We start from the raw sequence: 55470 nt of genomic DNA on the forward strand, positions 1-55470 counted from the left end.
TCGTCACCGAAGAAAAGGCGTAGCGTATCCTCGGTCATACCTTGGTCTGGATACTTGTAATAGAGGTAAATCTCGAAGAACTTCCTGGCGTTGTTCGCGAAGTTGTAAAAGGTTGTGTAGTTCGTGTCATCAACGGCTTCAATTGCTGCGCATTGGTGTATCTGATGGAATAGGTAGTTGAATTCTGTTACGTATTCTTTGAGGTATTTTGGCATCACTCTGACAGTAGATATCTTGTCCTGGCGGGCGACAACGAAATGATCCTTGTGATAGTCTTTCTGTTTTCCATCTACGTCAAGATACTTTCCATTCAACCGCTTCAAATATTTCAGGAAATCGAGATTATGCGTTGAAACAAAGAGCTGTTCAAATTTTCCGTTAGCAACAATCTCCGCGTTTAACAAGCTATATACAAAGAAGATATGATTACCATTGAGTGGTGATATCGGATCGTCAATCCAGATTATCGGCTTAGATGTTTAGTCCCACGGTGTGCTGGTGTAACATATAACCAGCTACGGAGGGATGATTTATGGGACAGATATTACACGGAAGCGCCCGCACGACAGCGGGGTCGCGCGCCGCGCGGCCAGCGCTGTGTGGCTTCGGTGCCCCACGGCCACTGGAAGAGCACCACCTTCATTGCGGGACTGCGTCACGATGCGATCACCGCTCCGTTAGTGCTCGACGGCCCAATGAACGGGGCCGCGTTTCTCGCCTATATTCAAACCTGCCTGTGCCCCACGCTGCAGCCAGGTGACATTGTGGTGGCTGACAACCTGTCTTGTCACAAGGTTCAAGGCGTCCGCGCAGCCATTGAAGCGGCAGGTGCCACCCTGCTCTACTTACCACCGTATTCACCTGATCTGAATCCAATCGAGAAAATGTTCTCCAAACTCAAAGCCCTTTTACACAAAGCCGCCAAACGAACCTTGGTGCCTTATGGGCGCAGATCAGCAAAGTGTTGGATCTGTTCACTCCGGAGGAGTGTGCCAACTACTTCGCTTCATGTGGATATGTAAACAAATAAATCAAAAATACTCTAACCGGGCAGCAGCCCCGGTGCATGAGCTTGTTGTGGTTTCAGCGCAATCCGCTGCCGACCGACTGGGCGGCGCAGCGCGAGGTGGTAACGGCGTTTGATGCCTGACCGGTCGCCGTGGTTGACGATGAACCGCCGCGCGTAAGTTGTTGATTTTGCGAGAGCCAAAACTGCGCCTACCCGCAGACCAAATGGAGAATAGAGACAGGCTTGGAGCCGGAATCGCTGAAAACAGGCTGTTTCGGCAGGTGGACACCCACAGCACCGATGGCTGGAACCCCGCGCGGCGCGGGGATTTCAGGCAAGAAAAAGGGCCCGGAGATTATCCGAGCCCTTCAATTTGGTGGTGGGATGGTACCCGGCATCAAACGACTATTGAAAGTACGGAATCGAAGCGCTGCGGGTTGCTGCGAACCGGTGCGAACTGGATCGAAAAGCCTGCCGGTACGCCCGGCGGCACCGGACGATCAAGCAGGTTTTTCGGACTGATTGGTAGCCGGAATACGGCCTCAACCTCGTCTGCTTTCCGTGGCCAGTTCAATTCCGAAAAGGGAACTGAACCCGCGTCCCGAAGTCCCTCAACGCAGGCCGTACCAAACTCCACGGCCACTGCCATGCTGATCAAGTGTGCCGCGTTCCACCAGCGCCCGGAAATGCTGCTTGAGCGTGTTGCGGCTGGCGCCGGTCAGCTTGATAGCCTCGCCAATGGTGACGCGCCCATGCTCGCGGGCGAACTCGACGATCTGTAGCTGCAATTCCGGCATGGCCGCCAGCACGATCTTCTCGCGCTCGACCTTCTTCTCTAGGCGCCGAACCTGCTCGGCCAGGGATCGCAGAAAGAACACCAGCCACGGCTGCCAGTTCGGCGACTCTGTGCGGATCGTGCCCTGGGTCTGACGCAAGGCCAAGTAGTAGGCTTCCTTGCTTTGCTCGACGACGCTTTCCAGCGAGCTGTATGGCACATATGCGTAGCTGGCCTGCAGCAGCAGGAGCGTGGTCAGCACCCGGGAGAGCCGTCCGTTGCCGTCCTGGAAGGGGTGGATTTCCAGAAATACGACGACGCACAGGGCGATGATCAGCAAAGGGTGCAAGAGGGCCGTCTCGCGCTCCTGGTTCACCCAGGCGACCAGCTCCGTCATCAGGCGGGGCGTGTCGAAGGGCGACGCGGTCTGGAACACGATGCCGATCTGCGCGCCGGTTTCATCGAAGGCAGCGACGCTGTTCGAATTGGTCTTGTAGCTGCCGCGATGCCAGGTGTCCTTTTCGCTGTAGCGCAGCAGTATCTGATGCAGCTGCTTGATGTGGTTCTCGGCAAACGGGATGTCCTGCCAGGACGCGAACACCAGGTCCATCAGCTCGGCATAGCCAGCCACCTCCTGCTCATCGCGGGTGGCGAAGGACTTGATCTCCAGGTTCGACAGCAGCTGCTCCACCTCGCGGTCGGATAGTTTGCTGCCCTCAATGCGGGTCGAGGAACCGATGCTCTCGATGGTCGCCACGCGGCGCAGCGCCGACAGACGATCGGGCGCAAGCGTGCCCAGGGCGCGCCAAGCGCCCTTGAACTCGTCGATCCTGGCGATGAGGCTCAGGATCTCTGGGGTGATCTGGATGGTGTCAGTTTTCAGCATGAACCAATATTACACCCATTTACACCCATTTTCGAGGTGCACCCATTAAGACGCCCATTTACACCCAATTTGCCCAGATTGGGGTCATGCGGGGAATAACCGGCCTAATCTCCGCAAACGATGCGGCGAATAGGTCTCTGCAAGGAGAACGCTTGGCTCGCGGCCGGAACAGCGCCTTCATGGACTCCTGCCAACTCATTCGGAAGGAGACCAAGATGGAAGTCGCTCACCTCAACCAAAAACAACTCGCTGCCCGCTGGAGTATCAGCGAAGCCACCCTGGAGCGCTGGCGCAGCGCGGGGATCGGCCCCAAGTTCCTGAAACTCTGCGGCCGGGTGCTCTATCGGCAGGTCGACATCGAGGCTTACGAGGAATCGTGCCTGGCGACCTCAACCAAGGCCGTTGCGGTTCCGGCCAGCGCCGGCTGAGCCATGTTCCGTTTTGCCGGCAAATGTTTACAAGTACCGACGCATCACAACATGCCTGCCCTCGGGATGGCTCGGGCGAGGCGAATTTCCATCGCAATGAAAGTCCGCAGTCCGCAAGCGCGGACCGATCGACCGTCTCGTTGAAAATCAATGGTCTGGCATCAGGCCGTGCGGGCTGGTGAGGGTTCCTGCGGGTTCGTGCGGAAAGATTCGAACTCCTGCGGGTTTTCGGTGGGATGGTACCCGGCATCAAACGACTATTGAAAGTACGCGATACCGGCGTTCTGGCAAGTTGCGAAGCCCTGCGTACTGATGCGAAAAGCGGGGGTTGACAGGCGAATCTGCGGACAATCAAGCAGGTTTTTCGGCCTGATTGGTCACCGAAAATGGCCCTCAACCTCGTCTGCACTCCAGGACCTGTTCAGTTCCCGGAACGGGAATCGAACCCGCGTCTGGCACCCCGACCAAAAGCACGCCCATTTACACCCATTACGGGGCAAGGCAGCCCTCCATGCGGCGAATGGTGCCCCTATTCACCGCACCGTATGCGTGGAAAGACTTGCGTGTGCGGAGAATGCGCCTCATAATCTCCGCATGAATAGCGGCGATTACAAATACATCTGGCAGTCCAAAGACTGGCCGAACTGGCACTTCGACCTGGCAGCACTGGCTGGGCCAATGGCTGAGGTCAGCCGCGCCCAAGGGCTGTTGATGGGCCGTCTGGCCGACGTGGGCATGGCGCTGCGCGATCAGGCGAGCCTGGCGGCACTGACCGAGGACGTGGTCAAGACCAGCGAAATCGAGGGTGAGCAGCTCAACGTCGAATCTGTGCGCTCTTCCATCGCCCGCAGGCTGGGCGTGGACATCGGCGCGCTTGCGCCGGTCGATCGGCACGTCGAGGGCGTGGTCGAGATGGTGCTGGATGCCACGGCCAACTGCCAGGCACAGGTAACGCGGGAGCGTCTCTTCGGCTGGCATGCCGCGCTGTTTCCCACCGGCTACTCCGGTCTTGCCAAGATCAAGGTCGGCGGCTGGCGCGATGACGCCAGTGGCCCCATGCAAGTGGTGTCCGGCCCCATCGGCCGCCAGCGGGTGCATTTCGAAGCGCCGCCGGCCGAGCGTCTTGAGGCGGAAACCAGCCGCTTCCTTGACTGGCTCAATGGTGCATCAAACGAGCCACCACTGATTAAAGCGGGGCTCGGCCATCTGTGGTTCGTCACGCTGCATCCGTTCGACGATGGCAATGGCCGTATCGCGCGGGCCATTGGCGATCTGCTGCTGGCACGCGCCGACGGCAGCCCGCAACGCTTCTACAGTTTGTCGGCGCAGATCCAGCGCGAACGTAAGGCCTACTACGACATCCTGGAGCGGACGCAGAAGCGGTCGATGGATGTCACTGAGTGGCTCGCGTGGTTCCTCGACACGCTGCATCGTGCCGTCGACCAGGCACAGCACATACTCGATGCCGTGCTGACCAAGACGCGGTTTTGGCAGCGCTGGGCGACCACGCCACTGAACGAGCGACAGGTGAAATTGCTGAACAAGCTGCTCGACGGCTTCGAAGGCAAGCTCACCAGCAGCAAGTGGGCGGCCATCGCCAAGTGCTCGCCTGACACGGCGCTACGCGACATCAACGACTTGCTTGCGCGGGGCGTGCTGCGGAAATCGGATGCAGGTGGGCGTAGCACCAGCTATGTATTGGTTGAGTCTGTACCAGGGGAAGGCGCATGAAGAAAGATGCAGACGATGCGGAAACTGCCATCATCAGCTCACCCGAGAACGTCATTCTGGATTGCCTCGAGCGGGACATCGCAGCGCACCCCGAACGGTTGCAGCCTATCACTGCCGAGCAGGTGCGACGTGTTCAATCGCTGGTTGTAGACGTCTCGGTAGAGCTCGGCACTCCAGTGTCGCCAGACGACGCATAACTCAGATCCACAGAAGAATCCCTTGGCTCGTCGGCCGAACAGCGCCTTCATGGACTCCTGCCAACTCATTCGGAAGGAGACCAAGATGGAAGTCGCTCACCTCAACCAAAAACAACTGGCCGCCCGCTGGAATATCAGCGAGGCCACCCTGGAGCGCTGGCGCAGCGTCGGGATCGGACCAAAATTCCTGAAGCTCTGCGGTCGGGTGGCTTACCGCCAGGTCGACATCGAGGCCTACGAGGAGTCGTGCTTGCAGATATCAACCAGCCAGTCGGTCGCTGCTCATGCCCAGTCCAGCTGAATTCGTCAGCCAATGGCTCGAAGCGCAGCCGGAGGGGGCTTTGATCAGAAGTCTGGATCTGCGGTGCATGGTCAGTGACAATCAGGCGTCGCGGGAGCTGGCTCGCTTGGCAAGGCGCGGACGGTTGATGCGTGTGGCGCGCGGCCTGTACGTCACCGTGACAGCCAGCTGTTTCGGCCCGGTCCCACCACCGGTCGACAAGATGATCCAATCGCTCGCAGACATCACTGGACACGCTATCGTCCGTCACGGTGCGGCAGCGGCCAATGCTCTGGGGCTGACCACGCAGGTCCCCGTCCGACAGATCTATTTGACCGACGGCCGCGCGCGGACCCTCAATCTCGGCAAGCAAGTCATCGAGATCCGCCGTGTGCCCAAGTGGATGCTGGTGCTGGGCGACAGTCTCGCCAGCGATATCGTCAGGGCCCTTGAATGGCTCGGCCCGGACCTTGCTGAACACACGGTCGGCAAGTTGGCCGTTCAAATCGGGCAGGATCACTGGAACACCGTGCTCGAAACCCGAACGCACCTGCCGCCGTGGATGGTGGAGGCAATACAGAACGGCGTTCTCACATCTGCGCTCGTTCCGATTCGTCGGTAGATATCGACAATTACCGACGATTTGCAACCTGGCGGCACTGGCGGCCGTCTGGGCGAGCCAGATTTCCGGCCCATTGAACGTCCGCAGTCCGCAAGCGCGGACCGATCAAGCAGTTTGTTGAAAATCAATGGCCTGGCATCAGGCCGTGCGGGCTGGTGAGGGTTCCTGCGGGTTCGTGCGGAAAGATTCGAACTCCTGCGGGGTCTCGGTGGGGTGGAACCCTGCGCCAAACCTATGTAACTCAGCGCCTTAGAATCGCTGCGAACTCCTGCGGAAAGGTGCGGAATCCAGCCCCAACTGTCGACGATCCTACCAGTTCTGCCCGGCCGAGGTCACCAGCCAAGTGCATCAGACAGGACGCCAGTTCGATTCCCATTTGAGGAATTGAACCCGCGTCCGCAATCGGTCAAGCCAACCGCACTGGGCGTGCAATCTTCGGTCTTCGAGCTTGGCTGGCGGTCTGGAGGTTGGCCGACTTGGAGAGGATTCGCAGCATCGCCTGGTTGTGGTGGTAGTCCCGGAAGGCATCCGCGACTGCCTTGTCGACGAATGTGGGCGTCGTCTGCCCGTCAGCCGGGGCGGATACGATTCCGTCCGGGATGTCACTTGACCAGCCCCTGGCCGCCCGGAAGCCGCTGACGATGTGAGAGAAGTTGGGCCAAGCGTGATCCAGATGGGCGTCGTCGATGCTGACCATCACGCCAGTCAGTTCGCATGCAACCAACCCATGAGCGTCGCCATGCTCCGCGAAGGCACGCTTCTTGGCCAGAACGAGATCGAGTGCGACAGCCTCCCGGCATGCACCGTAGAAATCCTTCGACCGGTCCCCTGGTAGGCCTTTGACGGCCCAGATGTACGAAAAGTCCGTGGCGGACCCGTCCAGTCGCACCACCCAAAAGCCGGAGTTGCTCCAGCCCGTTCCTGTGTTCAGGCGCCGTTCGAAGTGGCCGATCTGGCCACAACCCTTCGCCGGCTCACCAACCTGGTCAAGAATCGGGTCATACCGTTCGACGAGGGCCACGAGGTCGGCGTGGTCCCCTGGGTCAGAGATGCGATCCCCGTCCTGGTACCGGTGTAGCAGCGCCTTGTAATGGTCCAGTGCGCTTTTCTGGGTTCGGAAGCTCCGCGAGCCGATTAAGACAGGTTTAGCCATTTCTCATTTCTCCGGGACTCATCAATCATTGCTCCACAGTTGCTCGTTATCCTGGGTCGCCATCCAGAATTCATCGAACAGCGCGAGCTTGGCGGCTTCCATCGTGGGATAGGTCTTTGCTCCGAAACGACCTTCGATGCGGCACCCCCAGCGCTTGAACTTGTTTATGTGCACCCCGACGTTGTGCCCCTGTATGTTCAGGAACGGATTCCCCTTAGAGGACGTGCGCCAAGTTCGCGTGAGCCACTTCTTTCGACGGACCGCCCGATTGCGCAGACGGTTTTCCCGGCGCTTGGGCCCCTCGTAGTCGCCGCTCATCTTCTCGGCGCAGACGCACCCGACGTCGAAGTTCTCGTCCAGATCCGGGTGCTCCATGATGTGGACGTAGCGGATCTTCTCGTTGCCGCACATCTGGCAGGTCGCGTAATCGGTTTCGTCTGCCGACTCGCCGTCGGCCCGCAGGTCGACCACGTCCACGCAGTGCCATCCTTTGTGGGGCACACCCGGCTGGTCCCATCGATTTCCGCTCATGCCAGTTCACTCCATCTCAGAATCCCGGGTACTTCCGCCAGATCCGCTGGTTCAGCTCTTCGTTGTCGCTGTACTCGCCGATCGCCCAATCCTTGAATTCGTAGAGGTCTTCTGCCAATTCGGTGATGACGTCGCGCAGTTCCAGCGGCTCCAGCCACTCTGCAGGGATCGCCCTCACACCGTGCATCGCGCCCAGCAGGTTTCCGACGATCGCTCCGGTCGAATCGGAATCGCCATCGTGGTTTACGGCCAGGATCACGCCGTGTTTGAAATTGCGGGCGACCAGCGCGCAATAGATGGAGATCGCCAGGGCCTCCTCGGCGATCCAGCCCTGGCCCAGCCGGGCAATGGCTTCTTCATGTGGCAAACCGGAATCGGCTAACTCCTCAGCCATCTCGATCGCACGCAGCGTCTCCTCAAAGCCGGGCTCGGCTCGCAGCATGAGTTTGGCGGCGGCCAATGCCTCGCGCAGCGACGCGCCATCGGTCAGTGCCAAGACCAGCACCGCCAGCACACCACCGGTCAGGGCTCCGGTCGGGTGCCCATGGGTCAGCGCAGCCAACTCGGTACCCAGCCGGAAGGCGTCTTGGGGAGATTCGTACTGCCGCAGGCGCCAGGCGAACAGACCGACCGGCGCAACCCGCATGACGCCGCCGCAGCCCTTGCTGTCGTTGCGGGCCGGCTCCCCGAGCGAGTTCATCGCCCGCAGGGCCGATAGGCAGGTGTTGCCCGGTGCGCGACGGCTGTGCAGCTGACGCTGCTGAAACAGCCAGCCCGGCTCATCGGTGCCGAAGTCGATGTCGCATGTCGGGCGTTCGCCTTGGGTTTGCAGCCAGCGCAAATAGGCGTGAGCCGTTACCCCGGAATAGGTCGTGATGCCTTTGAAGCAGCCGCGCACCCAGCCTCGGATCAACCCCTCGGCGGTGAACAAGGTCATCTGCGTGTCGTCGGTGATCGTCCCCATGCCGCCATAAGCCGGTGCGTACTGGGTGATTCCCTTCGGGCCGAAGCGACGGAGAATCTCGGCCCGCTTCATGAACTCAACCGGTGCGCCCAGCGCATCGCCGACTGCGCCACCGAGTAGGCAGCCCAGAAACCGCCCCTGGACCGTGCGCTTTTGCTGGCGCCTGCTTCGCCAGGCAGGTGGTGCCGGTGTCTCGGTTCGTTCCGCCGCGCCCGTATCGGCAACAGGCTCCTCGTCCTCATTGCCGGACAGGGTGTAGTAGACGCCCAGCTCTGCTACTACGCGGGCGGCGGGTCGGGCGACGAGGTCGAGCTGCTTGCGCCACTCGGGCACATCGGAGCCATCCCAACTGATGCCCAGGCCTTTCTCCCAGTAGGACAGATAGGCCTCGCCCCGGTCGGCAGCGTAGTGGTTGCCGTTGCCCGCAGAGCAGTCGAGCGCGTACTCCCAGTTGTTCTCGCGCATGCAGACGCCGTGCTCAGGATGAGGCACTTGCCCCAGCCCGAGCAGGTATTCCGCGCTCTTGGCGTCCAACGGGCGAAACACGGCCACCCGCAAGCGCCCATCGTCCCGGGCGGTGATGGCAGCGAGCAGAGTATCGCCACGTTGGATGGTGACCAGCTTGCCGCCGAGGTCCACGTGCCCGACCTCGATCCACCAGTGGTCGCCCGCCGCTGAAATGACATCGCGGGCATCGTCGGGCGCCAGTAGCTCGGCAAGTCGATCCATCGCGGGTTCCAGCCGCTGCCATTCGGCCTCCCCATCACGGCTACGCTGTTGCAGGCCGTGCAGCATCGCGGCCAGCGGAAGATCTCCGTTGTCGAGCAAGGCCGACTTCAGATCGGCCGCTGGGATGGGGTACGGGATGTCCGGCAACCCGTGCCGCGCCAGCGTCTCTGGCTTTAGGTGAAGCTCTGCGAAATTTTGCATGGCGCCCGTACCGATCCTTTTATCGCTGCGCCGCTTGTGGTTATCACAAAACGACGCATACACAAATCAAAATAGAGTCATGGACAGATTCTAGGGCAGACCATATACTTTCCGCAATAACCCGTACAAGCATTCGCTAACCCGAACGAGCCAGCCAGGATGTCGAACGAACAGCTTGCAGATCTAACCCAGCCACAACGCGACCGGCTCGCGTTCGTGGAGTTGCGCGTGCGCTTCATCGGGGAGATACGCCGCCAGGACTTGGTCACGCGGTTTGGCATCCAGTCCGCCGCCGCATCCAGGGATCTGGCGCTGTACAAGGAGTTGGCCCCGGGCAACATTGATTACGACTCCAAGGGCAAGTCCTACGTCCTGGGGCCGGACTTCCGACCCGTCTTCGACTTCCCCCCGGAGCGGGTGCTGTCGTGGCTGACCCAGGGCTTTGGCGATGGTGAGCCGATGCGGCTCAAGGCGTGGGTGGCCAGCGAGAGCCCGTCACGGCTCACGCATCCGGATCTGGATGTGCTTGCGAGCGTGACCCGTGCGATTCACCAGGAGTGTCCGCTCGGCATCGAGCACCACTCCATCTCCAGTGGCCGCACCGAGCGGGAGATCGTCCCATTCGCGCTGATCGACAACGGTCTGCGCTGGCACGTCCGCGCCTTCGACCGGAAGTCGCAGGAGTTCCGGGATTTCGTCATCACTCGGATCAAGCGCCCGGTGGTGCTCAAGGGGCAGCCAGTGGCGCCCCACGAGATGAGCGATCAGGACATTCAGTGGACCCGGATCGTCGAGCTGGAGCTGGTACCGCACCCGGATCAACCCCGGCCGGAGATCACCGAGATGGACTACAGCATGCAAGGTGGCGTGCTGCGGATGAAGCTGCGGGCAGCCACCGCCGGTTACATCCTTCGCCAATGGAGCGTGGACTGCACGCCCGACCACAGCTTGCGCGGGCACGAGTATCGGTTATGGCTGAAGGACCACCTGGCCATCTACGGCGTGCGCAACGCCGTGCTGGCGCCGGGCTACCGATCCCCTGATCAACAACGGCTCGAAGCCGAGTCGGACTGAGGGGATGAGCATGCTCGCAAAACTCGAACGACTCATCGGCGAAATCGGCGACCTCAACAGCAAGTTGATCCTGCTGGTCGGACCCAGCCGCAGCGGCAAGACCCAGCTGCTCCGACAATTGGGCGCAAAGCTCAGCATCGAGCCGCTCAACGTTGGCCTGGAGCTAGGCCGCCGTTTGGCAGCTACGCCGAACAACAAGCGCGGCTTCTCGGCAGGCGAACTGCTGCGGGAAATTGCGGACAAGGAACGAACGGAAGACCCACTGCTGCTCGACAACCTCGAGTTGTTGTTCGAGCCGGGCCTGCAGATCAACCCGCTTGACCTCGTCAGGCGGCTGGCTCATTCCAAGCGCGTCGTGGCCGTCTGGCCAGGCGAGCTGCGCGGTGATCGCTTGGTGTACGCCGACATGAGCCACCCAGAACATCGTGAATACAGCCGCGACGGCGTGGTCGTACTCGAAATTTGACGCTACGGGGAAAAGAGAACCATATGGCCAAGAACATGAAATACGGGGATCTGATCCAGTTCGAGCAGATCGAGTCAGTCATTCAACTGCTCGATGCCGGGCGCCCGGACGAGGCCAAGAAGCTCGTCGCGACCTATGTCATCTCCGACGACATGGCCGAGCGGATCTCCAAGCTCATGGTTCCTCAGCTCAGTTTTGACGACTCGGTCGATCACAAGGGGGTGCTGATCGTCGGCAACTACGGCACCGGTAAGTCGCACTTGATGTCGGTGCTGTCACTGGTGGCTGAAGACGCAGCCTACGCACCGATGATCCGCCACCCCAAGGTCGCCGAGGCGGTTGCCCCGATCGCTGGCCGCTTCAAGGTGCTGCGCATCGAGGTGGGTGGGCTGCAGATGCCACTGCGCCAGATCATCACCCTGCAGCTTGAGCGTTTCCTCGAAAAGATCGGCGTCGACTACACCTTCCCGACTGCCGACAAGGAGCTCAACAACAAGGACTCCTTCGAGGAGATGATGGCCGCGTTTGCGGAGAAATTCCCCGACCAGGGCGTGCTGCTCGTTGTCGATGAGTTCCTCGAATTCTTACAGTCCCGTAAAGACCACGAACTGGTCCAGGACCTGGCCATCTTGCGCCAAATCGGCGAGGTCACCAAACACCTCAAGTTTCGCTTCGTGGCCGGTGTGCAGGAGGCCATCTTCGACAGCCTGCGCTTCCAACACGTGGCCGACAGCATGCGCCGCGTCAACGAGCGCTTCACGCAGATCCTGATAGACCGCCAGGACGTCAGCTTCGTCGTCTCCGCGCGCCTGCTCAAGAAGACTGCCGACCAGCAAAACAAGATTCGCGAGTACCTCACACCGTTCGCCAAGTTCTACGGCTCCATGAACGAGCGCATGGATGAGTATGTGCGGCTGTTCCCGGTTCACCCCGACTACCTGAAGACCTTCGAGCAGATCCACTTCACCGAGAAGCGCGGCGCCCTCAAGACCATCGAGTCCGCCATGCTGGCCATCCTCGACCAGGACGTGCCCACTGACAAGCCGCTGTTCATCAGCTACGAGAGCTTCTGGAACACCATCAAGACCAACTCGGTCCTGCGCGCTGACCCGAACATCAAAGAAGTGATGCGCGTCTCCGAGGTACTGGAGTCGCGGGTCCAGCAAGCCTTCACGCGCCCGGCCTATAAGGCAATGGCGCTGCGCGTCATCAACGCGCTGGCCGTCCACCGCTTGACCACGGGCGGCGACATCCATGTGCCCATCGGCCCCACGGCTGCCGAGCTGCGCGACGCCCTGTGTCTGTTCCAGCCGGGCGTGGAAGACATGCCGGGCGATCCGGCCGAGAACCTGCTGTCGATGGTGCAGACCGTGATGCGGGAAGTGCTGAAGACCGTCAACGGCCAGTTCATCTCCAAGGCGCCGGACACCGAGCAGTACTACCTCGACCTCAAGAAGGACATCGACTACGACGCCCAGATCGAAAAGCGCGCCGAAGCCCTGTCCGACGACGCGCTGGACCGCGCCTACTACAGTGCCGTCAAGGCGCTGATGGAGTGCAGCGATGACCTGCGTTACCCCGGCTTCCAGATCTGGCAGTACCAGCTGGAGTGGCAGGAGCGTCGTGTCGAACGCATGGGCTACCTGTTTTTCGGGGCGCCGAACGATCGGCCCACGGCCCAGCCCGAGCGCGACTTCTACGTCTACTTCATCCAGCCCTTCGACAAGCCGAAGTTCGCCGACAACAACCTGTCGGACGAGGTCTTCTTCCGCCTCACCGGGCTGGACGACGATCTCAAGCGACACCTGTCGTCCTACGCGGCGGCACTGGATCTGGCCTCCACCGCCAGTGGCGGCGCCAAGGCTATCTACCTGTCCAAGGCGCAAGACTTCCTGCGCGCCATGAGCAAGTGGCTGCAGGAAAAGCAGATGACCGCCTTCGAAGTCACCTACCAGGGCAAGAAAAAGAACCTGCAGGAGTGGGCAAAAGGCGTGTCGCTGCGTGACCGGGCGCGGCTGGGTGCGGACGAACGCATCAACTTCCGCGACGTGGTGAACGTCATTTCGGGCCTGGTGCTGGGCCAGCGCTTCGTCGATCTCTCTCCGGAATACCCAACGTTCTCGGTGCTGGTCACCGAGGCCAACCGCAAGCAACTGATCGGCAACGCGCTGCGCGCACTGGCCGGCGGTACTCGCACCAAGGATGCGCTCGCCGTGCTCGATGCGCTGGAGTTGCTCGATGGCGACCGCGTCGAGCCTGCAAATTCCCGCTACGCGCAGGAAGTGCTGAACCGGCTCAAGGCTAATGGCCACGGCCAGGTGCTGAACCGCAGCGAACTGCTGTCAGGATCGTCCGACATTGAGTATTTCGACACAGTGCCCGCCAAGTATCGGCTGGAACCCGATCTGCTGGTCACCGTGCTGGGCGGGCTGGTCTACTCCGGCGACATCGTGCTGTCGATCACCGGCGACAAGATCGACTCCGGCAAGCTGGCGCAACTGGCAGAACGCTCGCTGGAGGAACTCAAGCAGTTCAAGCACGTCGAGGCGCCGAAAGAGATCAACCTCGCGGTGCTGCGTGCCTTGTTCGAATTGTTCGACCTCCCGTCCGGCCTGGCCCAGAAGGCCAGCCAGGGTGACACCGAGCCGGTCATCAAACTGCAGGAGAAAGTCAGTGCGCTGGTGCCGCGCGTCCTCAAGGCCGGCTCCGACCTGCAGCAAGGCAAGCTCGGGTTTTGGGGCCAGAACCTGCTGCGCGAAGAAGAAGCCAAGGACTGGCACGCCCGGCTGGATTCGCTGAAGAAGTTCACCGAGTCGCTGGCGCCGTACAACACCGTCGGCAAGCTCAAGAACCTGCGCGTCACGCAGGAAGACTTGGACGGCCAGAAGAAGAATCTGGAGATCCTGGCCGCCGTCGAGCGTCTGCTCGAACTGGTGGTGGAACTGGGCAGTACGGCGTCCTACCTCTCGCAGGCCGAGATGGTGTTGCCCGCAGAGCACCCGTGGGTGAAGCAGGCCGAAACCGCCCGCAAAGCACTGCAGGAAAAGCTCAGCCAGGACCGCACCGCCGAGCACGCCGCCGAATACCGGCAGACGCTCAACCAGCTCAAGAAGGACTACATCACCGCCTACATCGCCAGCCACAGCAAGGCGCGGCTGGGCGTGGCTGAAGACAAGACCCGCAACGCCCTGCGCAAAGATGACCGCCTGCTGGCGCTGCGCGTGTTGGCCGGCGTGTCGCTGATGCCCACCAGCCAGCTCACCGCCTTCGAGGAGTCCCTCAACGGCTTGAAGAGCTGTTCCTCCCTGGATGAGCCGACGCTGGTCACGGCCGCCGTCTGCCCGCACTGCCAGTTCCGCCCGTCTGCCGAGCAGTTGGAGCTGATCCCGGCGGCCAACCGCCTGCACAAGCTGGACGATGACCTGGATCAGTTGGTGGCCAACTGGCAGCAGACCCTGCTGGAGAACCTGGAAGACCCGTTCACGCAGGACAGCCTGGGCCTGCTGCCGCCCGCGTCCAAGAAGCTGATCGACGCCTTCCTCACCTCACGCAAGCTGCCGGACCCGATGACCTCCGAGTTCGCCAATGCCGTGCAAGAGGCGCTGTCGGGGCTGGAAAAGATTGCGGTCAAGGGCGACGAGATCAAGCAGGCGCTGCTGCAAGGCGGCTCGCCGGCCACGCCCGACGACCTGCGCAAGCGCTTCGACACGTTCATGAACGAGCGTTGCAAGGGCAAGGATGCCACCAAGCTGCGCTTCGTGATCGAGTGACATGACTTGATCGCCCGATCACGACAAAAAGAATTTGAGGAACGAACGTTATGAACGATTTATTGCACGGCCAAAAGACTGGCTCGACTGGCCCGGTGGAATGCCTTGGCCAGACATTCCCCAGCGAACACGCGCGGCGCGAGCACTTCACCAAGCTGCTGGCCGAGAAGCTGAAAGATCCGGCGTTCCGGAAGATCAAAGGCTTTCCGCAGGGTACAGACGAGGCTATCCTGGCTCTATCTGATCCGCCGTACTACACGGCATGCCCGAATCCTTTTATCGAGGATTTTATTCAGTACTACGGAAAATCTTACGACTCATCCGTCCAGTATCTCAAAGAGCCATTCTTTGCAGATGTGAGCGAAGGCAAATACGACCCGCTATATAAGCTCCATCCGTATCACACCAAAGTTCCGCATAGAGCGATCATGCGCTACATCCTTCAGTACACCGAGCCGGGCGATATAGTCCAGGATGCGTTTGCGGGCAGTGGTGCAACCGGAATAGCAGCCCAACTTTGCGGAAATAAGGCCATTGTTGAGTCTCTTGGGTACAAAGTGGACTCGAATGGGGTTGTTTCGAGAGAAGAGATTGTCGACGGAAAAGAGTCGTGGGTTCCGTTTTCGAAGGTCGGCGCAAGAAAAGCCATATTGAGCGACTTATCTCCAGTCGCTGGTTTTATTTCATATGTTTACAACACCCCATCTGACCCTATCTCATTTCAACGCGATGCGCAAAAAGTGCTTCGCGCAGCCGAGGAAAAGTATGGGTGGATGTTTCAAACGGCTCATAGCCCAACTAACGATCAGCTTCAGCTTGCCGTAGAGGAGATCAATTCAAAAGATGTCCCCGACCTAGGGAAAGTTTGTGCGGTCGGCAGAGTTAATTACACGGTATGGTCTGATGTATTTACATGCCCAGAATGCGCTGGCGATGTTGTGTTTTGGAATACTGCCGTTGATATAGAGGGGGGGAAGGTTAACGATCAATTCAGCTGTCCTTCATGTGCCGCTTCACTAACGAAGCGCTCAATGGAAAGGAAATGGCAGAAATTGATGGACCCATACTTGGGGCATATAGTTGAGCAGGCAGTCCAGGTTCCAGTAATGATCAACTACAAGGTTGGGAAAAAAAGATTTCAAAAGATTCCTGATCAAGCTGACATTGCCCTGATTCTAAAAACGGAGTCTCTTAGGGCAACCGAATGGTGTCCAACGTTCCAGTTGCCGACAGGTTTTAATACCCGTCAACCAATTGAGTCCCATGGATTGACTCACATTCATCATTTCTACACGGGAAGAAATCGCTTTGCATTGGCGGCATTTAATGCCTTGTGCGAACATCCGCTACTAAAGTCACTGGTGACAACGGTCGCGTTCCGTATAACAAAAAGATATGGCTTGACTTATCAGGCAGGTACTTGGGGTGCGGGGGGCGGGCCGACTAATGGAACCCTCTATATTCCATCTCTTGTCAAAGAGCTGAATATGTTTGAGATGCTCGATAACGCAATCTCAAAGAGCAAATCAAAAACAGACATCAATGAGCTGAACGCAATATTGTCGACGCAATCAACGCAGGGACTGAAGCTGCCGCACAACTCAATTGACTATGCTTTCATAGATCCACCTTTTGGCGCCAACATCATGTACTCGGAGCTTAACGCGCTCTGGGAGGGCTGGCTTGGCGTGCTGACCGATGCCAAAGATGAAGCGATCGAAAGCAAAGCACAGTCAAAATCGTTGAACGACTATCGAAAAATGATGGCGGACGGTTTAAAAAACGTCTACGAGGCACTCAAGCCAGGTCGTTGGGTCACCATCGAGTTTTCAAATACGCAAGCAAGTGTTTGGAATGCAATTCAAACATCGTTGCAGGAAGCGGGGTTCGTAGTCGCCAACGTTGCTGCTCTTGATAAGCAGAAAGGAAGCTTTAAAGCCATCACGACAACAACGGCAGTTAAACAAGATTTGGTTATTTCTGCATACAAACCGAATGGCGGACTTGAAGACCGATTCTCCAAGTCAGGAGGGACTGAAGAATCTGTTTGGGATTTTGTCGCCATGCACCTCAGCCATCTTCCTGTGGTTAAGGTAAAGAACAAGAATTTGGAGTTCATAGCAGAGCGAGATCCAAGAATTTTGTTCGATCGGATGGTGGCTTGGTTTGTCCAGCGCAACCTTCTGGTTCCGATGTCATCCCAGGAATTCCAAGCTGGGTTGACTCAGCGATTTGTCGATCGCGATGGCATGATTTTTTTGCCAGATCAGGTTTCCGAATATGACAAAAAGCGCCTCCAAGTTGCTATTGCGCCGCAGATGGAAATGTGATGTGTCAACACTTTTCTGGACACAAAGTTAAGCAGCATTTTGCTGCAACTCGAAATCAACAGGCGATATATACCCATTAGCTGAATGCAATCGCTCTCGGTTGTAAAACACTTCGATATATTCAAACACAGCCTGTTTAGCTTCTTCCCGAGAATGAAACGTTTGATGATGGATCAATTCTATTTTTAAGGTATGGAAGAAGCTTTCCGACACGGCGTTGTCCCAGCAATTTCCCTTCCGGCTCATGCTTTGTTGGATGCCATGCTGCTTTAGTAATTGCCGGTGACTTTCTGAGGCGTATTGGCTACCCCGATCGGTATGCCATAACAGGCCTTTGTCGGGTTTACGTTTCCAAATAGCCATCTGGAGCGCATCGTTGACTAACTGTGTTTTCATATGTGCGGCCATTGACCAGCCTACGACCTGCCGGGAAAACAAGTCGATCACGACCGCCAGATACAACCAGCCTTCCAGGGTATGAATATAAGTGAGATCGCCCACATATACCTGATTTATCTGATCTATGGAAAACTGACGATCCAAATAATTAGGCGCAATAGGCAATTCATGCTTTGAATGAGTGGTAGCTTTAAATCGACGTTTGGTTTTACAGGCCAGTCCGGCTTCCTTCATTAGCCGGCTTATTCGCCGCCGACCCACGGATCGGCCTTGGTGAGACATAGCTATTTTGAGACGGCGGGTGCCGTATGTATTCCGGCTTTTTTTAAATAATTTTTTTACAATACTGCTGAGTTGCTCGTCTTCTCGTTCCCTGAATGAAGGAATTCGATGCAGCCAATCATAGTAAGCACTCTGTGAGACCTGTAAAAATCGGCACATCGATAACACGGTGAATTCACCTTGATGCTGTTTGATCCAGGCGTACTTCACCGTTGCTCCTTGGCAAAGTACGCGGCAGCCTTTTTTAATAGGTCGCGCTCCTCGGTCAGTCGGGCAACCTCTTTTTTTAGCCGCTTTAACTCTTCATAGAGATGTTCGTCAGTGCGCACTGCCTTTATGTTATCAACCGGTCGACTGTATTTACTGATCCAGGTATGTAAGGTGTTTTCATTCACGCCAATTTCTCTGGCGGTTTGGGCTACAGGTTTATCCGATTCAATGGCCAACTTTACCGATGACTCCCTAAATTCAGCTGTATAGACTTTGGGTTTTTCTTGGATCATTTAAATACATTCCTTCTTTCAGTTATTTTAAGGAATGTGTCCGGTTTAGTGTAGCCACATCAAAAACAGACAGCACAGGCGCGCAAGCAAACTGGTTCGTCGGCGCGAGCTATGGTGGTAATGATGATCAGATGCCGCGATTTCTTGCAGAAGGAATTTGGGAGAACGGCTACGACGACAAGCTCCTCGATGTGGTGCGTTCCATGCGCCCGGGAGAGCGGATCGCCATCAAGTCGTCTTACACGCGAAAGCACGGTCTGCCCTTCGATAGCCGAGGCCGAGCGGTTTCGGTTATGGGCATCAAGGCGGTCGGCACGATCACCGAAAACCTGAATGACGGGAAGCGGGTGAAGGTGAACTGGGCCAAGGTCGAGCCGGTACGGGAGTGGTACTTCTACACTCACCGAGCAACGATCTGGCGGGTGCTACCCGGCGAATGGATGAACGAAGCGCTGATTGCATTTGCGTTTGAAGGCAAGCCGCAGGATGTAGATCGCTTTCGCAACGAGCCCTTCTGGCGGGAGCGTTACGGCACGACTTCGCCAGAAAAGCAGCGCTTCGAGTGGACGGACTTCTACGAGGCAGTGGCCGAAAAGCTGCTGGCCCACGCAGACGATCGAACTCCGCTCATCGAGGGCATCCACGAGATCGCGTCCCGCGTGCCGGGGCTGACCTATCTCCAGGATAAGTTTCCCGATGGAACCAGTGGCCCGCTGCGGGACATTTGCCCGTTCACCACGATGGGCACCTTTAACCGGTCCATGACCGATGCCAACCGCAAGACCATCGCGAGTGAACTTGCCAAGTTGCTGGGTGTGACGGTACCGGTCCCGCCTTCATTCGAAGGCATTCCCGTTCTCAACAACCAACGTTCCTGGTTTTTCGCCTATGCCGACAAGCGTGGTGCGGGCGACATCGACGCGCTATGGAAGGTATTCGTTGCCGCGAGCAAGATGGTCGATGGCGACCAGTTGGACACTCGCGATGCCTTCATCCGGGCTTATGACGAGGCAACCCAAGTGTGGGGTGTCGCATGGAACCTTTCGACAGGTCTCTACTGGGCGCATCCGTGGGAATTCCTGACCCTGGATAGCCAGTCGCGCCACTACATCAACAAGCGGCTCGGCCTGAATGTCGCCATCAGTGGTCAGCAAGGCCCATGTGATGGTCGGGCCTATCTGAAGCTGCTGGACGATTTGCGTTCGCGCTTCGGCGAAGACGGCTATCCGGTCCACAGTTTCCCGGACTTGTCGCTTGCGTCCTGGATGTACAAAGATCCGGTTGACGAGCCGGTGCCGGCTGGCGATATCGGTACCAATGCCGGAGCAGAACAGGAAACTGAAGGTGAAGTTCGCGAAGCCTTTCAGGTGGCAGCGCCAATCGTTCCCTACTCGGTGGAGGACATCCTCAAGGACGGCTGTTTCCTGGAGCGGGCCGAGATTGACCGCTTGCTCGATCGTCTGCGCACAAAAAAGAACCTCATCCTTCAGGGGCCTCCGGGCACGGGCAAGACCTGGCTAGCCAAACGGCTCGCGTTCGCGCTGATGGGGCAGAAGGACGACAGCAAGGTCCGCGCAGTGCAGTTCCACCCCAACCTGTCCTACGAGGACTTTGTTCGAGGATGGCGCCCCACTGGCGAAGGCAAGTTGTCGCTGGTGGACGGTGTCTTCATGGAAGCCATCAAGGCTGCATCGAAGGAGCCTTCGTCGAAGTTTGTCGTGGTGATCGAGGAGATCAACCGTGAATCGTCCCGGGTTTTGAGGAGGCTGTTTGGTTAAAGTCAAGCCACCGGAATGGCTTCCCTGGCGAATTGCCTATAGTAGTTTACCTCAGCTTCTGCGGGAGGGATGTAACCGATTGGTTCCAGCAGCCGCTGGTTGTTGAACCAGGCTACCCATTCCAGCGTTGCCAGCTCCACGGCCTCCCTGGTTTTCCAGGGGGCGCGCTTGTGAATCAATTCTGTTTTGTACAGCCCATTGATGGTTTCTGCCAGCGCGTTGTCGTAGCTGTCGCCCTTGCTGCCGACCGAGGGTTCTATTCCGGCTTCGGCGAGTCGCTCGGTATAGCGAATGGAGACATATTGCGAGCCTCTGTCGCTATGGTGTACCAAGGCATCCATCCGCCCCGGTTGCCGGGCATACAGCGCTTGTTCCAGGGCATCCAGCACAAAGTCCGTGCGCATGGAGCTGCTCACCTGCCAGCCCACAATGCGCCGGGCAAATACATCGATGACGAAAGCCACATACAGCCAGCCTTGCCAGGTCGAGACATAGGTGAAGTCTGACACCCACAACTGGTTCGGACGATCTGCCTTGAATTGCCGGTTAACCCGATCCAGTGGACACGGCAGCGCCTTGTCCGGAACTGTGGTGCGCACAACCTTGCCACGCCTGGCGCCTTTCTGATGTGGCTACACTAAACCGGACACATTCCTTAAAATAACTGAAAGAAGGAATGTATTTAAATGATCCAAGAAAAACCCAAAGTCTATACAGCTGAATTTAGGGAGTCATCGGTAAAGTTGGCCATTGAATCGGATAAACCTGTAGCCCAAACCGCCAGAGAAATTGGCGTGAATGAAAACACCTTACATACCTGGATCAGTAAATACAGTCGACCGGTTGATAACATAAAGGCAGTGCGCACTGACGAACATCTCTATGAAGAGTTAAAGCGGCTAAAAAAAGAGGTTGCCCGACTGACCGAGGAGCGCGACCTATTAAAAAAGGCTGCCGCGTACTTTGCCAAGGAGCAACGGTGAAGTACGCCTGGATCAAACAGCATCAAGGTGAATTCACCGTGTTATCGATGTGCCGATTTTTACAGGTCTCACAGAGTGCTTACTATGATTGGCTGCATCGAATTCCTTCATTCAGGGAACGAGAAGACGAGCAACTCAGCAGTATTGTAAAAAAATTATTTAAAAAAAGCCGGAATACATACGGCACCCGCCGTCTCAAAATAGCTATGTCTCACCAAGGCCGATCCGTGGGTCGGCGGCGAATAAGCCGGCTAATGAAGGAAGCCGGACTGGCCTGTAAAACCAAACGTCGATTTAAAGCTACCACTCATTCAAAGCATGAATTGCCTATTGCGCCTAATTATTTGGATCGTCAGTTTTCCATAGATCAGATAAATCAGGTATATGTGGGCGATCTCACTTATATTCATACCCTGGAAGGCTGGTTGTATCTGGCGGTCGTGATCGACTTGTTTTCCCGGCAGGTCGTAGGCTGGTCAATGGCCGCACATATGAAAACACAGTTAGTCAACGATGCGCTCCAGATGGCTATTTGGAAACGTAAACCCGACAAAGGCCTGTTATGGCATACCGATCGGGGTAGCCAATACGCCTCAGAAAGTCACCGGCAATTACTAAAGCAGCATGGCATCCAACAAAGCATGAGCCGGAAGGGAAATTGCTGGGACAACGCCGTGTCGGAAAGCTTCTTCCATACCTTAAAAATAGAATTGATCCATCATCAAACGTTTCATTCTCGGGAAGAAGCTAAACAGGCTGTGTTTGAATATATCGAAGTGTTTTACAACCGAGAGCGATTGCATTCAGCTAATGGGTATATATCGCCTGTTGATTTCGAGTTGCAGCAAAATGCTGCTTAACTTTGTGTCCAGAAAAGTGTTGACACATCATTCAGCCCTAACCGTTTCATGAGCCGTTCGACCGTACAGCGTGCCACCTGGACATCTTCACGCTTAAGCTGACGCCAGACCTTGTCGGCACCATAGACCTGCATGTTGGTCTGCCAGACCCGCTGTATTTGCGGCAGCAGTTCATCATCACGCAGGACGCGAGCACTGCGCAAAGCCGGATTACGCTGCTGCGCGAAATATCGCCGATACCCTGATGGGGCGACCTGCAAAACCTTGCAGATCGGCTCGACCCCATGGGCGTCGCGGTGCTGGTCGATGAACGATCTCAGGATTTGAGTTTGCGGTCGAGCTCCGCCTGAGCGAAAAAAGCGCTGGCCAGCTTCAGAATCTCATTCGCCTTGCGCAATTCCTTTACTTCGCGTTCCAGGGCTTTGATGCGGTCGCGCTCTTCGCTGGTCACACCGTCTCGCAAGCCGGTATCGGTCTCGTGTTTGCGCACCCATTCAAGCAATGTGTGGGCTGAACAGCCGATCTTCGGCGCGATGGATTCAATCGTCGACCACAACGAGGGATACTCACTGCGGTGTTCCTGCACCAGACGGACTGCGCGCGCTCTTACTTCGGGGGAATATTTATTTGATTTGTTCATGGCTCCATCTTCTCAGATAGTGGAGCCTCCTCAAAACCCGGGGCGGTTCAACCGTGGAAACCCGGCGCAGATCTTCGGCGAGTTGCTGACGCTGCTTGAGGCGGGCAAACGGACGCCCAACGAAGCGCTGGAACTCTGTTATCCGGATGCGGACGGCAAACGACGTCCCGTCCATATTCCCGAGAATCTCTATGTGGTCGGCACCATGAATATTGCTGACCGATCACTTGCACTGGTCGATCTGGCATTGCGTCGCCGCTTTGCTTTCGTTGGGCTGGAGCCAAGACTGGGCCAGGTTTGGCGGGAGTGGGTGGTCAAGGAGTGTGCTGTCGATCCGGGCTTGGTCGCGGATATTGAACGCCGTATCGCCGATCTGAACGAACAGATCGCGGCGGATGCACGCCTTGGCAAGCAATTCCGGATTGGTCACAGCTATGTGACACCCGCACATCGACTGGAGGCGGAAGACACGAAGAAGTGGTTCCAGCAGGTCGTGGAGACGGAGATCGGCCCGTTGCTGGATGAATACTGGTTCGACGCGCCCGACGAAGCACAAAAGGCGATTGCACGGCTGACACAGGGCTGGTGATGACCGCCGTCGCAGAACAGGTGGAAAGTGCATCCATGAGCGCTGAGGGGTTCATCGGACGCATTCCGGTGCGCAACCTCTGGCTGCTGATGCTCTACGCCTCTGACCTGTTCCGCACTCGCGGCATCGGCAAGATCGGCTTGGAAGACAGCCCGGACGATCTACCGGATCTAGTTGCGGAGATCCTTGCCCACTCGGTTGAAGTGCGACAGCGTCGCCGCTTGAGTCTTGGATATCGATCTCGTGACGCAGTCATCAATCGCGTGCGTGGCCGGATCGACGTCTTGACCACTGAACGCCATCAGTTGATGGATAGAGGCCTGGTGGCGTGCCGGTTCGACGAACTCACCATCGACACCCCACGCAATCGTTTCGTACGAGCAGCATTGGAGTCCATCTCCAGGATCGTTCAGAGGAAGGACGTTGCCCATCGGTGCCGCGCACTTGCGGGTGGCATGAAGGCAATGGGTGTATCAGGGGACGCACCGACCCGCGCCCAAATGAGCACCGATCGTTTCGGCCGTAACGATGCGGACGACCGGTTCATGGTGGCAGCCGCAAAGCTGGCGTTCGACCTGGTGCTACCTACGGAGGCGTCGGGTGCGAATGTACTCTCTCTGCCGGACAGAGAAGCGACGTGGGTACGCCGTTTGTTCGAGCGGGCGGTGGGCGGCTTCTACGAAGTCGTATTGAGTCCGCAGGGCTGGCGGGTGCTATGCGGCGGGACGATGGGCTGGCAGATCGAGCAGAAGACGGCGGGGATCGACAAGATCCTGCCGACGATGCGAACTGATGTCGTGCTCGACCACCCGTCATCCGGGCAGAGGATCGTCATCGATACCAAGTTCACCTCGATTGTGACGAGCGGTTGGTACCGTGAGGAAACCCTACGCAGCGGATACGTGTACCAGATCTACGCCTATCTGCGCTCCCAGGTTGGGTGCGGTGATGCGCTTGCGGATCACGCGAGTGGATTGTTGTTGCATCCCGCGATCGGCCAGATGGTCGACGAGACAGTGCTGATCCAGGGGCACGCCATTCGATTTGCCACTGTGGATTTGACGGCAACTCCTGCGGACATCCGAGCGCAACTGCTGCGACTCTGCGTGCCAGACCACGCGATGAATACGGGTGCGTGAAAGAACATGGACAGAATCGAAATCGACACTTGGGCAGACATCAGCGCGGAAAGTTGGAAGTCCCTCCTTCTGGGCAACGGCGCCAGCATCGCCATCCACAAGGAGTTTGCCTATCCAACACTTCACAGCGTTGCTGACGCAAAAGGGTTGCTCGCAACCACCGCGCCAATATTCGCCAAGCTCGGCACGACCGACTTCGAACATGTTCTGCTCGCATGCTGGTATGCCGAGCACGTCAACGTTGCCTTGGGGACTCCGTCTACCGACATCTCTGCGGCATATGCGGAAGTGCGAACAGCGCTGATCGAAGCTGTGCACAGCGTGCATCCGATACATGCCGATGTCGCCGCCGAATTACAACGGGTCGGTACATTCGCGAGCGCGTTCCCGACTGTCGTCAGCCTGAACTACGACCTCACCTTGTACTGGGCCATGCTGCTGTTCAATGCAGCAAACGGTAGCTGGTTCAAGGATGCCTTCCATCACGGTGAATTTCAGACGGACTGGGAGTACCTGCGGAGGCCATATGGGCACGCTGCCGGAGCAACGCTGGTGTTCTACCCGCACGGCAGTCTTTCCGTGGCTCGCGACTACATTGGTGACGAGACAAAAATCGCGGCATCCACTGGCGCGACGGGCGATTTGCTCGAAGCGATCACCCGAAAGTGGTCGTCCGGGCACTACGTACCGGTGTTTGTTAGCGAAGGAAGCAGCAAGGAGAAAGTCGCCGCGATTCGCCGGAGTCACTACCTGACGAACGTGTACGAGGAAGTCCTGCCAGCGATCGGGGAGAGTTTGGTCGTTTATGGCTGGAGCTTTGACGAACGGGACCAGCATGTGCTCAATGCCATCTCGACGAATCCACCGAAGCGAATGGCTGTCTCGGTGTTCACGGGTCAACCAGACGGAGATCAGCAGGCGTTCTGCCATCAGGTGCTCAAGGCCACTGGCCGGTCCTCGCTTGGCACAGAGGTCACGTTCTTCGATTCGCGGAGCCCGGGTTGCTGGAACAATCCATGATGACGTGCTGAGCACTACTGCTCGCCGGCAACCTTCATTTCCCTGATCCACGTTTGCAGCGCCCTCAGCTGCTCGGCGTTCTCGTGGCAGGTCTGGTAGTTGGCGGCGATAGTTCCGGCGACGGCAGAGAGTGCAAGGCCTGCGGCGGCCGCATCAGCATCTCGGGCGGGCTCGGGCAGCTCACTGGCGGCGGCAGCGTCGTGCAGGCGCACAAAGCCACGGTTGATAGTGCAAGCAGCATCGGCTTGAACGGGCACATAGACAGGAACCTCCTTGATGATGGTGTCGCCCTTCTCGCGGACGACGCGGACGCGGTCGACGTACTGCGTGACGACCTTGACGGTGGCCTCGGCATGACGCAGGCGGACGGCGGCGGTTTGAAGGGTTTGTTGCTGGGCGGCGGCGTCCCACTGCGCTTGCACGTGGCCCGCGCCCTTGATCCAGCCGAAGCCAATCAGCGCAACAGCCAGAGCAGCGATGGCCAGCCAGCGGTAAGGCCACGGAATCAGGTTCATGGCGTTTCCCCCAGGCATTGGCGGTACTCGGCTTGCCGCCGTGTGGCCAGCCCGCCGCATAGCCGTGCGTTGGTGGGCAGCGCGCAGTCCTTACCCTGGAAGAAGCGCCAGCGCAGCAGTTCGGCGCAGGCCCCGGCGTAGTCCTCGGCGTTGAGTTTCCTGACCAGCGTGGATTGGCAGAACGCGCGGCTGCCGACGTTGTAGGAGAAACTCACCAGCGCGTCGTACTCGTTCTGGGCCAGCGGCACGGTGACGCATTGCTTCAATGCACCCTCGAACTGCTGCACGTCGGTGAGTGCCCGGGCCAGCGCCTTCGGCGGCGTGGTGGTGTCGCCCAGCTTCACTCCGGTGGTGGTACCGAACCCGATGGTCGGCACATCGCCCTTGACCGGAATCACTGCGCGGTCGGTGTAGCCCTCGTGCAGCACGATGCCCACCAGCGCTGCAGCGGACAGCGTGAGCGCGGCCACTGTCCGGCGTTGCGGCGGCCGGATCATCGGTGCATCTCCGGCTGCGCGACCAAGCGGGCGATGGCCGCGCCGATGCTGGCGCTGAAGGCCAACAGCACGAACACGCCACGCGGCAGCACGTCCCCGAACAGTGGCACCACCACTTCCGCCGCCGTGAAGATGGCGGCGACGATAGACAGGCGGACGCTCCAGGCGCGGCGCGCGATCTTTCGCCAGTCGTCGAGCAGGCAGAGTTTGAGGGTGGTGGTCATGGAGCGCCTCCCATCAGCTTCAACTTGATGGCGGCCCCCACCAGCAACGCGGCCAGGATGCCGGTGGTGATGACCTTGACGGTGGTCTGCCACGCCGTGCGACGGGCATCGCGCCAGGCTTCCAGCAGGTCGCGCAGCTCGCGGATGTCCTTCGCGGCGTGGCCGTTTTCGAGGCCGAGATGGGACAGCACGCGCTCGGCACCGCGTTCAGCGGCGCGGTCGAGCAGTTCGTCGAAGTCCTCGCGGCGCAGCAGGAGCATGTTCTCCACGAGTGCTGCGGGTTGTTGTTCGGGTTCAGTCATTGCGGGTCTCCAGAAATGCGAAACCCGCCTGATGCGTGAGCACCAAGGCGGGTTCGAGGTCAGCAGGAAGGTTGGACGTCAGATCTCGATGAGCTCCAGCGGCAGTGAGGAGGCAATGCCCTCGATCACTTCGTCGCGCACGAACACGGTCTGACCCACGGTTGCGTTGCCGCGCGCGCGGATCAGGCCGCCACCGGGTAGAACCACCAGGGCGATACCGGAGCCGACCTCGAGCACGGTGCCTGCTTGTAGGGGGGCGTCGGGCAGCAACTGCCGGAACTGCTGGTAGAGGTTATGCATAGCTCTGCACTCCCAGGGTCTGCCAGACCTCTGGCAAGCCTGCGTCAATGCGAGTCGAGCGCACCAGCCCCAGCCGCGCCACGCCACCGTCCTGGTAGGCGATGAAAGCGCCCGGTTCGATGATTCCGGTTTCGGGTAGCACCGGCAGACGCAGCGTGACCTCGATCTGGCGACCTGTGTCCGACAGCACCGCAATGCCGCGCTGGCGTGCCGCCGCCGCTTGGGTGATCAGCGCATCGACCACCATCGGGGCGAGCACATCGCCCGCCGTGCCGGTGCGCGTGACCTGTCCAAGCACACCTGTCTCCTGGCCTGCCACGAACACCCGGTTGTAGGCGGGCTTGTCGACCCAGCGCAGCGATTCACGCCCCACGGTGTCCACTGGCAGCACGAAGTCCGGCGTCACGTCCGTCCACCAGTCCCACGGCACCACCGGGTAGCGATGGCGCACGCGCAGAGTCTTTTCGGACGGATGCGGCAGCAGGTAGCCGCCCGCCGCACCGACGATGGTGATCAGTGCTTCGATCCACGTCCCTTGCTTGGCGAACACGCCGGTGGGCACCAGCCAGTCAGTCAGCGCCCAATCCACTGTCCAGCCCAGCGGGATGCCGTTGAACGTCAGCACATCCTCCATCAACTGCTGCGCGCTGCGCGGCTCGGTATTGGCAAAGGCCATCACCGGCGCGTAGGGAGCAGCCAGCATCGCGCTGCGCCCGCGTCCCGAGAGGCGGATGCTGGCGTCGCCGAACGCACGCTCGCGGCTCAGGTTCTCGGCCAGGACATGGAAGGTCGTGCCGTTGACCGTGGCGATCAGTTCCACGGGCCCTGCGCCCTGACCGTCAATGTTTTCGGGCACCACCAGAGACTCAGCCACCAGCGGTAGCGTGGCCTCGAAGCCCCAGGCCCACGAATCGGCATCCAGCGATAGCGATAGGCCCAGCACGGGCACCGGCGTGCCATCGGGCCAGCGCGTCAGCGTCACCTCATTGATCACGAAATACACCCTCCGGATGGGAACGGGCACCGACCCGGCCTGCGGCTGGTCGTAGTGCTCGCAGACGAACAAGAGGTCGCCATCGGTGGCGGCATCCTCGGTAAGCAGCAAATGCCCGTTCGGCGCGTAACAAGCTGGAGGCACTGGCGGCACGAACGGCACCGCCGGATGGCGACCCGGTCGGGGGCGCATCGCCGCCTGCCAGAGCGCCCCCCACCAGCGGCGCAGGTAGACCGCGCTGCGGATGCATTCGGTGTGGAAGTGCCCGGCGTACCGATTGGCCTCCTGATAGGGTGATGCAGCCGCAAACCGGCGGTCGCGCCAGCCGTCCTGGTGCCGGATGGCCCAGTTCAGCCACTCTGCATGGATGGCCTCGTCGAAGGCCGTTCTACGCGCCGTGCGCAGCCGGATGGCGTCGGCTTGGCCCAAGCTCGCACCGGACTGCACGGGCGCAGCCCCTTGGTGCCACGTTTGTCGGGCCAGGGGCGCGCGCACGCGCGTGCTGGTGCGGCGGTTTTCCACGCCGATCACCCAAGGCCCAGCGCTCTGCCACTGAGCGCACGAAGCCTCGTGCAGGTGTGATGTAGCCTCGCGCCGATCCACGGCACCGTTGCTGTGCCTGCTGGCGTGCTGCCAGCGGGTCGAACTCTGCCCAGTGATGGGGCGCACCGCGTAGGACTGATACCGTGCCTCAGCCAGCATCCCCAGCGGCGGGAAGTTGCCCACCAGCGCCACATCCGTGCGTGTTACCGCCTGCGCCGTGAATGTCAGTGCGGGTAGCGCCGACTGCAACGCGGCGTTGGCGTTTGGAATCGCCGTAGCTGTGAAGCTCAGTTCGGGCAGCGTGGCGGCGAGTATCAAGTCGCCGGGATTGCTCATCGACTACCCCAGCAGGCCGGACACGATGCGGGTGTAGCCCCCGGCGTAGAGCGTGGTCGACGGGAGGCGCAATTCGCCTGTGCCGCTCAGGTCGGACACGTCGCAGTCCCAGGCCAGCGTACCGTCGCCATTGACGATGCGCGCCCAGGTCGCCTCGCCGCTGGTTTGAATCAGGGCTTCGCCGGTGGGCGTGATGGTCAGAATCCCGTCCTCCGCCTCGCCGATGGGCTCGACCAACACGATGGCGGCCAGCAGATCGCCGGTCGGGGCCGCGCCGAAGGATGGACGCACGCCGCCGTAGATCCGAACACAGGCGTTCTCCGTGCCGGTGGCCAGGAAGTTCACCACGGCGTTCAGGCGATAGTCGTTGAGCGCGTTCGAGATCTGGATCACGGTTGAGACTCCATCATGGTTTGCGCACGCAGGTTGTCGGCGATGACGGCGCGATGCTGTCGTGCGTGGTCGAAAGCGATGACGAGGTAGCGAGGCACCGGATCGATGTGATCGAACGAGTACGCGCCGGTACTGGCGTCGCTCCAGGTCTCACGCACCACGACGTAGGTGGCTTGATCGATCAACAGCACGCGCCGCTGAAGCGGCTCATCGGCGATCACGCCCTTCACGCGGTGCTTCACCGTGCCCGCAATGCGGTGGTTACCGTGGTAGTAGTGGTTGCGCTTGCCGAGCAGCGCGCGCAGGCCGCGATGGCTATAACGAAGCGCTGCTGCGTTGTCTGGGACGAGGACACGTTTCGCCAGTGCGACAGGGAGTCGACGATGCGCGGGTGGCGGCATGTCCTCCAGACCGCTGCTCACATCGCCTGCGACCCGATGCACGCGCAGCGTGATCCCGTAGCCGAAGATGCAGGGACGAAGGGACGGATACCAGCGCTTGAAGTCGCGCCAGACGATTTCACCGTCCACCGACAGTTGCAGAAGCCACACATCGAGATTCGCTTGGCGCTTGATCTCTAGCCGGATCGTGCGGCGCGCGCCAACCACAGCCCAGCCTGCCCACGCTTCGGTGACCTGTTCGTACTCAGAGCCGCCGCTTGTCCAGTACGAGTGGACCCAACTGCTGTTGTAGACGCAGAGGCGATGCCCTTCGTAGGTGCCCACCCCCGTCCAGAGCCAGAAACCGAAGTGCGGAGGCGGCGATGCCGATGCAACGATCTCCACGTCCATCTCGAACCAGAAGTCCGTGTTCAGCGGAGCGTCCGACAAGCGCCAAAAGCTCTGGGAGTTGTTGAACACGAGATCGGCGGACTCCTCCACTGCATTCCACGTGGTCGTGATCCCACCATTGCCACCGTTGCTTGAAAAGCCCGAAGGGATGCCGGAGGCGAAATCCTCCTCAAATGGATAGGCCACGGCTCACGGTCTCCACGGCCCGGTGATATCGAAGCAAAAGCCGCAGCTGTTGGTCTCGCTCGAGTACGAGGAGATCGTGACGTAGAGGAACTTGCGGTCTTCGTAGCCGATGACGTTGTCGATCATGGTCAGATGGCCGTAGGGCTGGTTGAACCGCCCCGGGTTTTGAGGAGGCTCCACTATCTGAGAAGATGGAGCCATGAACAAATCAAATAAATATTCCCCCGAAGTAAGAGCGCGCGCAGTCCGTCTGGTGCAGGAACACCGCAGTGAGTATCCCTCGTTGTGGTCGACGATTGAATCCATCGCGCCGAAGATCGGCTGTTCAGCCCACACATTGCTTGAATGGGTGCGCAAACACGAGACCGATACCGGCTTGCGAGACGGTGTGACCAGCGAAGAGCGCGACCGCATCAAAGCCCTGGAACGCGAAGTAAAGGAATTGCGCAAGGCGAATGAGATTCTGAAGCTGGCCAGCGCTTTTTTCGCTCAGGCGGAGCTCGACCGCAAACTCAAATCCTGAGATCGTTCATCGACCAGCACCGCGACGCCCATGGGGTCGAGCCGATCTGCAAGGTTTTGCAGGTCGCCCCATCAGGGTATCGGCGATATTTCGCGCAGCAGCGTAATCCGGCTTTGCGCAGTGCTCGCGTCCTGCGTGATGATGAACTGCTGCCGCAAATACAGCGGGTCTGGCAGACCAACATGCAGGTCTATGGTGCCGACAAGGTCTGGCGTCAGCTTAAGCGTGAAGATGTCCAGGTGGCACGCTGTACGGTCGAACGGCTCATGAAACGGTTAGGGCTGAAAGGCGCCAGGCGTGGCAAGGTTGTGCGCACCACAGTTCCGGACAAGGCGCTGCCGTGTCCACTGGATCGGGTTAACCGGCAATTCAAGGCAGATCGTCCGAACCAGTTGTGGGTGTCAGACTTCACCTATGTCTCGACCTGGCAAGGCTGGCTGTATGTGGCTTTCGTCATCGATGTATTTGCCCGGCGCATTGTGGGCTGGCAGGTGAGCAGCTCCATGCGCACGGACTTTGTGCTGGATGCCCTGGAACAAGCGCTGTATGCCCGGCAACCGGGGCGGATGGATGCCTTGGTACACCATAGCGACAGAGGCTCGCAATATGTCTCCATTCGCTATACCGAGCGACTCGCCGAAGCCGGAATAGAACCCTCGGTCGGCAGCAAGGGCGACAGCTACGACAACGCGCTGGCAGAAACCATCAATGGGCTGTACAAAACAGAATTGATTCACAAGCGCGCCCCCTGGAAAACCAGGGAGGCCGTGGAGCTGGCAACGCTGGAATGGGTAGCCTGGTTCAACAACCAGCGGCTGCTGGAACCAATCGGTTACATCCCTCCCGCAGAAGCTGAGGTAAACTACTATAGGCAATTCGCCAGGGAAGCCATTCCGGTGGCTTGACTTTAACCAAACAGCCTCCTCAAAACCCGGGGCGGTTCAGCACCAGAGAAACGGACGATGCGTAGCGGCGGGTAGTCCATCTTTGGCGAGCGGGCCTTGTTTGGAATGGCCAGCCAGACCTCGAACGGTGACTGCGTGGTGAGTTCATGTAGCCGAAGCGCTGACAGCAGGCAAATGATGGCTTGCGGGTGCTTGCTGGCTAACTCGGCTAGCGCAGCGTGTTCCGAGACGGGCCGATCCGGAATCGCGTACAGACCACGTCCAACCCGCTGCAGTAACCCTTGGCGCACTAGCCGCGTCAGGGCGACAGTCGGCAGCCCACGCTCATTGAGGTCGCATGGGCGGATAAGGCCACGTTGGGCGGCGAGATCCAGAATAGTCTGGTGCGAGCTTTCCATGCTGCAATAATGTTGCATTTTGTCGGTAGGCGTCAATAACTACCGACGAAATACAACGATCTTTGTTGCTTTTGCCCACCAATGCCGCAATCCAACCGCTTGATTCGTCCGCGCGTAACCCTTTGATCTGTATGGGCCTGCGTTGCGGCCTTTGCGGACTTCGGGCCACTTTCGGGGAGCGAGGTCGGAGCGAGGAATGGCCAGGAGAGAGTGGAATATGGCCCGGAACGGGCTGGAAGGCTGACCGGTGCAGTCCGCAGGCTTCCGCAGGAACCCCCAACAACACGCGGGAATCGGCGCGATCAGGCAAGAAAAAACCCCAACCGAGAACGGTTGGGGTTTCGTTATTGGTGGAGGCGGCGGGAATTGAACCCGCGTCCGCAAGTCCTCTACAGACAGTTCTACATACTTAGCCATGTTGTTTAATTTAACCTGGCATCCGCCAACCGGCAAGCTGATGATAGGCGAGTTACCTATTTTTTAACGCTTTGTAAAGTAACCCTGCAAAGCGCGATCCTCGTTAGTGACTCCACTGTCTGTTGCCAGACCCAGCGTTGAGGCCCACTGGCGTGGAGTTTAGCCGGATTAAGCGGCTAAAGCGTAGTTTTCGTCGTTTGCGACTATTTTTTTCTCAGCTGTTTTACGAGGGTACTGAACCTCGGTATGCCCTGCGCTGCTTTGCAACCCACGTCGAAACCGGATCGCCCCCGAACATGAATTCTTAATGTATAAGAGCTGGTGTGGCTCAGAAAGTTCAACCGGAAAATTGTAACAGATTAAATATACCGTAATAGATCACCTGGGTGGTTAATTAGTTCAAATGCTCCCCATGTTGCCGGTGGATCACCGGTGCCGAGATAACCATAAAGCGCTACAATCGGTTTTATTCCAGCAGCAAGGCTGGCTTGCACATCACGAATATCATCTCCCAGATAAATACAATGATCAGGAGCTACGTTTATCTGACGACAAGCAGTAAGCAATGGTTCCGGATGAGGCTTGGTGTAGGTAGTATCATCTCCACTGATAATACAGGCTGCACGGTGATGTAATCCAAGCAGGTGTATGAGCGGCCGAGTGAATCTTGCCGGCTTATTAGTGACGATTCCCCATGGGATGGCCTGATCATCCAGTTGTTCCAGTAATTCAGGGATACCTGGAAACAGGCGAGTATCCTGGCAAAGCTGTTCGGTATAAAAGGAGAGAAACTCCTCCCGCATGACCTGGTAACCGGGATCATCCGGTTTCAAACCAAAACCAAGATTCAACAACCCACGTGCGCCAGCAGACGCAACGGTACGGATCAGTTCGATCGACAGAGGCGGCTGATCATGCGCAATACGCTGCCTGTTGAGTGCGCGGCCAAGATCCGGTGCTGTGTCCGCAATGGTGCCGTCGAAATCGAACAGGACAGCTTTTCTGATCATCAGGAATATTTGATGTGCTTGTATTAAATCAGGCTTGGAATGTCATGATGTAGTTGACACTGGTATCAGCTTCCAGAGCATAGATTTTTGTGATTGGATTGTAGGTCATACCGATAATCCTGGACTCTATCAATCCGGCAGTACGCGCCATGCGCGCCAGTTCAGAAGGTTTAATAAATTTTGCGTACTCATGCGTTCCTCGTGGTAGCAATCGAAGAATATATTCAGCACCAATGATGGCATAAAGATACGCTTTCAGATTACGGTTCAAGGTCGAAAAAAATACCCATCCACCATTTTTTACAAGACGGGCACATGATTGAATGACGCTGGCAGGATCCGGTACATGTTCCAGCATCTCCATGCAGGTAACAATGTCATAATGCTGAGGAAGTTCCACCGCAAGCGCTTCCACAGTTATTTTACGATAATCAACCTGATGACCACTTTCCAGAAGATGTAATTTTGCTACTTTCAGCGCCTTGTCGCTCAGGTCAATCCCCGTCACCCTGGCACCACGTGCTGCCATGGATTCGGATAATATCCCGCCGCCACAACCGACATCGACAACTGTTTTTCCATCCAACCCTGCAATTTCGTCAATATAGTTCAACCGAAGTGGATTGATTTCATGCAACGGTTTGAATTCACTGTTTGGATCCCACCAGTGATGCGCCAGTTGACTGAATTTCTCCAGTTCCATTGGATCTGCGTTGATGCCATCATTTTTCATACAATAATTTGCCTGCAAATTTAACTGAAAAGATACTTTTGTCAATAACTGCATCCCTGTACAGTTTAGCTTTGTTCAGGGTATCAAGTTCTCGATTACCCAGCAATATCCGCTTGAACGATCAATGATTAATCGGACAGGACAGGGTCACTTTTCATGCTTTCATAGCCAAAAGCCCTGCACGCTGGCAGGGCTTTTAGGTGATCCACGTTGAATGCGCGGTAAATTTTAGTTAATGGTTTCTCTCGTACCAGCCACTTCAATTTCCACACGACGATCCGGTGCCAGGCAATTAATTAATGTTCTGGTTGCTTTAGTGCCCTGGCAAGAATCACCGGTAACCGGATTTGCTTTACCTTTACCGTCGGTAAAGATACGATCTGCACCGATTCCCTTGGAAACCAGATAGTTTTTGACGGCTTCTGCGCGTCTTACAGAAAGTTTCTTGTTATACGCTTCCGAGCCGATGCGGTCAGTATAGCCTACAGCAATGATCAAATCGTAATTCACCCCTTCCAGGTTTCTGGAAAAATCATCTAGCGCCTGCATACCGGCTGGTTTCAGAACAGCCTTGTCAAAATCAAACAATGCATCTGCTGAGAAAGATACTTTCTCAGGTTCAGTCACGACCGGCACTACCGGTGGCGGGGCCTCAACAACTTGCTCTGGTTGCTTGACCAGATCAGGATCACATTCATAAATAGCCTTGGCAGGTGTCCAGTAGCCGGTGCGCCAGCATAGGCCTGTTGAGTTTCTGGCGACAACCCCGTTATCATCCACAGCATAAGCTTCAGCTTTATCTGCCGCGCTGAAGCCTTGTCTTTGTTCTTCATGTAAATCAGCCATTACAATCCCGGATGCCAGCAATCCGGGCAAAATAACGGCTCCCATCAGATATTTCCTGGCTAATATCATTTTTTTCATGCTATTGTCCTTGTTCTTAAGTATAAAAACCTGTATCACAACCACCCACAATCACTTTTTTATACGATCATTCATACTGTTATGACTCTCCCGCTCGTCGTAATCAGATCAGCATTGCTCGCATACTACCGGCAACGATTATGAGTTGATCCTTTTATCTTTGTCAAACCGAAGTGTATCTTCTGCACAACACTGTATCAAACCACATAGCCCAATGTGGACAAACCTTCGCGCACTTTTAACGATACATACTCCATAAACGGCGCAGCAATTACAGAGTTAACCAAGATTGTCTTTTTAGCCGAAAAATCTGGCAGAGCAGGTAATATAATATGCAAATCTGATAATAAATATTGCCGTGACCCCAAATAATACATATCCAGTTATTGAGGCAGATGGTTTAAAACGCTGCTTCGGCCGTCATGTTGTCGTGCACGAGGTAAACCTGAAATTAGGCTGCGGGGATGTCCTCGGATTTCTGGGTCCAAATGGTGCCGGCAAAAGCACCACCATGCGGATGTTAACCGGGAATCTCGCACCCGACAGCGGGAGCGTCCGGATTTGCGGGGTAGATTTACTGAAAAATCCACTTGAGGCAAAACGTTATATTGGTTATCTGCCTGAAATACCTCCTCTCTATAAAGAATTGACAGTAGATGAGTATTTACAGTTTGCTGCTCGGCTGCACGGTCTTGCTAACATATCGGTACAGATCGCACTGGATGAGGTAAAACAACAATGTGAACTGAGTGATGTGGGAAAGCGGCTGATTGGTATTTTGTCGAAAGGCTATCAACAGCGGGTTGCAATTGCCCAGGCAATTATTCACCGGCCACGACTGATTATTATGGATGAGCCAACCGTCGGTCTTGATCCAAACCAGATACAAAAAGTACGCGCACTGATTCGCGAACTCGGTAAAACTCACGCCATCATTCTCTCCTCCCACATCCTCTCGGAAGTAGAAAGTGTATGTAACCGTGTACAAATCATGCACCGGGGCAGGCTGGTACTGGATGACAATCTGGACAACCTGAAACGGCGAAATATAAACCTGGAAAATATATTTACGCAACTCACGGCAGAGAATGCACCTGCCTGGGAATGGGCGCAATGACGATGTTTACTATCGCCAGCAAAGAACTCAAGTTGTTATTCGTATCATCGCTAGTGTGGGTTTTTCTGACAGTGATGCAACTGGTGCTGGCCTGGGTATTTCTGGGGCGACTAAATACCTTCCTCGAAATACAGCCTCAACTGGCACAGCTCGCCAATCCACCGGGTATAACTGAAGTAATCGTGGCACCGGTATTCTCCATAGCATCCATCGTACTCCTAGCGGTAACCCCCGTACTAAGCATGCGCTTATTCGCAGAAGAGCGCCGTAACCATACGCTGGTCATGCTGATTTCAGCACCGGTTTCCATACCAGCCATCGTGCTGGGCAAGTTTCTGGCACTCATGATTTTTTTCTGTCTGATACCGCTGTTAATAATCATGCTGTCCATTTCATTATTGACAGGGGGCATGCTGGATTTCGGGCTGCTGGGCAGTAATGTAATCGGGCTGATTTTGCTGGCAAGTTGTTTCGCTTCGCTGGGGCTGTATATTTCCAGCCTCACGTCCTATCCGGCCATTGCCGCGCTGGGCAGTCTGGGGGTGTTGCTGTGCTTATGGGTAATGGATATCGTGACCATCGAATCAGAAAGTGCTGTGCGCCATTTTTCCCTGTTCAGACATTTTGAAAACTTCAATATTGGTCTAATTGATACGTTCAGCCTGACTTTTCTTCTTCTTTTTGCCATCACCTTTCTGGTGCTGACCATATACCATCTGGATGGGGAGCGGCTGAATGGCTAAGTTTCTGATCCAACCGGTTTTTTATGACCACGTTTAACAAAAAATCAGGATTACGATCCCGCTGGCAAAACAGTCTATTCATTGCCTTGTTCCTGGTATTAACGGGCGTGTTGGGTTATCTCGCGCTGGAGTTTCGTACACAGTGGGATCTCAGTCAGAATAATCGCAACAGCTTGAGCCAGGCCAGCATCGATATATTGCAAAAGTTTGACGGCCCGGTACAAATTACCGTTTATGCAACACAACAGGATTTGCAACTGGGCGATATTCGCGGAATCATCAGCAACTTCGTCAGCGTTTATCAACGAATTAAACCGGATCTGATCCTGAATTTCATTGATCCGGTAGAACAGCCGCAGCAGGCGCAAAGCGCAGGTGTCAGACTTAATGGCGAAATCGTCATCAGTTTCAAGGAACGCAAAGAGCGTCTTGCCACCATTAACGAACAGGCATTTTCGAATGCATTGGTTCGATTGGCGCGCACCGAAAAAAAACAGTTGCTGGTATTGTCTGGCCATGGCGAACGAAAAATGGATGGTGTCGCCCAGCGTGATATGGGGAATTTTAACAAGAAGTTGCTGGAAATCGGTTTCGAAAGCAAACCTTTCAGCTTTACCGATCAACCAGAGATTCCAGATACCGGCATACTGATTATTGCATCCCCGCAGACTGAACTGCTGGAAGGAGAGGTGAAAAAGATACTGGATTACCTTGCCAAAGGTGGAAATTTGCTGTGGCTGGTGGATACAGGCCCCCTGCATGGATTGCTGCCGCTGGCTGAAAAACTCGGCATTGTATTGACACCCGGCGTGGTGGTTGATCCCCAGGCAGATCGGCTGAGAGTACCATCAACGTTTGCGCTGGGAACCCTTTACGGCGCACATGCTGTAACAGAAAACTTTGATTTCATTACGGTATTTCCTTTTGCTCGCCAGCTCATCCCCGAGGAAAATACCGATTGGCGCAGTGTCACTCTGGCAGAAGCAGCCCCGCAGGGTTGGGTGGAAACTGGCCCGCTGGAAGGTGAAATCAGTTTTGATGAGGAAAATGATGTTGCAGGTCCGGTGGAGATCGCCGTCGCATTGAACCGGGTGGTAGAAGACCGCGAACAACGGGTTGTCGTCGTTGGCAGCGGACATTTCCTGGCCAACAGTTATCTCGGTAACGGCGGCAACCTGGATTTGGGTATGAATATGATCAACTGGCTCGCCGGAGATGAGTCATTTATCTCGATTCAGCCGCGTGTCACCATCGACAGCCGACTGGAGCTGAGTGAGCTGCAATTAACCCTGATCGCCACTGGTTTTCTCATCGCTCTGCCACTGATATTTCTTGTAAGTGGACTCTTCATCAGCTGGTACCGCAAACGCAGATGACGTGTAATCCAGTTTCTGCTGTTTGCTACAAATTTTTGTCAGATCATGCCGGAACTGCCTGAAGTCGAAGTCACCCGGCGTGGAATAGACGCCCACCTGGCCGGCAGATACATTACACAGGTAAAAATACGGAATTACGCTTTACGCTGGCCAGTATCACCTGAATTGATCACACTGCTCCCCGGTCAAAGAATTAACACCATTACCAGACGAGCAAAATATCTTCTGTTTGCTTGCAGCAAAGGCACACTTATCACACATTTGGGCATGTCGGGCAGTTTGCGCGTACTACCTGTATCCACACCGTCATTACTGCATGATCATTTTGAACTGTGGCTGGATAATGAAAAAATGCTGCGTTTTCGTGATCCTCGACGGTTTGGTGCGATACTGTGGTGGGACGGGGATGTTCGCCAACATCCATTATTGCAAAAGTTGGGCCCTGAACCCCTGAGTGATGCTTTTAATGGATTGTTTCTGCATGAAAAAATACAAAAGCGCAATATCAGCATCAAAGAAGCACTCATGAATCAGCATATCGTGGTCGGCATAGGTAACATTTATGCTAATGAAGCCTTGTTTCATGCCGGTATTTCTCCCCTGATTGCCGCAGGCAGTCTGAGTACGGCGCTTTGTGCGAGATTGGTTGATGCTGTCAAGATGACCTTGCAGCGTGCAATTGAAGCAGGCGGGAGCAGTTTGCGCGATTTTACTGATTGCGATGGTAGCCCAGGTTGCTTTCAGCAACAATATTGGGTGTACGGGCGAACAGGGCAGCCATGCCGGAAATGTGGCGCACTTGTGAGTAAAACTCGCCAGGGACAACGATCCAGCTTTTTCTGTGCGCAGTGCCAAAAATAAAAAAGCCAGTCAAAGATTCAGCTCACGAGCTTAATCAAACCTCATGCTGCTGCAACCAGGTATCCAGCAATCGGCGCAGTGATTCAATCGGACGATAACCTGTGGTGATCAAATGGCGATCTGTTCCGCTTTCGGCCACAAGTGCCGGAAACCCGCTTATACCCCATTGTGCAGCACGATGGAAACCAGCCAAAGTTTGTTGTTTCGCCTCTTCCGATTGAAACACCGAAGCAAACTGCAATGCCGATATATCCAGATCAGCAGCAAGTTTTGCCAGGACGGAAAATTGCGTCACGTCTTTTTGTTCGACATAAAAAGCGTGCTGTATCGCAGCAAAAAGGGGAAATATTTTTTCCGATTCGATCAATGACATACTGACAACGCTCCGACAGGCAGGTTCAGTATCGTAAATGAATCCTTCCGGCAGGGCATTTTCAAAGGTAAAAGGTTGGCCAGTCTTGGTATGCACCGTATGCCAATGCTGCAGAATTCGTGCTTTTTTTTCTGGTAAAAGCGACATATTCGTTCCTGGCCGCAGCCCTCCGGGCATCAATTCTACCGTCAAGGATGCCGAATATTCCTGCCTAATTTGCTCGATAACCGGCGCAAACCCCCAGCACCATGAGCACATGGGGTCAGCGATATACCATAGAACCAATTTTTTATATCTGTTCCCAGGAAACATCAGGCAACGGAGCGGCCCGCCCGTTTACGCTCGTGTTCCAGCAGGAAACGTTTACGGATACGGATACTTTTTGGAGTAATTTCAACCAACTCATCATCCGTAATGAATTCAACTGCTGATTCCAATGTCAACTGAATCGGGGGTGTCAGCACAACCGCCTCATCATGGCCGGATGCCCGGATATTAGTCAGTTGTTTACCTTTGATCGGGTTAACGACGAGATCATTCTCACGGGTATGTATGCCAATCACCATCCCTTCATAAACCGGCTCACCGGGGCTGACAAACATGCGGCCGCGCTCCTGTAGCTTCCAGAGCGCGTAAGCCACTACCTCACCATATTCTGCCGAGATCAGCACACCATTTTTACGTGAAGCAATATCCGGCCGCATCGGTGCATATTCATCGAAGATATGGCTTATGATGCCAGTGCCGCGCGTCAGTGTCATAAATTCGGATTGGAATCCAATCAGGCCGCGTGCAGGAATACGATAATCCAGCCTAACCCGGCCACGCCCGTCACTTATCATATCCAGCAGATCACCACGGCGTGTTCCCAATGTCTCCATCACCGCTCCCTGGTGGGTTTCATCAATATCAATCGTCAATATCTCGAACGGTTCGCACTTAACGCCATCAATTTCCCGGATAACCACCTTGGGGCGAGACACCGCCAGCTCATAACCTTCCCGACGCATGTTTTCAAGCAGAATTGTCAAATGCAGCTCACCACGCCCAGAAACAAGAAATGAATCGGTTTCGCCGGTTTCTTCCAGCTTCAATGCAACATTGGTCAGCAATTCTTTTTCAAGGCGCTCGCGCAACTGGCGGCTGGTAATAAATTTACCCTCCTTGCCGGCAAAAGGTGAAGTATTGACCTGAAAATTCATTGAAAGCGTTGGTTCATCAACCTTCGGCATCGGCAAAGCTTCCGGGCGATCAGTATCCGCCAGCGTCGTGCCAATACTGAGCTCATCAATCCCGCTGATCAACACAATTTCGCCCGCAGCTGCTTCACTCAACTGAACCCGATCCAGTCCGCTAAAAGCAGATATCTGGTTGACACGCGCTTTTTTAGGTGTTTGTCCACCCGTCATTACCATCACTTCCTGCCCCGATTTCAGACGACCCCGGCTGATTCTGCCAATACCAAGACGCCCAACAAAACTGGAATAATCAAGCGCACTGATTTGCAGTTGCAGCGGCTGATCAGGATCTCCTGTCGGTGCGGGAACATGCTTGAGTATCAGATCAAACAGCGGACGCATATCGCTGCCAGGCTGTTTGGGATCCGATGTGGCATAACCGTTGAGTCCGGAAGCGTAGATCACCGGGAAATCCAGTTGTTCTTCGGTAGCATTCAATTTATCGAACAAATCGAATGTCTGGTTCACCACCCAATCCGGCCGGGCACCGGGACGGTCTATCTTGTTAATCACCACAATCGGGCACAAACCGGCTGCCAGCGCCTTGCGAGTGACGAAACGGGTTTGCGGCATAGGGCCCTCAACCGCATCCACCAGCAACAACACACCATCCACCATTGACAGCACACGCTCGACTTCTCCGCCAAAATCGGCGTGGCCCGGGGTATCCACAATATTGATATGTACGCCGGCATAATCGATTGCACAATTTTTGGAAAAAATCGTGATTCCGCGTTCGCGCTCAATATCATCAGAATCCATCACCCGTTCAGCAATGGTCTGGTGAGCAGCAAAGGTGCCGGCCTGATGCAGCAGCTTATCCACCATCGTGGTCTTGCCATGGTCCACATGGGCGATAATGGCGATATTACGGAGCAGGCGTGTCATAATTGAAAGTTCCTCGGAAATCGGCCCGGGCAATCCCGGATAAACTGTTGATTATAACAGTGTTCGAACTGTCAGACTGACCGGGGTATTATCTATTTACAATGGAATTTGTTTCAAAACTCGGGAAAAGGCATGTTTACTGGAATCATCAAAGCGGTTGGCCATATCAGGCACGTCTATCCCAAAGAAGACGCTGTTCGTATCCATATTGATCCCGGCAAGCTGGATCTCACAGATGTCACCATTGGGGATAGTATTGCCGTCAATGGTGCCTGTCTGACACTCACTGCATTTGAGGAAGGGTGCTTCACCGTCGATGTATCCGGTGAAACATTGAGTTGTACACATGGTCTGGATATTCCCGGCAATCCGGTCAACCTGGAAAAAGCGTTACGATTTTCTGATCGGCTCGATGGTCACCTGGTCAGCGGGCATGTGGAAGGAGTCGGCGAAGTTGTACAATTCACACAAGCAGGTGATCGCTGCCTGCTGGCAATCCAGCCGCCGCCACAATTGTTTAAATATATTATCCCCAAGGGGTCAATTACAGTCGATGGCGTCAGTCTTACGGTGAATCAGGTGGCATCTGAACGGGTTGAAATCAACCTTATTCCCCATACATTAGCCAATACAACTTTCAAACAGTTTGAGCCCGGCAAAAAAGTGAATCTAGAAACAGATATGATAGTGAAATACGTGGCACGTTTACTCGATCAGGCACAAGGCAAGCAATCATGACAATCTCATCGATTGAAGAAGTTCTGGCAGACTTCAAAAATGGAAAGATGGTTATCCTCATTGACGAGGAAAATCGTGAGAATGAGGGCGATCTGGTACTGGCGGCTGATTTTATTACGCCCGAAGCAATCAATTTCATGGCCAGATACGGCAGGGGATTGATCTGCCTGACATTGACAGAAGAGCGTTGCCGTCAGCTTAAGCTGCCCATGATGGTTGCCGACAATCATTCGCCATTGGGCACCAATTTCACTGCCTCCATTGAAGCAGCCAGCGGTGTAACAACCGGAATTTCCGCTGCCGATCGCGCCCGTACTGTTCAAACAGCCGTCCAAGCGGATGCTAAACCGGAAGATCTGGTTCAACCCGGCCATATTTTTCCGCTCAAAGCGCAGAAGGGTGGGGTGCTGGCACGCGCCGGCCATACCGAAGCTGGCTGTGATCTGGCGCGGCTGGCGGGTTTAACCGAGGCCGCAGTGATTTGCGAGATTCTGAAAGAAAACGGTGAAATGGCAAGGCTGCCAGATCTAATCGAATTCTCCGACGAGCACCATCTCAAGATCGGGACAATTGCTGATCTCATTCATTATCGCCGTCTCACAGAAAGCCTGGTCACACGAACGACTGAACGTCCCTTACAAACTGCTCACGGAGAATTTAGACTGATTGCCTACCATGATAAGATTGCCGGCGTCACTCATCTCGCGCTGGTAAAAGGGACATGGAATGCCGGTGAGGAAGTACTGGTACGAGTGCACGAACCGCTAACGGTGATTGATCTGCTGGAAATTGATGATTACACTCACTCCTGGAGTATTCATGATGCAATGGCAGCCATCACACATGCCGGAAAGGGCGTAGTCGTGCTGCTACAGCGCAAAAATGATGCCAGCATGTTAACTGAGCGGATTCTGCAAACCACACCGCATCCAGCGGATAAACCCGTATCGGATCTGCGCCATCATGGTATCGGTGCGCAGATTCTTAAAGATCTAGGAGTCAGTAAAATGCGCCTGCTGGCAACCCCTCGCAGAATGCCTAGTATGACCGGCTTTGGTCTGGAAGTTACCGGGTATCTGGAACCGGAAGATCGCGATCGCGTGTAAAAACCTGTTCAAAGTCTCGATCAAGGGATGCAGTGCAAGGCAAGGCAAAATTGAACGAGAAAGCGGAGCATACTTGAAATATGTGAGCATTTTGAGTTCAATTTCAACGCCGTAATGCGCCCTTCAGTGAGATATTGAACAGGTTCTAAGACACTTTTGCTATCAATTTCCGGCCACAAGGCCAATCAACCAACTTTAAAACAAAGAGCAGAGAGGTACGTCTTTTATGTCCTACTATGACAATATTCTCGAAATAGATTCAGATCTCAATGGAAACGGGCTGTGCATCGGTATTGTCATGAGCCGTTTCAATATTGATACGAGTGAAGGGTTGCTTGGCGCCTGCACAACGGAACTTGCCAAACTGGGCGTGCAGGAAGCAGATATCGTTCTGGTAACTGTACCCGGTGCGCTGGAGATTCCGCTTGCGCTACAAAAACTCGCCATATCTGACCGGTACGATGCCCTGATTGCTTTAGGTGCAGTTATTCATGGTGAAACCTATCATTTTGACGTAGTGGCCAATGAATCGGCACGCGGGCTGATAACAGTCGGACTAGAATACGACATCCCCATTGCAAATGGCATTCTTACAACGGATAACGAAGATCAAGCCACTGCCCGCATGACCGAAAAAGGGGCTGAAACCGCGCGTGTCGCGGTAGAAATGGCCAATCTGGCATTAACACTTGGCGAAATGGATCAATCCACCACCTCTTCATGATACCAACAGACACTGCGCCACCATCCAAACCAGCACAAGGACACAAAGGCTATAAAAATCGCCGGCGTCTGTCACGTGAACTGGCCTTGCAGGGAATTTACCAATGGCGTCTTGCCGGGGGGAATGCTCAGGAAATTGACCTGCAACTGCAACAGGTCAATTTTTACAGCAAAGCGGATGGTTCCTACTTTTCCGATTTGCTGCAGGGTGTACTGGAACATTCCCGTGATCTGGAAGCACAAATCCAAATTTATCTTGATCGGCAGCTGGCAGAACTAAGTCCGGTGGAATGTTCGATTCTCTTAATTGGTACCTATGAAATGGTGCATCATCCTGAAATACCCTGTCGGGCTATCATCAATGAGGCGATAGAACTGGCCAAGAGTTATGGCGGGACAGATGGGCACAAATACGTCAACGGTGTACTAGACAAACTGGCCGCCCAGTTGCGGGCTGTTGAACTTCAATCCAGCCCCGTCCGGAATAAGGATCCACACTAGACCCGGTCATTACGTCGATAGCAACACCTCTCTAAAAAATTGTTTAACCAAAATAGTCGACAGGAAAAGAGGGGGTAATTTATTTTGCCATTGCAAACGCTGTTTTCTTTTCCTTATCTGCGCTAGCCGCAACCCAGTGTGGCGTGGTAATCTCGTTTCTCTAGCACCATTACTGCTGGGGAGTTGCTTCCCGCCATCCGTCAACATCACACTCATGGTTGCAGTCCGCAATAATAGTTATCGATTTATCTAACTTTTCATAAATGGTGTAGCTATGAACTCCGAGTTTGACGTCATTAATCGCTATTTTTCCCGTCCCGTACGCAACGCGCTGCTGGGGCCGGGAGATGATGCCGCATTAATTACCTGCACACCAGGAATGGATTGGGCCGTATCGGTTGATACGCTGGTCTCGGGACGACATTTTTTCCTCGATATTGAGCCTTCTACACTGGGTCACAAGGTGCTTGCTGTCAATCTTTCCGATATGGCTGCCATGGGTGCTACACCGCGCTGGATAACGCTTTCTCTGACATTAACTGAAACACTCGCACAGGATGATGCCTGGCTCAAGGCTTTTTCCAGTGGGTTTTTCGCGCTGGCAGATCAGTATCAGATCGAGTTAATCGGCGGAGATACCACCAGCGGCCCACTCAATATTGGTGTACAGATCATTGGCGAAGTCGAGCAGGGCAAAGCCCTCCGGCGAAGTGACGCTAAGCCGGGAGATGATATCTGGGTATCCGGTTTTTTGGGAGACGCTGCCCTGGCGCTGCAATTCCTGCAACAGCGTATAACACTGACGGAGCAAGAGGCAACTCCTTGTCTAATCGCATTGTATACCCCCACACCGCGTGTTGTTCTTGGAAAAGCGCTGGTAAATGTAGCGCATAGTGCAATTGATATTTCCGATGGTCTGCTGGCTGATCTCGGCCATATTCTGGAACGATCCGATGTTGCCGCCACAGTTGATTTCGACCGCATTCCCTGCTCTCCGGCATTAAAAAACAAACTGCAACAGGAAAATGCCACTCGGCAATTGGCCATTGACTGTTTATTATCAGGCGGTGATGATTATGAACTGTGTTTCACCGCACCAGAAAACAGGCATGATGTCATTGCACAGCTTGCGCAGCAAACGGGCGTGAAACTCTCCCGCATCGGCAAAATCGTGCCGGGAAAAGGATTGGCCGTACTAAATGCCAATGATAACCCGCTAATTTTTAATAATAAAGGCTATGATCACTTCCTTACCCGATGACTATTCACCACGACGTCAAACGCCACTAAAACCAGATATTACCTTTGTGCATGTCCGGCTAGCGCATTTCATTGCAATGGGCGCTGGTGTCGGTCTCATCCGCTTCGCTCCGGGCACTTTTGGCACACTTGCCGCCATCCCTCTTTTCCAGCTTTTGGATTCGATCCTCGAACCCGTTTCAGTGCTGCTGATCCTTGATGTTTTTTTTATCCTGGGGATCTGGGCATGCGCAGTCACCGGACGAGCACTCAATTCACCCGATCATTCCGGTATGGTGTGGGATGAAATCGTCGCCTTCATGCTGGTGCTGTTTTTCACACCAACCCACTGGGTCTGGCAGCTGGCCGCTTTCCTGTTATTCCGGTTCTTCGATATTGTCAAACCTGCCCCCATTGGCTATCTGGACAGCAAACTCAAAGGTGGATTCGGCGTCATGCTGGATGACCTGCTGGCAGCGTTTTATACCCTGCTTTGCCTCGCAGGCTGGAAATCGATGGTGCTGTTCGAAAGCTACTTTTGAGCGCTTACCCAACCATTCCGGATGACGTAACGCTGCTGGAATTCGCCCGCCAAACCGGACAAACTCTCAAAAATAACGGGTTGAAGCTGGTTTCAGCAGAATCCTGCACCGGCGGCTGGATCGGGCAGATCGTCACCGCCATTTCCGGCAGCTCCGCCTGGTATGATTGCGGTTTCATTAGCTACAGCAATTTATCCAAGCAGCAGCTGCTGCGTGTACAACCACAAACGCTGACACAGTTTGGTGCGGTTTCCGAACAAATCGCACGGGAAATGGCGCAAGGTGCGCTCACGATGAGCCAGGCTCAGGTTGCAGTGTCCGTAACCGGCATCGCCGGCCCTACCGGCGGTTCCACAGAAAAACCGGTCGGCACCGTTTGTTTCGCCTGGATACTGGAGAATTCATCTACAACCGCTGCAAACAGCAAAACCTGCCGGTTCCGCGGTGATCGCGAAGCCATCCGGCGACAATCTGTCGCCACGGCACTGCAAGGTATCCTTGAACTACTGAAAAACGCTACGTCTCTATCCCTTACCTAAGCAGCAGGGTATCCCTGGCCATTGAACCTGGAACACAGATTCAATCATCTGTGTGTTTAATTTGTGCCTCTGTTAGAATCAGTGCGGGAAGTCGGTCAGACAGTCGCTGCCTGGTAACAGGGAGAGGAAAGTCCGGGCTCCACAGAGCAGGATGCCGGTTAACGGCCGGCCGCCGTGAGGTGAGGAACAGGGCCACAGAGACGAGCGTATTAAGTTACGGTGAAACGCGGTAACCTCCATCCGGAGCAAGATCAAATAGGCAGATGATGACGCTGCTCGCCGAGTCTGCGGGTAGATCGCTTGAGCATACGGGTAACGGTATGCCTAGAGGAATGACTGTCCATGACAGAACCCGGCTTATCGACCGGCTTCCCCCATAAACAACTTCAATAACAGATTTAAGCAACTTCAAAAAGAAAAAAGGGCAGAGTAATCTGCCCTTTCCTACAGTGTGATTAACTAATTGTTAATAATTAGAAATCGTGGCGAACACCGACTGTGTAAACGTTACGGTCAGCATCTACGCCAGGAGCAAGATTTCTATCTTTTACCCAAACGCGCTGATAACCACCAAACAGGCTGGAGCGACGGCTCAGGTTATGAATCACACCGACGGTAATGTTTTCAACGTTACGCTTGGCATAGGTTCCAAATGGCTCAGTAGCCTCACCAGTTTTCTTGGCGACAGCCATACCCCCTTGTGCAACCAGCATGGTGTTACCAATAGTGTAATCTGCACCAACGATCCACAGACTACCGTTACCATTCGGGTTCATAGCGGAGTTACATTGGCCACGACCGTTGTTACCTAGAGCGTTAATATCTCCAAATGCTGCAGCCTGGGTACAAGTAGCTGCCCCACCAAATGGGTTAGCATCAATTACATGCTCATACTGGCCACGCAACCGGAAATCAGCCACGCTGAAAATTGCACCACCACGCCAGATTTGCTCATCTTTTACACCATATGATTTCTGGAATTTACTGACATTATCCCGGGAATAGGCACCAAACACATCTACGCCAACGATATCAAATTGTCCGCTGTATTTAGCGGCAGCCTGGAAATCCCATTCGCCGTTTTCACCACCGGCATTCTCACTGCCAATAGCAGTGGCAGAGCCAGGAAGTCCCATAAAATTACTAGCACCCGTTGGGTCAATTTTGTCGGCATCACCGGGCATCAACAAACCGGCTACGGAGAAACCTTCCACTACTGGTGAATCAAAACGTACTGCACTTTTGACGAAACCGTGCTCACCAGAACCATAACCATTGGCGGAAGAAACCATCAAACCACCGCTACCATTGGCGTGCAGACTGGTTTCAGCAAAGGCATCAACCGTAAGGCCACCGGCGAAATCACGCAACACGGATTGAACGCGACCAAATTTGAGTTCACCCCATTGATCACCACCTAATCCCACCCATTGCTCACGTGCGGTGTTATGAAGATCTCCTCCCGGATTGAGTGCATATTCGATACGACCCAGCGCACGCAGCCCCATACCCAGATCTTCAGCAATCTGCAGACCCCAACGGGATTGCAGTGCATCATCCGCTACAGCGGTCTGTGCATTGAATCCGTCAACATCAACAGTTGCATACTCAGCCTGCAAGCGGCCGAAAATGGTGACATGTGTACCATCGGCAGCGGCAGTGAGCGGAACTGCCATCACGCCAGCGATTGCCAGTGCCATCAGTTTTTTATTCATTTGAAACTCTCCTTAAAGAAAAATATCTGGATCAATAAAGATGGACCTTGATTCTCTATACATCTACATTCTTTACTACTTCCGTTCCTGCCTGATCAGAGGTGTTGCATATCGCATACTTTTCCGAACAGAAGGGTTGAACGGATTGTGCCCAAGCAGAATCTGTTGTGCAACACCAAACCCGATTTTTATACTTTTTTCACTAAATTATGTTGTGTTATTGCAACACTCTGGCTCTATTCATAAAAAAATCTGTTTTTTACTGTGTATAAATCGGGGGAAAAGCTGGATCGTCACAGTCCAACGGACCCAAGAAGAAGTATTTACCGGATTTCACATACATCAGGCGCAGATAAACCAATGGGAGCTTGCTGGTGTGAAGCAGAATGATGATAAGGTGACAAACGCAGCTTTATGCGGGTTTCTCCACGCAAAATACCTCTGGCCGCCGGTGCGAGCTGCAGGGTAAACCGTTCCCCGCCAGCAGTGAAATAACCCAGTGCCAGCAGGTGTCTGAATACGATGCGCCAGCCTTCGATGCTGAGTTCATGACCAATGCCGAAGGTGCTGACGCGATCATGTCCCCATTGCCTGATCCGGTTGGTCTGTTTTCCGGTCAGGACATCAATCAGATATTCCATGCCAAAATTCTGACCTGTCCGGTAAACGCAGGACAGTGCTTTCTGGGCAGCAAGCGTGACATCCTGAACGGGAGTGGTGGTCAGGCAGGCATCACAATTGCCACATGCCAGTTCACTGCTTGAATCAGATGGTTCGCCAAAATAGTCAAGCAATCGTGTTCTGCGACAGGCGGTTGTTTCACACAGCGCCAGCAACGCATCCAGCCGGGCAGTAGCGGCTTGCTGGACTGGAATGGATATTTGTCCTGCGTTGGATTCAGCCTGATAACGCAACCGGATAATATCGCTTGGCCCATACACCATCCATGCATCAGCCGGCAGGCCATCCCGCCCGGCCCGGCCGGTTTCCTGATAATAGCTTTCAATACTTCTGGGCAAATCCAGGTGCGCAACAAAACGGATATCCGGTTTATCAATCCCCAGCCCGAATGCCGAGGTAGCGATCATGACAATGCCGTTCTCCCGCAGAAATTTTTTCTGGTGTTGTGTGCGTACAGGTGTTTCCATACCGGCATGGTAGGCAAGCGCCGGAATGTGATTAGCATTCAGCCAGGCGGCTGTTTCTTCAGTTTTTTTGCGGGATTGGCAATAAACGATACCTGCCTCGCCGGGATGCTGATTGCGAATAAAGTTTAACAGCTGTCGCCGGCTGTTGGATCGGGCGGTAATGCGGTAGCAAAGATTGGGACGATCAAAACTACTGATGAAAGCACGTGCCTGGCCTAACTCAAGACAACGCAGAATATCGGTGCGGGTTCTGGCATCAGCGCTGGCAGTCAGGGCGATACGCGGTACGCCCGGAAATTTCTCCGGCAGCATTGAAAGCCTGCCGTATTCTGGCCGGAAATCGTGCCCCCACTGGGAAACGCAATGCGCTTCATCAATAGCAAACAGGGCAATGGGAATACGCTGCAGCAGCGCGTGAAAGCGGTTGGTCAGTAATCTTTCCGGTGCAACATAGACCAGATCGTAGTTGCCCGCCAGCATGTCTTGTTCGATTACTGCTGCAGCTTTGGAAGTTTGCGTAGAATTAAGATATGTTGCCCGCACACCGCGTTCATGCAATACAGAGACCTGATTTTCCATCAGTGCAATCAGTGGTGAGATGACAATGGCCACGCCATCCCGCAATAATGCTGGCAGCTGGTAGCATAACGATTTACCGCCACCAGTCGGCATTAAGACCAGGCAACTGTTTCCGTTTGCGATATGGGTAATGATTTCAGCCTGCTGCCCGCGAAATTCGGTGTAACCAAAGATTTCTCTGAGCAGAGTTTGTGCACGGACAGCCAGGGAAGTCATTTCCCGTCCATAAAGCGCTCCAGGTCGCGCCGCACACGCTTGGTCGGCCGACCTTTACCAGCGTAACGCGGTGGCGTTGGCTGCGATTTGAGCTCTCCTGCCAGCATCTCGCGCGCTTGTCGGCTTTCTTCTGTTTCTTGATAAAGTAGGCGAGCTTCCGTAGCAGATCGACGCTGATTGGACAATGCCAGCACTTTCACCCGATGATGATACGGCCCGATGCGAATATCGAGCATATCGTCTACGTTCAGGATTCTGGATGGCTTCACCCGCATGCCGTTAATTTGCACCTGGCCACGCTCAACCGCATCAGCGGCTTGCGAGCGCGTCTTGTAAAAACGGGCAGCAAACAACCATTTATCGATGCGGAGTTTCTCATCTGTGGCCTGTGCACTCTTTTCAGTCATGGCATATCCGGGGTGAATAGGTCAATAAAAAGCATAAGCCCCTTGATAAGCATACTGAGCGCAATGCACCAAGTCAGAATAGCGAAACCACGTTCCAGCTTGGCTTCGTCAAAACTGTGAGCATAGTGTTTGCCGATCAGCGTACCGGCAACTGTACCTGCGGTAAAAGGTAAAGCAAGCGGCCAGTTCATAAAGCCCATGGAGGTTGCCGAAATAACGCCCGTCAAGGAGATTAGCGCTGTAATGGAAAGCGCGGTGGCAATCAGGGTTTTCATGGATAAATCTGAGACTTTCCTTAGCGCAGGAATGATGATGAATCCCCCTCCCACACCGAGCAAACCGGATAGAAACCCGGTTGCAGCACCTGAAACCAGCAATCCTTTGGCACAGGGAATGGTCCATATCAAACGGCCGCTTTCCAGATTGAGCTGACAAGGTGGAAAAACAGCTTCTTCCGGCTGTGCAGCAAGATTACTCTTGCGATACATGTACAAAGCCGCATATGCCAGCACAGCAGAAAACAATACCGTCAGCAATGCATCAGAAAACTGCTGCGCCACCCATACTCCGGCAGGCGTAATCAGCATACCAGTACCCGCAATGAGACCAGCTGCCCGGTAGCGAATAATTCTTTGTCTGAGGGATGAATAAGTGGCGACTGCTGCTGATACGCCCACTGACAGCAACGCAACCGGCGCGGCTTCCGCTACGGTTACGTTCAGGCCAAAAATCAGTAAGGGAACGGCAATAATGGTGCCACCGGAGCCGGTTAGCCCAAGTACAAACCCCGTAAAAATACCCGGCAAAATACCCAGCCAGTGAACTTCCATACAGAATCTATTTGGATTCAGTGGATCCAGCCAGCCACTCACGTCCTTTCAGCAGACAATCCCAGTATACCCATGGGAAAAGATTAACTTTCATCCACCAGTATAACTTTCTGGCAATAACCGGGTTAAGCGGAAAAGTTGGCAGCAATTTTCCGCCATAACCAAATTCTGCCAGAACCACTTTGCCATTTTCGACGGTCAACGGGCAAGCGCCGTAACCATCGTAAACCGCGCGAAGTTCACGTCCTTCTTTTGCTGCCAGCAGATTTTCAGCAACGATGACCACCTGTTTTCTAACCGCGGCTGCTGTTTTAGAGTTAGGAGCAGAACAGGCATCACCCAGTGAGAAAACATTGGAGAAGCAAGTGCTTCGCAGTGTTTTGGGATCAACCTCACAGAATCCGGCAGCATTTGCCAGTGGACTGTTGCTCAAGAAATCCGGCGCGACCTGGGGTGGCGTGATGTGCAGCATATCGAACGGCTTATTGACACGGGTAACTTCGCCTGCCTCATTCTTGATTTCAAAGGTAGCAATTTTTTCCGGGCCATTGACCTTGACCAGATTGGAATTGAACACCAGCCCGGCATGATATTTATGAACATACTCCATCAAAGGCGGCACAAACTCGGGAACCCCAAACAAAACTGCTCCTGCCAGATCGAATTCGACATCGATTTTGTCCAGAACGCCATGACGCTGCCAATAATCACAAGATAAATACATCGCTTTCTGTGGGGCTCCAGCACATTTGATCGGCATTGGCGGTTGTGTAAACAGCGCCTTACCACCTTTAAGCTGTTGTACCAGTGACCAGGTATATGGTGCGAGATCGAACAGGTAGTTAGAGGTGACGCCATTTTTGCCAAGTGTTTCCTGGGCACCTTCTATTTTTTCCCAGGCCAGGCGAATACCTGGACATACGATCAATTGACGGTAGCCAACGGAACGGCCATCTGCCAGATGAACCAGATTTTTTTCAGGCGCAAATTCGGATGCTGCTGCCTTGATCCACTCTGCGCCATGTGGCATGACATCAGCTGTATTGCGAGCGGTCTGATCAATAGCATACGCGCCGCCACCGACCAACGTCCAGGCAGGTTGATAATAATGTTTCTCGCTTGGTTCAATAACGGCAATACGTAGGGATGAACGCCGACGCAGCAGGCTTGCAGTTACTCCTAGACCAGCTGATCCGCCGCCTACCACCACAATGTCAAAAACATCATCCCAGTTGCAAGCTGCGACTGTTTCGGTCTGACGTTTATCTGCCGGTTCACAATAAGTTTCGGCTACATCCTCCACTTTTTCTTGTGTGCCAGTACTGGCAGATGCTGTAGAAGCGCCGGTATTGCGAGTGTACAATGCCTGGGCACGATTACCCGAACCGCAAAAAGCCAGTACCGGGCCAGGCAGTGTTTGCATCAGTTGGTGAAAAGCAGAACATTTTTCATCTGAAACCTGGCCAACTTCAACCGGCATATAAGCAAACTGCAACCCAGCCGCCTTCGCTGCGTTCTCCAGTGCAGTGCGAGCTGGCTGACTTTCTCCGCCTTCTCCATCGGGGCGATTACAAATAATCGACTTGTAGCCCGCAGCCGCAATGCCAGCGATATCATCCACGCTAATCTGGCCAGTGACTGCTATTTTTTTATCCAGTTCTTTCCATTTTGTTTCAGGGGTGACACTCATAATGATTTCTCCTTACTTTTGTTTTTTATTACTGTCGATTTGATAGCGGCTTCGTATCGGTATGTAGTGTAACTGCTCCAGAGACTGCTCCAGAGTTGAATTCCAAGAGCTTAATCCTGCTCTTGCGGATGCCGTTTGTCAGCGTGAACATTGCTGGTGGAACGACATGATTCGTCGCAACCATTTGTGTCATCTGAAATTGGGTAATTTTCATTTCCGCAGTATAAATCAAACAGTGTGCTTATGATTTGCACTGCTTCCCGGCTGGCAAGACTGTAATAAATATATTTTCCCTGGCGTTCCGTGGAGACAAGCCTTTCCTCTCGCAACACAGTAAGTTGCTGCGACAAGGTAGGTTGCCGGATACCCAGTAATTGCTCCAGTTCGCCGACATTCTTCTTTCCCTGTATCAACTGACACAGGATCATCAGCCGGTCTTCATTAGCTAGAATTTTTAGTATGGAACAGGCTTTGATTGCAGCAGCCTTTTTTTCCACCATGGCCGACAGAGCCTGTTGCAGATATGAATCTATCATTCTCTGCCAATATTTTTTTGTTGTCGATCATTTGGTTTTGAAACAGCCTGACGGTATTTTTCCAGTCGATCGAAAATGATCATACCCAGCAACATAGCCACCATAAATATGATGGCTCCGGAATGACCCGATGCAGCCAGAACCAGACTTGGCCCCGGACAAAGACCTGCCAGTCCCCATCCTGCACCAAACAACAGACTGCCCAGGATCAAACGGCGGTCAATCGTATGGGAAATGGGCAAATGAAGCGGTGCGGACAATAGCGTTTGGCCACGTTGTTTTGCTGCCCTGAAAGCAAGAAATCCGATGCTGATCGCGCCCAGCATGACAAGAGCCAGTGAAGGATCCCAGGATCCGGCAACATCCAGAAATGCTAATACCTTTGCAGGATCTGTCATGCCAGAAAGGATCAACCCCAGACCAAAAATAAAACCGGAAAGCAATGCAGCAATTAAGATAAGCATATATTTTCCTCTCAAAATTGAATGCAACGCTAGCTCAAGCTGTGGCGAATAATGTAAACCACGCCCATTCCCATGGCCATAAACGAAATTGTTGCCACCACTGAACGTGGTGAAAGACGCGATAGACCACAAACGCCGTGACCGCTGGTACAACCAGAACCATAACGAGTCCCAACTCCGACCGCCAACCCAGCCAACGCCAGCATTGCATAACTGGTTTCGACATGAACTGGAGGCAGTTCGCCCAGCCAGCGCCATAACCACGGAGCGAGCAATAATCCAATAACAAACGCCGCTCGCCAGGCAAGATCTCCTTTACGTAATTCGATCAACCCGCCAACGATACCGGATATGCCTGCAATCCGGCCTGCAACGAGCAGCAGCAGCGCAGTTGCCAGGCCAATAATCATGCCGCCTGTGAATGCGCTAACCGGGGTAAATGATTGCCAGTCAATCATAAGTTTTCCTCCTTGACAGATAAATTATCCTAACACATTATATATTTTTATGATTTAATGTTTTATATATTAAATTATTTGAATACAAACAATCCAAGGAGATGATGATGCAA

57 protein-coding genes, 2 other RNA genes, 3 pseudogenes and 2 other annotated features (2 of these 64 running past the window's edge) are annotated in these 55470 nt (G+C 54.9%); of the genes and pseudogenes, 29 read left to right on the forward strand and 33 right to left on the reverse strand.

The window, feature by feature from the left end; all coding sequences use genetic code 11:
* A protein-coding gene (locus ACZ5EJ_RS11585) for an AAA family ATPase (protein WP_083341465.1) crosses the window boundary here: on the reverse strand, window positions 1-467 show its 5' portion. The gene continues 232 nt to the left of window position 1, outside the view; only the first 467 of its 699 coding nucleotides appear in the window; its start codon is at window positions 465-467; its stop codon lies off the left edge, out of view.
* Between the two features lie 96 nt (window positions 468-563).
* Between ACZ5EJ_RS11585 and ACZ5EJ_RS11590 the strand changes: the two are divergent.
* A pseudogene (locus tag ACZ5EJ_RS11590) lies at window positions 564-1030 on the forward strand (IS630 family transposase); the annotation flags it as partial.
* A gap of 376 nt (window positions 1031-1406) precedes the next feature.
* Here the strand turns inward: ACZ5EJ_RS11590 and ACZ5EJ_RS11595 are convergent.
* Together ACZ5EJ_RS11595 and ACZ5EJ_RS11600 are read right to left on the reverse strand one after the other, a co-directional pair.
* Complete coding sequence (locus tag ACZ5EJ_RS11595; protein WP_160803645.1) at window positions 1407-1583, reverse strand: hypothetical protein; 177 nt, start codon at window positions 1581-1583, stop codon at window positions 1407-1409.
* Between the two features lie 37 nt (window positions 1584-1620).
* Window positions 1621-2670, reverse strand: coding sequence for a Fic family protein (locus ACZ5EJ_RS11600; protein ID WP_074685573.1), 1050 nt, complete (start codon window positions 2668-2670; stop codon window positions 1621-1623).
* 215 nt (window positions 2671-2885) lie between these two features.
* On the opposite strand from ACZ5EJ_RS11600, the gene ACZ5EJ_RS11605 reads away from it, so the two are divergent.
* The 5 genes from ACZ5EJ_RS11605 to ACZ5EJ_RS11625 all read left to right on the forward strand — a co-directional run bounded on the left by ACZ5EJ_RS11605 (window position 2886) and on the right by ACZ5EJ_RS11625 (window position 5928).
* Window positions 2886-3098, forward strand: a complete 213-nt coding sequence (locus ACZ5EJ_RS11605; protein WP_074685575.1) for a helix-turn-helix transcriptional regulator — start codon at window positions 2886-2888, stop codon at window positions 3096-3098.
* Between the two features lie 594 nt (window positions 3099-3692).
* Window positions 3693-4829, forward strand: a complete 1137-nt coding sequence (locus ACZ5EJ_RS11610; RefSeq protein ID WP_074685577.1) for a Fic family protein — start codon at window positions 3693-3695, stop codon at window positions 4827-4829.
* The gene (locus ACZ5EJ_RS11615) at window positions 4826-5026 is read left to right on the forward strand and encodes a type II toxin-antitoxin system PrlF family antitoxin (protein WP_074685579.1); all 201 of its coding nucleotides are present in this window, start codon (window positions 4826-4828) and stop codon (window positions 5024-5026) included. The genes ACZ5EJ_RS11610 and ACZ5EJ_RS11615 overlap by 4 nt, the downstream gene beginning before the upstream one ends.
* An 85-nt stretch (window positions 5027-5111) precedes the next feature.
* Window positions 5112-5327 (forward strand): helix-turn-helix transcriptional regulator, encoded by a 216-nt coding sequence (locus ACZ5EJ_RS11620; RefSeq protein WP_074685581.1) that lies wholly within the window; start codon window positions 5112-5114, stop codon window positions 5325-5327.
* A complete protein-coding gene (locus ACZ5EJ_RS11625) occupies window positions 5311-5928 on the forward strand; it encodes a DUF6088 family protein (RefSeq protein WP_074685583.1) in 618 nt (205 codons plus the stop codon). Before ACZ5EJ_RS11620 ends, ACZ5EJ_RS11625 begins: the two co-directional genes overlap by 17 nt.
* Before the next feature lie 406 nt (window positions 5929-6334).
* Here the strand turns inward: ACZ5EJ_RS11625 and ACZ5EJ_RS11630 are convergent, their stop codons facing one another.
* The 3 genes from ACZ5EJ_RS11630 to ACZ5EJ_RS11640 all read right to left on the reverse strand — a co-directional run bounded on the left by ACZ5EJ_RS11630 (window position 6335) and on the right by ACZ5EJ_RS11640 (window position 9506).
* Window positions 6335-7081: a DCL family protein gene (locus ACZ5EJ_RS11630; RefSeq protein ID WP_464557139.1), complete on the reverse strand. Its 747-nt coding sequence runs from the start codon at window positions 7079-7081 to the stop codon at window positions 6335-6337.
* A gap of 21 nt (window positions 7082-7102) precedes the next feature.
* On the reverse strand, window positions 7103-7558 hold the full coding sequence (locus tag ACZ5EJ_RS11635; protein WP_464557141.1) for a hypothetical protein: 456 nt from the start codon (window positions 7556-7558) through the stop codon (window positions 7103-7105).
* A gap of 70 nt (window positions 7559-7628) precedes the next feature.
* Window positions 7629-9506 (reverse strand): ADP-ribosylglycohydrolase family protein, encoded by a 1878-nt coding sequence (locus ACZ5EJ_RS11640; RefSeq protein ID WP_464557143.1) that lies wholly within the window; start codon window positions 9504-9506, stop codon window positions 7629-7631.
* A gap of 159 nt (window positions 9507-9665) precedes the next feature.
* Between ACZ5EJ_RS11640 and ACZ5EJ_RS11645 the strand changes: the two genes are divergently transcribed.
* From ACZ5EJ_RS11645 to ACZ5EJ_RS11660, 4 genes are read left to right on the forward strand one after another with little or no spacing between them, the layout of a single operon-like run.
* Window positions 9666-10580 (forward strand): WYL domain-containing protein, encoded by a 915-nt coding sequence (locus tag ACZ5EJ_RS11645; protein ID WP_464557145.1) that lies wholly within the window; start codon window positions 9666-9668, stop codon window positions 10578-10580.
* A gap of 10 nt (window positions 10581-10590) precedes the next feature.
* A complete protein-coding gene (brxF, locus tag ACZ5EJ_RS11650) occupies window positions 10591-11046 on the forward strand; it encodes a BREX-3 system P-loop-containing protein BrxF (protein WP_464557147.1) in 456 nt (151 codons plus the stop codon).
* 23 nt (window positions 11047-11069) lie between these two features.
* Window positions 11070-14816: a DUF6079 family protein gene (locus tag ACZ5EJ_RS11655; protein WP_464557149.1), complete on the forward strand. Its 3747-nt coding sequence runs from the start codon at window positions 11070-11072 to the stop codon at window positions 14814-14816.
* A gap of 50 nt (window positions 14817-14866) precedes the next feature.
* Entirely contained in the window at window positions 14867-17146 is a 2280-nt protein-coding gene (locus tag ACZ5EJ_RS11660) for a DNA methyltransferase (RefSeq protein ID WP_464557151.1), read from the forward strand.
* Between the two features lie 27 nt (window positions 17147-17173).
* On the opposite strand, the gene ACZ5EJ_RS11665 is transcribed toward ACZ5EJ_RS11660, so the two are convergent.
* A protein-coding gene (locus tag ACZ5EJ_RS11665; RefSeq protein ID WP_160803619.1) for an IS3 family transposase occupies window positions 17174-18330 on the reverse strand; the annotation gives its coding sequence in 2 pieces (ribosomal slippage) (window positions 17174-18060 and window positions 18060-18330; 1158 coding nt in all).
* Between the two features lie 131 nt (window positions 18331-18461).
* On the opposite strand from ACZ5EJ_RS11665, the gene ACZ5EJ_RS11670 reads away from it, so the two are divergent.
* Window positions 18462-20108 (forward strand): McrB family protein, encoded by a 1647-nt coding sequence (locus ACZ5EJ_RS11670; RefSeq protein ID WP_464557153.1) that lies wholly within the window; start codon window positions 18462-18464, stop codon window positions 20106-20108.
* Window positions 20109-20110: 2 nt separating this feature from the next.
* On the opposite strand, the pseudogene ACZ5EJ_RS11675 reads toward ACZ5EJ_RS11670, so the two are convergent.
* Window positions 20111-20731: pseudogene (locus ACZ5EJ_RS11675) on the reverse strand (IS3 family transposase); the annotation flags it as partial.
* 63 nt (window positions 20732-20794) lie between these two features.
* Between ACZ5EJ_RS11675 and ACZ5EJ_RS11680 the strand changes: the two are divergent.
* Window positions 20795-21951, forward strand: a protein-coding gene (locus tag ACZ5EJ_RS11680) for an IS3 family transposase (RefSeq protein WP_160803619.1) whose coding sequence is annotated in 2 segments (ribosomal slippage) — window positions 20795-21065 and window positions 21065-21951 — 1158 coding nt in all. Because the reading frame shifts where the segments join, the coding sequence is not laid out codon by codon here.
* 23 nt (window positions 21952-21974) lie between these two features.
* Here ACZ5EJ_RS11680 and ACZ5EJ_RS11685 read toward each other — a convergent pair.
* Window positions 21975-22591 (reverse strand): annotated as a pseudogene (locus ACZ5EJ_RS11685) (IS3 family transposase); the annotation flags it as partial.
* Window positions 22197-22313 (reverse strand) — a sequence feature (AL1L pseudoknot). It overlaps the preceding pseudogene by 117 nt.
* On the opposite strand from ACZ5EJ_RS11685, the gene ACZ5EJ_RS11690 reads away from it, so the two are divergent.
* The 3 genes from ACZ5EJ_RS11690 to ACZ5EJ_RS11700 are packed head-to-tail and all read left to right on the forward strand — an operon-like array spanning window position 22590 to window position 25339.
* Entirely contained in the window at window positions 22590-23180 is a 591-nt protein-coding gene (locus tag ACZ5EJ_RS11690) for an AAA family ATPase (RefSeq protein WP_464557154.1), read from the forward strand. The pseudogene ACZ5EJ_RS11685 and the gene ACZ5EJ_RS11690 overlap by 2 nt on opposite strands.
* Complete coding sequence (gene mcrC / locus ACZ5EJ_RS11695; RefSeq protein WP_464557156.1) at window positions 23180-24319, forward strand: 5-methylcytosine-specific restriction endonuclease system specificity protein McrC; 1140 nt, start codon at window positions 23180-23182, stop codon at window positions 24317-24319. Before ACZ5EJ_RS11690 ends, mcrC begins: the two co-directional genes overlap by 1 nt.
* 6 nt (window positions 24320-24325) lie before the next feature.
* Window positions 24326-25339, forward strand: a complete 1014-nt coding sequence (locus tag ACZ5EJ_RS11700; RefSeq protein WP_464557157.1) for a DUF4917 family protein — start codon at window positions 24326-24328, stop codon at window positions 25337-25339.
* A 14-nt stretch (window positions 25340-25353) separates the two neighbouring features.
* Here the strand turns inward: ACZ5EJ_RS11700 and ACZ5EJ_RS11705 are convergent, their stop codons facing one another.
* The 9 genes from ACZ5EJ_RS11705 to ACZ5EJ_RS11745 form a co-directional block, all read right to left on the reverse strand.
* Entirely contained in the window at window positions 25354-25854 is a 501-nt protein-coding gene (locus tag ACZ5EJ_RS11705; RefSeq protein WP_464557159.1) for a hypothetical protein, read from the reverse strand.
* Window positions 25851-26351, reverse strand: a complete 501-nt coding sequence (locus ACZ5EJ_RS11710) for a lysozyme (protein WP_464557161.1) — start codon at window positions 26349-26351, stop codon at window positions 25851-25853. The genes ACZ5EJ_RS11705 and ACZ5EJ_RS11710 overlap by 4 nt, the downstream gene beginning before the upstream one ends.
* Complete coding sequence (locus ACZ5EJ_RS11715; RefSeq protein ID WP_464557162.1) at window positions 26348-26575, reverse strand: DUF7940 domain-containing protein; 228 nt, start codon at window positions 26573-26575, stop codon at window positions 26348-26350. Before ACZ5EJ_RS11715 ends, ACZ5EJ_RS11710 begins: the two co-directional genes overlap by 4 nt.
* Window positions 26572-26877 (reverse strand): DUF6127 family protein, encoded by a 306-nt coding sequence (locus ACZ5EJ_RS11720; protein ID WP_464557164.1) that lies wholly within the window; start codon window positions 26875-26877, stop codon window positions 26572-26574. Before ACZ5EJ_RS11720 ends, ACZ5EJ_RS11715 begins: the two co-directional genes overlap by 4 nt.
* 78 nt (window positions 26878-26955) lie before the next feature.
* Window positions 26956-27177: a hypothetical protein gene (locus tag ACZ5EJ_RS11725; protein WP_464557166.1), complete on the reverse strand. Its 222-nt coding sequence runs from the start codon at window positions 27175-27177 to the stop codon at window positions 26956-26958.
* Window positions 27170-29050 carry a hypothetical protein gene (locus ACZ5EJ_RS11730; protein WP_464557168.1) on the reverse strand — a complete coding sequence of 627 codons (1881 nt, stop codon included), beginning with the start codon at window positions 29048-29050 and terminating at the stop codon, window positions 27170-27172. The genes ACZ5EJ_RS11725 and ACZ5EJ_RS11730 overlap by 8 nt, the downstream gene beginning before the upstream one ends.
* A gap of 3 nt (window positions 29051-29053) precedes the next feature.
* Window positions 29054-29443 (reverse strand): hypothetical protein, encoded by a 390-nt coding sequence (locus ACZ5EJ_RS11735; RefSeq protein WP_464557170.1) that lies wholly within the window; start codon window positions 29441-29443, stop codon window positions 29054-29056.
* Window positions 29440-30420: a hypothetical protein gene (locus tag ACZ5EJ_RS11740; protein ID WP_464557172.1), complete on the reverse strand. Its 981-nt coding sequence runs from the start codon at window positions 30418-30420 to the stop codon at window positions 29440-29442. The genes ACZ5EJ_RS11735 and ACZ5EJ_RS11740 overlap by 4 nt, the downstream gene beginning before the upstream one ends.
* 3 nt (window positions 30421-30423) lie before the next feature.
* Window positions 30424-30621, reverse strand: coding sequence for a hypothetical protein (locus ACZ5EJ_RS11745; RefSeq protein ID WP_464557174.1), 198 nt, complete (start codon window positions 30619-30621; stop codon window positions 30424-30426).
* Here ACZ5EJ_RS11745 and ACZ5EJ_RS11750 point away from each other — a divergent pair.
* Window positions 30620-31848 (forward strand): IS3 family transposase gene (locus ACZ5EJ_RS11750; RefSeq protein ID WP_464556777.1). Its coding sequence is split into 2 segments (ribosomal slippage): window positions 30620-30899 and window positions 30899-31848, totalling 1230 coding nucleotides; the frame shifts between segments, so codons are not numbered across the junction. The two genes, ACZ5EJ_RS11745 and ACZ5EJ_RS11750, sit on opposite strands and share 2 nt — an antisense overlap.
* Window positions 30898-31014 (forward strand) — a sequence feature (AL1L pseudoknot). It overlaps the preceding gene by 117 nt.
* 2 nt (window positions 31849-31850) lie before the next feature.
* On the opposite strand, the gene ACZ5EJ_RS11755 is transcribed toward ACZ5EJ_RS11750, so the two are convergent.
* The 5 genes from ACZ5EJ_RS11755 to ACZ5EJ_RS11775 form a co-directional block, all read right to left on the reverse strand.
* Window positions 31851-32246 carry a type IV toxin-antitoxin system AbiEi family antitoxin domain-containing protein gene (locus ACZ5EJ_RS11755; protein ID WP_464557176.1) on the reverse strand — a complete coding sequence of 132 codons (396 nt, stop codon included), beginning with the start codon at window positions 32244-32246 and terminating at the stop codon, window positions 31851-31853.
* Between the two features lie 348 nt (window positions 32247-32594).
* Window positions 32595-32955, reverse strand: a transfer-messenger RNA (tmRNA) gene (ssrA, locus tag ACZ5EJ_RS11760).
* A gap of 67 nt (window positions 32956-33022) precedes the next feature.
* A complete protein-coding gene (locus ACZ5EJ_RS11765; RefSeq protein WP_011635466.1) occupies window positions 33023-33673 on the reverse strand; it encodes an HAD family hydrolase in 651 nt (216 codons plus the stop codon).
* 28 nt (window positions 33674-33701) lie between these two features.
* Window positions 33702-34406 carry a bifunctional 2-polyprenyl-6-hydroxyphenol methylase/3-demethylubiquinol 3-O-methyltransferase UbiG gene (gene ubiG, locus ACZ5EJ_RS11770; RefSeq protein ID WP_464557178.1) on the reverse strand — a complete coding sequence of 235 codons (705 nt, stop codon included), beginning with the start codon at window positions 34404-34406 and terminating at the stop codon, window positions 33702-33704.
* 228 nt (window positions 34407-34634) lie between these two features.
* Complete coding sequence (locus ACZ5EJ_RS11775; protein WP_074456412.1) at window positions 34635-35330, reverse strand: OmpA family protein; 696 nt, start codon at window positions 35328-35330, stop codon at window positions 34635-34637.
* Between the two features lie 358 nt (window positions 35331-35688).
* On the opposite strand from ACZ5EJ_RS11775, the gene ACZ5EJ_RS11780 reads away from it, so the two are divergent.
* From ACZ5EJ_RS11780 to mutM, 4 genes are read left to right on the forward strand one after another with little or no spacing between them, the layout of a single operon-like run.
* Window positions 35689-36447 (forward strand): ABC transporter ATP-binding protein, encoded by a 759-nt coding sequence (locus ACZ5EJ_RS11780; protein ID WP_464557180.1) that lies wholly within the window; start codon window positions 35689-35691, stop codon window positions 36445-36447.
* A complete protein-coding gene (locus ACZ5EJ_RS11785; protein ID WP_464557182.1) occupies window positions 36444-37190 on the forward strand; it encodes an ABC transporter permease in 747 nt (248 codons plus the stop codon). Before ACZ5EJ_RS11780 ends, ACZ5EJ_RS11785 begins: the two co-directional genes overlap by 4 nt.
* A 23-nt stretch (window positions 37191-37213) precedes the next feature.
* Window positions 37214-38566, forward strand: coding sequence for a GldG family protein (locus tag ACZ5EJ_RS11790; RefSeq protein ID WP_464557184.1), 1353 nt, complete (start codon window positions 37214-37216; stop codon window positions 38564-38566).
* A gap of 45 nt (window positions 38567-38611) precedes the next feature.
* Complete coding sequence (gene mutM / locus ACZ5EJ_RS11795; protein WP_464557186.1) at window positions 38612-39427, forward strand: bifunctional DNA-formamidopyrimidine glycosylase/DNA-(apurinic or apyrimidinic site) lyase; 816 nt, start codon at window positions 38612-38614, stop codon at window positions 39425-39427.
* Between the two features lie 34 nt (window positions 39428-39461).
* Here the strand turns inward: mutM and ACZ5EJ_RS11800 are convergent, their stop codons facing one another.
* Window positions 39462-40112, reverse strand: a complete 651-nt coding sequence (locus ACZ5EJ_RS11800; protein ID WP_464557188.1) for a DsbA family protein — start codon at window positions 40110-40112, stop codon at window positions 39462-39464.
* Entirely contained in the window at window positions 40112-41926 is a 1815-nt protein-coding gene (gene typA, locus ACZ5EJ_RS11805) for a translational GTPase TypA (protein WP_011635474.1), read from the reverse strand. The genes ACZ5EJ_RS11800 and typA overlap by 1 nt, the downstream gene beginning before the upstream one ends.
* 132 nt (window positions 41927-42058) lie before the next feature.
* Here typA and ACZ5EJ_RS11810 point away from each other — a divergent pair, with 132 nt between their 5' ends.
* The 8 genes from ACZ5EJ_RS11810 to rnpB all read left to right on the forward strand — a co-directional run bounded on the left by ACZ5EJ_RS11810 (window position 42059) and on the right by rnpB (window position 47690).
* The gene (locus tag ACZ5EJ_RS11810) at window positions 42059-42664 is read left to right on the forward strand and encodes a riboflavin synthase (RefSeq protein ID WP_464557190.1); all 606 of its coding nucleotides are present in this window, start codon (window positions 42059-42061) and stop codon (window positions 42662-42664) included.
* On the forward strand, window positions 42661-43770 hold the full coding sequence (gene ribBA, locus ACZ5EJ_RS11815) for a bifunctional 3,4-dihydroxy-2-butanone-4-phosphate synthase/GTP cyclohydrolase II (RefSeq protein ID WP_464557192.1): 1110 nt from the start codon (window positions 42661-42663) through the stop codon (window positions 43768-43770). Before ACZ5EJ_RS11810 ends, ribBA begins: the two co-directional genes overlap by 4 nt.
* Before the next feature lie 226 nt (window positions 43771-43996).
* A complete protein-coding gene (ribH, locus tag ACZ5EJ_RS11820) occupies window positions 43997-44494 on the forward strand; it encodes a 6,7-dimethyl-8-ribityllumazine synthase (protein ID WP_464557194.1) in 498 nt (165 codons plus the stop codon).
* On the forward strand, window positions 44491-44994 hold the full coding sequence (nusB, locus tag ACZ5EJ_RS11825; protein WP_464557196.1) for a transcription antitermination factor NusB: 504 nt from the start codon (window positions 44491-44493) through the stop codon (window positions 44992-44994). The genes ribH and nusB overlap by 4 nt, the downstream gene beginning before the upstream one ends.
* Window positions 44995-45268: 274 nt before the next feature.
* Entirely contained in the window at window positions 45269-46255 is a 987-nt protein-coding gene (thiL, locus tag ACZ5EJ_RS11830) for a thiamine-phosphate kinase (RefSeq protein WP_464557198.1), read from the forward strand.
* Complete coding sequence (locus ACZ5EJ_RS11835; RefSeq protein ID WP_011635480.1) at window positions 46233-46775, forward strand: phosphatidylglycerophosphatase A family protein; 543 nt, start codon at window positions 46233-46235, stop codon at window positions 46773-46775. Before thiL ends, ACZ5EJ_RS11835 begins: the two co-directional genes overlap by 23 nt.
* The gene (locus tag ACZ5EJ_RS11840) at window positions 46772-47314 is read left to right on the forward strand and encodes a CinA family protein (protein ID WP_074684584.1); all 543 of its coding nucleotides are present in this window, start codon (window positions 46772-46774) and stop codon (window positions 47312-47314) included. Before ACZ5EJ_RS11835 ends, ACZ5EJ_RS11840 begins: the two co-directional genes overlap by 4 nt.
* 87 nt (window positions 47315-47401) lie before the next feature.
* Window positions 47402-47690: RNase P RNA component class A (gene rnpB, locus ACZ5EJ_RS11845), an RNA gene on the forward strand.
* Window positions 47691-47787: 97 nt separating this feature from the next.
* Here rnpB and ACZ5EJ_RS11850 read toward each other — a convergent pair.
* The 8 genes from ACZ5EJ_RS11850 to ACZ5EJ_RS11885 all read right to left on the reverse strand — a co-directional run bounded on the left by ACZ5EJ_RS11850 (window position 47788) and on the right by ACZ5EJ_RS11885 (window position 55357).
* The gene (locus tag ACZ5EJ_RS11850; protein WP_074684585.1) at window positions 47788-49029 is read right to left on the reverse strand and encodes a porin; all 1242 of its coding nucleotides are present in this window, start codon (window positions 49027-49029) and stop codon (window positions 47788-47790) included.
* Between the two features lie 323 nt (window positions 49030-49352).
* Window positions 49353-50972, reverse strand: a complete 1620-nt coding sequence (gene recQ / locus ACZ5EJ_RS11855) for a DNA helicase RecQ (protein WP_011635483.1) — start codon at window positions 50970-50972, stop codon at window positions 49353-49355.
* Window positions 50969-51379: an RNA-binding S4 domain-containing protein gene (locus tag ACZ5EJ_RS11860; RefSeq protein WP_074456184.1), complete on the reverse strand. Its 411-nt coding sequence runs from the start codon at window positions 51377-51379 to the stop codon at window positions 50969-50971. Before ACZ5EJ_RS11860 ends, recQ begins: the two co-directional genes overlap by 4 nt.
* Window positions 51376-52251, reverse strand: a complete 876-nt coding sequence (locus ACZ5EJ_RS11865; RefSeq protein ID WP_464557201.1) for a sulfite exporter TauE/SafE family protein — start codon at window positions 52249-52251, stop codon at window positions 51376-51378. The genes ACZ5EJ_RS11860 and ACZ5EJ_RS11865 overlap by 4 nt, the downstream gene beginning before the upstream one ends.
* Window positions 52217-53899: a bifunctional protein tyrosine phosphatase family protein/NAD(P)/FAD-dependent oxidoreductase gene (locus ACZ5EJ_RS11870; RefSeq protein ID WP_464557202.1), complete on the reverse strand. Its 1683-nt coding sequence runs from the start codon at window positions 53897-53899 to the stop codon at window positions 52217-52219. Before ACZ5EJ_RS11870 ends, ACZ5EJ_RS11865 begins: the two co-directional genes overlap by 35 nt.
* 110 nt (window positions 53900-54009) lie before the next feature.
* A complete protein-coding gene (locus ACZ5EJ_RS11875) occupies window positions 54010-54435 on the reverse strand; it encodes an ArsR/SmtB family transcription factor (RefSeq protein WP_464557204.1) in 426 nt (141 codons plus the stop codon).
* Window positions 54432-54899 carry a YeeE/YedE family protein gene (locus ACZ5EJ_RS11880; protein WP_074456186.1) on the reverse strand — a complete coding sequence of 156 codons (468 nt, stop codon included), beginning with the start codon at window positions 54897-54899 and terminating at the stop codon, window positions 54432-54434. The genes ACZ5EJ_RS11875 and ACZ5EJ_RS11880 overlap by 4 nt, the downstream gene beginning before the upstream one ends.
* A gap of 29 nt (window positions 54900-54928) precedes the next feature.
* Window positions 54929-55357 carry a YeeE/YedE family protein gene (locus tag ACZ5EJ_RS11885; RefSeq protein WP_464557206.1) on the reverse strand — a complete coding sequence of 143 codons (429 nt, stop codon included), beginning with the start codon at window positions 55355-55357 and terminating at the stop codon, window positions 54929-54931.
* 107 nt (window positions 55358-55464) lie between these two features.
* Between ACZ5EJ_RS11885 and ACZ5EJ_RS11890 the strand changes: the two genes are divergently transcribed.
* On the forward strand, window positions 55465-55470 hold the 5' portion of the coding sequence (locus ACZ5EJ_RS11890) for an MBL fold metallo-hydrolase (protein WP_074456188.1). The gene runs 858 nt beyond the window's last position; the window shows 6 of its 864 coding nt (coding positions 1-6); its start codon is at window positions 55465-55467; the stop codon falls past the right edge of the window.

This window comes from Nitrosomonas sp. TNE100 (assembly GCF_055387135.1).

Excerpts from the sequence above, each read along its gene's own strand:
- ribH (WP_464557194.1), top strand. The coding sequence starts at position 43,997 with ATGTCCTACTATGACAATATTCTCGAAATAGATTCAGATCTCAATGGA.
- ACZ5EJ_RS11605 (WP_074685575.1), top strand. The coding sequence starts at position 2,886 with ATGGAAGTCGCTCACCTCAACCAAAAACAACTCGCTGCCCGCTGGAGT.
- ACZ5EJ_RS11700 (WP_464557157.1), top strand. The coding sequence starts at position 24,326 with ATGGACAGAATCGAAATCGACACTTGGGCAGACATCAGCGCGGAAAGT.
- mutM (WP_464557186.1), top strand. The coding sequence starts at position 38,612 with ATGCCGGAACTGCCTGAAGTCGAAGTCACCCGGCGTGGAATAGACGCC.
- ACZ5EJ_RS11800 (WP_464557188.1), bottom strand. The coding sequence starts at position 40,112 with ATGTTTCCTGGGAACAGATATAAAAAATTGGTTCTATGGTATATCGCT.
- ACZ5EJ_RS11875 (WP_464557204.1), bottom strand. The coding sequence starts at position 54,435 with ATGATAGATTCATATCTGCAACAGGCTCTGTCGGCCATGGTGGAAAAA.
- ACZ5EJ_RS11835 (WP_011635480.1), top strand. The coding sequence starts at position 46,233 with ATGATCACTTCCTTACCCGATGACTATTCACCACGACGTCAAACGCCA.
- mcrC (WP_464557156.1), top strand. The coding sequence starts at position 23,180 with ATGACCGCCGTCGCAGAACAGGTGGAAAGTGCATCCATGAGCGCTGAG.
- ACZ5EJ_RS11640 (WP_464557143.1), bottom strand. The coding sequence starts at position 9,506 with ATGCAAAATTTCGCAGAGCTTCACCTAAAGCCAGAGACGCTGGCGCGG.
- ACZ5EJ_RS11660 (WP_464557151.1), top strand. The coding sequence starts at position 14,867 with ATGAACGATTTATTGCACGGCCAAAAGACTGGCTCGACTGGCCCGGTG.
- ACZ5EJ_RS11645 (WP_464557145.1), top strand. The coding sequence starts at position 9,666 with ATGTCGAACGAACAGCTTGCAGATCTAACCCAGCCACAACGCGACCGG.
- recQ (WP_011635483.1), bottom strand. The coding sequence starts at position 50,972 with ATGACTTCCCTGGCTGTCCGTGCACAAACTCTGCTCAGAGAAATCTTT.
- ACZ5EJ_RS11615 (WP_074685579.1), top strand. The coding sequence starts at position 4,826 with ATGAAGAAAGATGCAGACGATGCGGAAACTGCCATCATCAGCTCACCC.
- ACZ5EJ_RS11775 (WP_074456412.1), bottom strand. The coding sequence starts at position 35,330 with ATGAAAAAAATGATATTAGCCAGGAAATATCTGATGGGAGCCGTTATT.
- brxF (WP_464557147.1), top strand. The coding sequence starts at position 10,591 with ATGCTCGCAAAACTCGAACGACTCATCGGCGAAATCGGCGACCTCAAC.
- ACZ5EJ_RS11625 (WP_074685583.1), top strand. The coding sequence starts at position 5,311 with ATGCCCAGTCCAGCTGAATTCGTCAGCCAATGGCTCGAAGCGCAGCCG.
- ACZ5EJ_RS11620 (WP_074685581.1), top strand. The coding sequence starts at position 5,112 with ATGGAAGTCGCTCACCTCAACCAAAAACAACTGGCCGCCCGCTGGAAT.
- ubiG (WP_464557178.1), bottom strand. The coding sequence starts at position 34,406 with ATGAAAAATGATGGCATCAACGCAGATCCAATGGAACTGGAGAAATTC.
- ACZ5EJ_RS11655 (WP_464557149.1), top strand. The coding sequence starts at position 11,070 with ATGGCCAAGAACATGAAATACGGGGATCTGATCCAGTTCGAGCAGATC.
- thiL (WP_464557198.1), top strand. The coding sequence starts at position 45,269 with ATGAACTCCGAGTTTGACGTCATTAATCGCTATTTTTCCCGTCCCGTA.
- ACZ5EJ_RS11715 (WP_464557162.1), bottom strand. The coding sequence starts at position 26,575 with ATGACCACCACCCTCAAACTCTGCCTGCTCGACGACTGGCGAAAGATC.
- ACZ5EJ_RS11860 (WP_074456184.1), bottom strand. The coding sequence starts at position 51,379 with ATGACTGAAAAGAGTGCACAGGCCACAGATGAGAAACTCCGCATCGAT.
- ribBA (WP_464557192.1), top strand. The coding sequence starts at position 42,661 with ATGACAATCTCATCGATTGAAGAAGTTCTGGCAGACTTCAAAAATGGA.
- ACZ5EJ_RS11690 (WP_464557154.1), top strand. The coding sequence starts at position 22,590 with ATGGCTCCATCTTCTCAGATAGTGGAGCCTCCTCAAAACCCGGGGCGG.
- ACZ5EJ_RS11705 (WP_464557159.1), bottom strand. The coding sequence starts at position 25,854 with ATGAACCTGATTCCGTGGCCTTACCGCTGGCTGGCCATCGCTGCTCTG.
- ACZ5EJ_RS11755 (WP_464557176.1), bottom strand. The coding sequence starts at position 32,246 with ATGGAAAGCTCGCACCAGACTATTCTGGATCTCGCCGCCCAACGTGGC.
- ACZ5EJ_RS11610 (WP_074685577.1), top strand. The coding sequence starts at position 3,693 with ATGAATAGCGGCGATTACAAATACATCTGGCAGTCCAAAGACTGGCCG.
- ACZ5EJ_RS11790 (WP_464557184.1), top strand. The coding sequence starts at position 37,214 with ATGACCACGTTTAACAAAAAATCAGGATTACGATCCCGCTGGCAAAAC.
- ACZ5EJ_RS11730 (WP_464557168.1), bottom strand. The coding sequence starts at position 29,050 with ATGAGCAATCCCGGCGACTTGATACTCGCCGCCACGCTGCCCGAACTG.
- ACZ5EJ_RS11720 (WP_464557164.1), bottom strand. The coding sequence starts at position 26,877 with ATGACTGAACCCGAACAACAACCCGCAGCACTCGTGGAGAACATGCTC.
- ACZ5EJ_RS11880 (WP_074456186.1), bottom strand. The coding sequence starts at position 54,899 with ATGCTTATCTTAATTGCTGCATTGCTTTCCGGTTTTATTTTTGGTCTG.
- ACZ5EJ_RS11745 (WP_464557174.1), bottom strand. The coding sequence starts at position 30,621 with ATGGCTCCATCTTCTCAGATAGTGGAGCCTCCTCAAAACCCGGGGCGG.
- ACZ5EJ_RS11885 (WP_464557206.1), bottom strand. The coding sequence starts at position 55,357 with ATGATTGACTGGCAATCATTTACCCCGGTTAGCGCATTCACAGGCGGC.
- ACZ5EJ_RS11630 (WP_464557139.1), bottom strand. The coding sequence starts at position 7,081 with ATGGCTAAACCTGTCTTAATCGGCTCGCGGAGCTTCCGAACCCAGAAA.
- ACZ5EJ_RS11870 (WP_464557202.1), bottom strand. The coding sequence starts at position 53,899 with ATGAGTGTCACCCCTGAAACAAAATGGAAAGAACTGGATAAAAAAATA.
- ACZ5EJ_RS11810 (WP_464557190.1), top strand. The coding sequence starts at position 42,059 with ATGTTTACTGGAATCATCAAAGCGGTTGGCCATATCAGGCACGTCTAT.
- ACZ5EJ_RS11710 (WP_464557161.1), bottom strand. The coding sequence starts at position 26,351 with ATGATCCGGCCGCCGCAACGCCGGACAGTGGCCGCGCTCACGCTGTCC.
- typA (WP_011635474.1), bottom strand. The coding sequence starts at position 41,926 with ATGACACGCCTGCTCCGTAATATCGCCATTATCGCCCATGTGGACCAT.
- nusB (WP_464557196.1), top strand. The coding sequence starts at position 44,491 with ATGATACCAACAGACACTGCGCCACCATCCAAACCAGCACAAGGACAC.
- ACZ5EJ_RS11785 (WP_464557182.1), top strand. The coding sequence starts at position 36,444 with ATGACGATGTTTACTATCGCCAGCAAAGAACTCAAGTTGTTATTCGTA.
- ACZ5EJ_RS11765 (WP_011635466.1), bottom strand. The coding sequence starts at position 33,673 with ATGATCAGAAAAGCTGTCCTGTTCGATTTCGACGGCACCATTGCGGAC.
- ACZ5EJ_RS11600 (WP_074685573.1), bottom strand. The coding sequence starts at position 2,670 with ATGCTGAAAACTGACACCATCCAGATCACCCCAGAGATCCTGAGCCTC.
- ACZ5EJ_RS11670 (WP_464557153.1), top strand. The coding sequence starts at position 18,462 with ATGCCGCGATTTCTTGCAGAAGGAATTTGGGAGAACGGCTACGACGAC.
- ACZ5EJ_RS11725 (WP_464557166.1), bottom strand. The coding sequence starts at position 27,177 with ATGCATAACCTCTACCAGCAGTTCCGGCAGTTGCTGCCCGACGCCCCC.
- ACZ5EJ_RS11850 (WP_074684585.1), bottom strand. The coding sequence starts at position 49,029 with ATGAATAAAAAACTGATGGCACTGGCAATCGCTGGCGTGATGGCAGTT.